The sequence below is a fragment of the Acinetobacter sp. AR_0276 genome, assembly GCF_003000705.1.
Taxonomy (GTDB): domain Bacteria; phylum Pseudomonadota; class Gammaproteobacteria; order Pseudomonadales; family Moraxellaceae; genus Acinetobacter; species Acinetobacter nosocomialis.
Window position 1 is genome coordinate 3,744,598 of the sequence record NZ_PSQO01000004.1, and the last position, 57,671, is coordinate 3,802,268.

The window sequence follows — 57,671 nt, forward strand, 5'->3', positions numbered from 1 at the left end:
CAGATATTGAGATTTATGCAAAAGAATTAGAGCAGCATCAATTTACGCTCATCTATACCTTAGACACTCATGTTCATGCAGACCATATTACCGCTGCAAATTTACTTCGTGAACGTTTCCATTGCAAATCGGTTTTACACCGAAACTCAGAAGTAAGTTGCGGAGATATTTTAATTACTGATGGTTGCATGCTTAAAGTTAGCAACCTCAGTATTGAAGCGCGTTACACACCAGGTCATACCAATGCTTGTACGAGTTACCTAGTTGGAAACATGATTTTCACTGGTGATGCATTATTAATTGACGGCTGTGGTCGAACTGACTTCCAGCAAGGTAATGCAGGTACACTTTATGACAGTATTCATAAACAACTTTTTAGCTTGCCTGACGAGACTATTGTGTATCCGGGACACGATTATAAAGGTCGTCTGTCTTCAACAATTGGTTATGAACGCTTAAATAATTCACGTCTAGGTCAGAATCGCTCGCGTGAAGATTTTATTGAATTAATGAATAACTTAAATCTGCCATATCCAAAACAAATCGATAAAGCACTTCCTGCTAATCAGGCTTGCGGCTCAATTTCACAATCATAAGAAGGTGGCAATATGGAACTTAAACGAGTTAATCAAGATTTTTATGTTGCTGGCCAGATTACAGTCGACGATATTGCAAAAATTGCAGATCAAGGAATAAAAACTCTGATATGTAACCGTCCAGATGGAGAAGGTGCAGATCAACCCAATGTAATTGAAATTGAAGAAGCAGCTCAGCGACATAGTCTAAAGGTAATTTATCAACCTGTTACCAGTGGCAAAATTACCGATCAACAAGTTACCGAGTTTAAGCAGCTTTATCAGAATGCCCAAAAGCCCGTTTTAGCATATTGTCGCTCTGGTATGCGTGCAATCAGTTTGTGGGCTTTGGCTGAAGTTGCTCCACAAGATGCAGCACTGCTAGTTGAAACGGGTAACAAACTTGGTTTTAACTTAAAAGGCTTAGTGCCACGTATTTTAAAACATGATTATGAACCAGCGACAATTCCTTGTTATAGCGTTGTGATTGTGGGCGCTGGAGCAGCAGGAATTTCTGTAGCATCGAGCTTACTGTCTCGCGAACCTCATTTAGATATTGTCATTATTGATCCGGCAGACACCCATTATTATCAACCGGGTTGGACCATGGTCGGTGGCGGTATTTTTAAGCCACAAGTAACTGCACGCTCAATGGCAAGTGTGATTCCTTCAAAAGTGAAATGGATGAAAGCTGCGGTTGCCGGATTCGACCCTGAACATAATCAAGTCATTTTGGAAGGATGCCAGCCCATCCAATATAAAGCATTGGTTGTCTGTCCCGGTTTAAAACTGAATTGGCATGGCATTGAAGGTTTAGTCGAAACCTTAGGTAAAAATGGGGTGACGTCTAACTATCGTTATGATTTAGCACCGTATACATGGGAACTTGTGCAACAGCTAAACGGTGGAAAGGCAATTTTTACCCAGCCACCTATGCCGATTAAGTGTGCAGGTGCTCCTCAAAAAGCGATGTACCTTTCAGCGGATTACTGGTTAAAGCAAGGCAAACTTAAAGATATCTCTATCCATTTTTATAACACTGGTGCTGTTTTATTTGGTGTGAAGGAATATGTGCCTGCACTCATGCAATACGTCGAAAAATATGGCTCTGAACTTCACTTTAATCATCAACTGGTCAAAGTAGATGGGCCTGCAAAAAAAGCATGGTTTAAGGTCGTGAATGATGAAAATGCAGCATTAATCGAAACTAATTTCGATATGTTGCATGTTGTTCCACCGCAACAAGCACCTGATTTTATTCGTGCAAGTATTCTTACTGATGAAGCAGGCTGGGTGAGTGTGAATCCTCAAACCTTACAACACACACAGCATGCCAATATTTTTGCTTTAGGTGATGTGATGAATGCACCTAATGCCAAAACTGCTGCTGCGGCGCGAGCCCAAGCCCCAATCGTTGCTGTAAATGTGATAGCGCAGCTCAAGGGGGAGCCGGACTTCTGTGAATACAACGGCTATGGCTCATGTCCACTCACCGTGGAGCGTGGAAAAATCGTTCTAGCTGAGTTTGGTTATGGCGGCAAATTGCTTCCTAGTTTCCCAAAATGGGTGATTGATGGGCAAAAGCCATCTCGTTTGGCATGGTTACTTAAAGAGCAGATTTTACCGCCAATTTATTGGCAAGGCATGCTCAAAGGCCGCGAGTGGATGGTCAAACCTGAGCGAGGATAAACAAAGCAACGCTTTATCTTGAGAAGCGACTAAAGCTTCGCAAGAAGACGAGAACTATGCTCGAGTTAAGAGGGTGAATCAAAGCAACGCTTTGTTCTGAGAAGCGACTGAAGCTTCGCAGGAAGACGAGCTCTATTCACTCACTAACCAGCAGTCTACTGCAAATGATGTATATGCAATTTTAGGCTTTTGATATGTTATTACTTGTCGTTGAAGGCATCGTGATTGGCTTTTTACTTGGTCTTACTGGCGCAGGTGGCGGTATTCTTGCTGTACCCGCGCTTATGACAAGTCAAGGCTGGACAGTGGCTCAAGCAGCGCCGATTGGATTGCTTGCTGTTGCGCTATCTACACTCATTGGAACTATTGAAGGCTTATTTAAAAAGATAGTTCGTTATCGCGCTGCTATTTGGATTGCCTTAATTGGTGCACCTATGGCACATATCGGCATTTTAATTGCCAACGCGATTTCACCTGTCTGGCTCATGTTAATGTTTAGCTTAGTCATGTTTACAGTGGGTTATCGACTTATTAGTAACCGAGTATCAGATTTTCATAACCCGCCGTGTCAGGTCAACCCAAGTACTGGACGCTTTATCTGGAATTTTAAAACTGGTGGCGTGCTTGCCAGTATCGGGATTATTGCGGGGCTTTTAACTGGCATGCTAGGGGTTGGTGGCGGCTTTGTAATTGTACCAGCGCTTAGAAAAGTCACAAATTTGGATATGCATAGTATTGTTGCAACCTCACTTATGATTATTTTCCTTATTAGTGGCATAAGTATTGTGATGCATATTGCAGAGGGTTTTCACTATCCAGTAGCAATCACTAGTGCGTTCGCACTCGCATGTGCATTTGGTATGTTATTAGGGCGCCAAGCTATTCGTTTTATTCCAGCGTCAATTGTACAAAAAGTCTTTGCTTTAATGGTTTTTGCTGTCGCAATTTATATGGTTATTAAGATTGTTAATCTAACAAATATCTAAGATATATAGTATTTTAACTATCCTTATGAATACTAAATTTCCAGAGATAAGATGTTTAAATTGTCTTTGGAAATTTCATTTAAAGCATTTAAAATTTTGAGAAAGCGATATGAAGCGAGTTAACGTGGCAATTTGCGGTTTTGGACGGATTGGACAACAAATTGCAGAGCTCCTTTTAAATCGATCGACGTACTATAAACAAAAATATCAAATTGATGCCCGTTTAGTGGGTGTCTGCAACTCATCATCAGGCTTAATTGATCAAGAGGGTTTTCAGACTTCAAAGTGGCTAGATAAAACACGATTTCAGGAAGGTCTAACAGAGCAAAAGTTTTTAGAACAGGTTCAAGCAGATGTCATTATTGAGACCGGACCCAGTGATTATGTGACAGGTGGGAAAGGCTTATTTTATTTAAATTATGCTTTAACACACAACATGAATGCGATTGCGGTATCTAAAGGTGCTTTAGTCGTAGATGGTAAAAAATTAGTTAACTTGGCACATCAGCACAATAAAAAACTATTTTTTAGCGGTGCGACAGCTGCTGCCTTACCAACTGTTGATTTGTTTGAATATAACTTAGCAGGCTGTCAAATTTTAGAAATAGAAGGTGTGTTTACAGGCACCACGAATTTTATTTTAAATGATATGTTGCAACACGGATGCGCATTTGCAGAATCTCTTGAAAAAGCTCAAACAAAAGGTATTGCGGAACCTGACAGTTCATTCGATGTAGATGGATGGGATACCGCGGCTAAAATTACCATATTAGCCAACACTGTTTTGGGGGCTGATATAAAAATTCAAGATATTCCAAGACAAGGAATCGGTCATGTCACACCCGATCATATTCGTGACTGGAAAAAAGAAAATGTAATTCCTCGTCTGGTCGGTTTTATTCATGTTAAAAATCAGCAAATTGAAACAGGTGTTGAATTAAGGTTAGTCCGAGCAAATCATGCGTTTGCTCATCTGCAAGGTTCTCAAAAATGCATTCGGGTGTTAACACAAGAAATGGGTGAATTTGTGGTCAGTGGAGGGGCATCTGCGCCTTTAGCCACAGCAGCCGCAGCTTTAAAAGATTTTGAGCTGATGTTAAAAACGGGCTACTAAAATTAATTATGATTTATAAAAAAGCAGGCTTTAAGCCTGCTTTTCACAATTTTTTTGGGTGTTAAATAACTTCTTTCCAATTTCAAACTTACTAAACATTAAGTAATTACCAAGTAAGATTAGCAAAATTCCAAATACAGCATTTAAAGTCCACTCATATCCTTCAAAGAAAGTAGAAACTGTTAAAGCAACTAAAGGAAAGAGCAACGTGCTATAGGCTGCTTTGGCTGCGCCAATTCGTCCAACTAAAGAAAAATAAGCAGAGAACCCAATAACTGTGCCAAATACAGCTAAGTATAGTACCGAGCTTAAAAATGGGAAATTCATCGGCGGCATTAAATCTTGTCCAGTAAATAAAGCTAGACTTAGCATCACCAATGCCCCATAAGTCATGGCATAACAATTTGTTGAAAAAATATTTAGGCCACGTTTTTGGTGTCTAACACTAATCATATTCCCTAAAGAAAAACCGTAAGTGCCTATTGCACATAGCCCAATACCCATTAATAACTGTGCATTAAACTGACTATTAATCAGGTCATGCCAAAACAGTAAAACAATACCACTTAGACCCAAAAGTGCAGCTGGCGCAAAGTTTGGAGAAGGTTTCTGCTTAAAAAAGATAAGTGCATTAATGGCATTAAAGAAAACGGCCATTGAAAAAATGACGGACTCTAAACCGCTATTTACATATTTAACAGCGGTATAAAAACAAATAAAGTTTAGGCCAAAAACACAAAGACCCTGCAGCATACAGAACAAATGATCTTTTAAAGCAATTCGCTGTAATTTTCCTGAAAATAGTAAAACAACCCAAAGTAATAAGGCTGAAATGGCAAAACGCCATAAAATTGCAACGACGGGTGTTGCATAATAGCTCTGAACGGCAATTCCAATCCATGTTGTTCCCCAAATCAACACCACCGCAACATAGAGTAAAATATTCATAACTTCATCCTCGATTACCAAGCTTAAGTATCTAGGAATGCTTCATTTTTCACGTATATATTCTTGTGTAGTACATGCAAGATCTTGCGTTTTTTATATGTCTGAACTAGCTGAATTTTACTGAATATGGTTAACTTAAGCTCAATGATATTCGTTTTAATTTTGCATGGCCTATCAAACTTTAGAACAGCTACAGCAATCTAAAGCCAAGCTTCACGAAACTGTGGTGCTTGATGAAAATATGCAACTTGCATTTTGGTCTAATCAGCAAGATCGTGTAAGTGTCTGTAGCGACCACCATACTTTGAGTCTCTATATCCAAGATGGTTATGAAAGTTATCAAAAAACACCTGCAGGCTGGAAAAATGGTGGCGGGCCAGGGCGTTTTTGTTTGTTGCCTGAGCATCAAGAGTCGACTTGGGATATACGAGGTGGGCTTAAATTTGTTCACTTGTATTATACAGACCAACATTTACGTGATGTTGCCGAAAAAATATGGGACAAAGAACCTAATCAAATTGAGTTAAACGAAGTTGTCTTTAATGACGATGAACGGATTCGAGCACTTTATCAGTTCTTCTTGCTAGATTGCGATTGGCAAGATTCTTCAAATCATTTGCAAATGAGTACAACAGCAAGTTTATTGCTAAATCATTTAATTAGAAGATACAGCAGTGTTCAATGGCAACAGCCTATTATTAAAGGTGGGTTGGCACCTCATAAGCTCAAATATATTCAGGAATGGATTGAAGATCATCTAGATCAGGCTCTCACTTTGTCTGATTTGGCAAATGTTGTGAATTTAAGCGAATACCATTTTGCTCATATGTTTAAACAGTCCATGAATATGGCGCCTCACCAGTATGTCATGCAAAGACGTTTAACTAAGGCAAAAGGACTCATTCAGTCATCTCAGCTTTCTTTACAAGACATTGCCCTAGTATGTGGTTTTAGTTCAGCAAGTCATTTAAGCCATCGTTTTAAACAGTTTTATGGCATGAGTCCTTCACAATTACGTTAAAGAACTCATGACTAATTTCTATAAAAGATAAACCCCTAAACCAATCAGTGCCGAAGCAAAAATGACATACAGCACATTAATGTTAAATCGGAATAAAGCAATAAATGCAGCAAGAGTAATGAGGGCTGCAACAATGTCAAAATGCCCTGTAAAGCCTTGTGGCCATAACACATGATAACTAAAAAATAGTGCTAAATTTAAAATGACGCCGACCACAGCCGCGGTAATTGCAGTGAGTGGTGCAGTAAATTTAATTTCGTTATGTGTAGACTCAATAATCGGCGCACCCGCAAAAATAAAGACAAATGAAAATAGAAAGGTAAACCAAGTCACAATAACTGCACCGAGTGCTCCAGCAAAAAATAGATGCTCAGAACCAAGTAGTGAATGATTAACACCTCCTAAAAAACCAACAAAGGCAACGACCATAATCAGTGGACCAGGAGTAGTTTCACCAAGTGCCAAACCATCAATCATTTGTGTAGGTGAAAGCCATCCAAAATGATTGACAGCGCCTTGATAGACATAAGGTAAAACTGCGTAAGCGCCCCCAAACGTAAGCAGCGCAGCTTTAGTGAAGAACCATGCCATTTGGGTATAAGAGTGATGCCATCCGAAATATACGCCTAAAGCTAAAATGGGTAATAACCATAAAATGATTGCTATAAAAATAAGTCTGGCTAACCGTGACCAGTGGAATTTAGCGTGTTCTGGTGTCGGAGTCTCATCATCAATAAATGCTGGGCCATAATCTTTTTGACTAGCTTTATGACCAGCAGTTGAGGAAAGTAGCTCAGGGTACTTTTTACTAACTAAATAACCTGCAATACCAGCGGTTAAAACGATAAGCGGGAAAGGAAGCTTTAAGACAAAGATGGCAAAGAACGCCGCAATTGCGACGACCCATAAAAACTTATTTTTAAGCGAACGACTACCTATACGGTATGTCGCATGGAAAACAATTGCGGTGACGGCAGGCTTTATCCCGTAAAAAATACCCGCAATAACAGGAACATCTCCAAATTTTATATAAACCCAAGACAGCCCAATTAAAATAAATAAAGAGGGTAATACAAATAAAATACCGGCAACCAAACCTCCCGCAGTTCTGTGCATAAGCCAACCAATGTAAGTTGCTAATTGCTGCGCTTCAGGTCCAGGTAACAACATGCAATAGTTCAGTGCATGTAAAAATCTTTTTTCTGATATCCAGCGCTTTTGTTCAACCAATTCCTGATGCATCACAGCGATTTGTCCAGCAGGCCCCCCAAAGCTAATAAAACCAAGCTTGAGCCAAAATAAGAAGGATTGCCAGAAGGTGACTTGTTCCACTGAATCATCAGGGGTATTTAATTGTTTTTGTTGCATATTATCCCCTAAAAAATAATAGTAATTTTTACGTTTATGGCACAACGGAGTATGTTTTATAGCATAACAAACACAAATGTATTTTTTATGATAACCATTTAACTTTTATAGATAGCTATTAATTAATTTATTGATATTCATTGAAATTATTTTTTTAACTAAAGTTATCGCTTTAAATTATTTCCAAAGCTGAAACATTTTAAACATTATTTGCTCAAGTTGTTATAACAGGTTGTAAGCCGTGAGCCAGCTACCCCCAGATGCTAAAAATCATAAGCCTCTTTACGATCAGTTAAGGGAACTCATCCTTAACAAAATTGTAAATGGCGAATACGCCGTACTGAGTCAAATTCCATCTGAAAACGAGTTTGCTGAACAGTTCGGTGTAAGCCGAATCACAGTTCGCCAAGCACTCAACCAATTACAGTTGGAAGGCTATATTTTTAAGGTGCCAGGTAAAGGGACCTTTGTAAGCAAGCCAAAAACGTTCCAGAACATTTCAAGTTTGCAAGGTTTTGCAGAAGCAATGTCATCTGCTGGTCACGAAATTTTAAACCGTGTCATCTCGGCCGAGCTTAGGCAGGTCCCGATGCATGTAGTACCGAAATTAAAGTTACCTGTTAAAGCCAATGTGTATGAAATTCAGCGTGTTCGTTTACTCAACCGTCAGCCAGTATCGTATGAGTTGACTTATTTGCCAGAACATATTGGTTTGAAACTTAAAGAAAAAGCGATTGATTTACGCACAACCGATATTTTCAAAGCATTAGAACAAGAATGTGACATTCCTTTAGGGCATGCAGATTTAAGTATTGATGCCACTGTAGCGGATGAGGAATTAGCGGCCTTGTTGCAAGTCGAAATCGGAACTCCGGTATTACGGGTCGAACGTTTGACTCACGATGCAAATGGTCAACCGATTGACTATGAATATCTCTATTTCTCAGGCGATACCTTCCAGTACCGTTTACGTATTCATCGTTAATAACTCAAATAAAAATAAGGATTTTACAATGGAAACTAAATATCTTGAGTTTGATATTGTAGTGATTGGTGGTGGAACTGCAGGGCCAATGGCTGCGATTAAAGCAAAACAAGAAAACCCCAATTTAAAAGTCTTGCTCATTGAAAAAGCGAATGTAAAACGCAGTGGGGCAATTTCAATGGGAATGGATGGGCTGAATAATGCTGTTATTCCGGGATATGCGACACCTGAGCAATACACCAAAGAAATTACCATTGCCAATGATGGGGTAGTTAACCAAAGCACTGTATATGCATATGCGAAGCATAGTTTCACAACCATTCAACAGCTCGATCAATGGGGCATTAAGTTTGAAAAAGATGAGACAGGTGAATTTGCAGTAAAAAAAGTACATCACATGGGGGCATATGTTTTACCAATGCCCGAAGGACATGATGTTAAAAAAGTTTTATATCGTCAATTAAAGCGTGCTCAAGTCAAAATTAATAATCGGATTGTCACCACAAAGCTTTTAAAAAATGAGCAAGGTGCAATCAATGGTGTACTCGGTTTTGACTGTCGTAGTGGTGACTTTTATGTCATTAAAACGAAAGCTGCCATTTTATGTTGTGGTGCCGCAGGGCGTTTAGGTTTGCCAGCTTCCGGCTACTTAATGGGTACTTATGAAAATCCAACCAATGCAGGTGACGGCTATGCAATGGCATATCATGCCGGTGCTGAGCTAGCCAATTTAGAGTGCTTCCAGATTAATCCGTTGATTAAAGACTATAACGGTCCAGCTTGTGCCTATGTGACTGGTCCTTTAGGAGGTTATACCGCTAACAGTAAAGGTGAACGTTTCATTGAATGTGACTACTGGAGTGGTCAAATGATGTGGGAGTTTTACCAAGAACTGGAAAGTGGTAATGGCCCTGTTTATTTAAAAGTAGATCATCTGGCCGAAGAAACCATTCAAACCATTGAAGAGATTCTACATACCAATGAGCGCCCAAGCCGTGGACGTTTCCACGAGGGCCGAGGAACCAATTATCGTCAAGATATGGTGGAAATGCATATTTCAGAAATTGGTTTCTGTAGCGGACACAGTGCTTCTGGCGTATGGGTCAATGAAAAAGCTGAGACTTCAGTTAAGGGATTATACAGTGCTGGCGATATGGCGGCCGTACCTCATAACTATATGCTTGGTGCATTTACTTACGGTTGGTTTGCAGGTGTAAATGCCGCGCAATACGTGAGTGCAGTTCAAGATAGCAAATTAAACCAAAGTGAAATAGAAGTAGAAAAAGCTCGAATATTTGCGCCACTGAATTGCTCAGAAGGTTTACCTCCAGAACAAGTGGAATATAAGCTGCGCCGTTTTGTAAATGACTATTTGCAGCCCCCTAAAACTCGCCAAAAAATGGAAATTGGGCTCAAGCGTTTTGAAGAAATTAAACAAGATATTAAGCGAATTTCTGCAAGGAACCCGCATGAGCTGATGCGTGCCGCTGAAGTTTCTTTTATTCGAGATTGCGCGGAAATGGCAGCAAGAGCTTCACTGTTTAGAGAAGAAAGCCGCTGGGGACTGTACCACTATAGAGCAGATTTCCCTCAAAAAAATAACTCGGATTGGTTCTGTCATGCGCATTTGAAAAAAGATGAACAGGGCAACATGGTCAGTTTCAAAAGGCCAATCGAGCCTTATGTGGTTCCGATTAATCAAGATGAAGCTGTGTCGTATGACCGTTTACGCATTCAAAAAGATGTTGCTCTAGCAGACTAAATAAATCAGGAATTCAAATCATGACTTTTATTTTTAAAGAAGTACAGCACCGTACTGTCGCACCCGTCATTATCGATGAGGATAAATGTATTGCTGATAAAGGATGCACTGTCTGTGTAGATGTTTGTCCAATGGACTTATTAGCAATCGACCCAACAACCCAAAAAGCTTATATGCAATTTGATGAATGTTGGTATTGCATGCCTTGCGAAAAGGACTGCCCAACAGATGCAGTCAAAGTAAATATCCCATACCTACTCAAATAATTAATTTGGAATACGCAACATGAGACAAAATAAATTGATCAATAAAAAACTATTACTCAGTAGTTTAATTGGTGCCATGGTACTCGGCACTTTGGGGTGCGGCAGTAAAACAGAAACTGTACGTGTCGCCATTGGTACACAAGACACGACCATTAACTGTGCAACAGGTGGGCTGCTCATTCGTGAATTGAATTTATTACCAAAATATTTGCCTAAAGATGGTAAATATAAACACGTTAAATATGACATTCAATGGAAAAACTTTACCTCTGGTGCACCACTTACCAGTGAAATGGTAGCTGGGCGTCTAGATTTGGGAGCAATGGCTGACTTTCCTGCTGTGAATAATTTAGCGGCATTTAAAAAAGCTGGCAAAGAAAGCATATTTTTAGCCCCTTTGTCAGGCAGTATTAATGGTAGCGGCAATGCGATTGTTGTTCCAATTGACTCAAAAGTAACATCGCTTAAAGAACTAAAAGGACAAACCATTTCTGTACCTTTTGCCTCAACTGCTCATGGACTGTTGCTACGAGCGATTCAGGCAGAAGGCTGGCAACTTGATAAAGATATTAAAGTGATTGCTCAGGCGCCAGAAGTAGCAGGGCCTGCCTTAAAAAGTCATAAGATTGCTGCGCATGCTGACTTCGTACCATTTGGCGAGTTATTTGCTTACCAAGGTTTTGCCAAAAAAATCTATGATGGTTCACAAGCAAAATCACCGACATTTCATGGTTCGCTTGCCAGCAAAGATTATGCACAGCAGCATCCAGAAGTTATAAAGGCTTATTTACAAGCAGCCATTGAAGCGAATCGTTTGATTCGCGAGCAACCTGAAAAATATAGTGAACTGATTGCTGAAAAAACCGGTATTCCTGCTGAAGTTGTTTATCTATTTCATGGCCCTTTAGATCTGCAAACTCGTGACTTAACGTGGAAACCTGAATATCGAAAAGCAACTCAAATCGCGATAGACACCTTAAAAGTTTTAGGCAAAAACGACGGTACGCTTGATGTAAATAAATTTATTGATAATCAATATATTAAGGATGCATTTCAGGCATCCGGACTTAATTACAGCCAGCAACTGGCCGACTATGCAAAATCACCTTTGGTTGCCAATGACGCATTAACGGGCCAACCCATCAAGACATTTGATCGGGTGACTCAAATTTGGGTAAAGGGTGAAGAAAAAGTGCGTAGCTATGAAACGCCTGAGCATGCTTTTTCTGATTTAAAGAAAATACAAGCCAATGGAAAAACGGTACGTGTGGTTTATAGCCAAGATCATCAGTCCGACATTAAGTTACTTGCTAATTTGGCATGGTATGCCACAGACAAAGCAGGAAAAATTCAAGCCTTTTTATTAAAAGATGATGCTGAAAAATGGGCTAAACAACAGGGCGGAAAAGTATATGACTTTAAAGCTATTCAGCTTGTAACACAGAGCTGATGTGTTGTCTTACCTAATGAGCAGGAGGTAACAAATGAGTAGTTTAGCCCAGACAAAACCTAATAACCAAATTACATTTTTGATTAAATTTTTTCGGCAGTTGAGATCATATCCAGCGCGTTTGAAAAGCTATGTCATTGCTTTCACATCTATAGCTTTTTGGATAGCAATTTGGCAAGGACTTGCTCAGTTTAAAGTAAATTTAGGCTTTGTGAACTTTAGCAATGTCCCGACACCTTTAGATGTCATTCATGCGCTATGGGCTTTTTTTCAACTCAGCGCTGCATTTGAACATGTTGAATCTAGTGTGTTTCGTGTAGTGATTGGTTTTGTGCTTGCGGCTCTAATTGGTGTAGGTATTGGTTTGTTGGCAGGACGTTACCAAAAACTGGCTGCCTTTCTAATGCCACCATTAGAAGTATTACGTCCAATACCAGCAGTTGCATGGATTCCTTTAGCAATTCTGATTTTTCCCTCATCAGAAGCTTCCATGATTTTTATTACGTTTATTGGGGCTTTATTTCCAATTTTATTAAACACCGTACATGGTGTTGGTGCAGTTGACCCAAGACTCGTTGCATCTGCAAAAAGTCTAGGCGCTTCTGATCTTGCCATCATTCATGAAGTCATTATTCCAGGTGCATTACCGAACATTATTACTGGTTTATCTATTGGAATGGGTACTTGTTGGTTCTGTTTAGTGACTGCCGAAATGATTTCTGGGCAACATGGAATTGGATATTTCACATGGGAATCTTTCACCTTGCAAAACTATAGCAATATCGTGGTTGGCATGGTGCTGATCGGAGCGTTAGGTATGTTTAGCAGTACATTGGTGCGTGTGATTGGAAACCGATTTACTCCATGGTATCAATTGAGGAAGTCTTAAAATGTCAATTACACAAGGCCATGTTCGTATTCAAAATCTATCGCTACATTTAGGGCAAGCTAAAAATCGTTTTCAGGCACTAGATCGGATTAATTTCGAAATACAACCGGGCGAATTTATTTGTTTACTTGGCCCATCGGGTTGCGGTAAATCAACATTATTAGGTGCTTTGGCAGGGCACTTACCAATTAGTTCTGGGTCTTTAACGGTCGATGATGAATCGATATTTGAACCGCATCCAGACAGAGGTTTGGTGTTCCAGCAACATACCTTATTTCCATGGAAAAGCGTGCTTGAAAATATTGCTTTTGGTTTGAAAATGAAGGGCATTGCTAAGCAAAAGCGTATTGAACAAGCTCAGAAAATGATTGATCTGGTCGGACTTAAAGGCTTTGAACATAAATTTCCAGCCGAACTTTCTGGTGGTATGCAGCAACGAGTTGAAATTGCGAGAGTACTGATTAATCAACCTCGCATTTTATTAATGGATGAGCCTTTTGGTGCCTTAGATGCTCAAACTCGTTTAAAAATGCAAATGCTATTACTCGAAATTTGGCAAGAAATCCAAACGTCGGTTTTATTTATTACCCACGATATTGATGAGGCACTTTTTTTAGCCGATCGAGTGTTGATTATGAGCCATCGCCCAGGACGAATTATTGAAGAAATTCCACTTAAGTTTGAACGTCCACGAGATGTTGAGCTTGTAACAAGTAGTGAATTTACAGCCATTAAAAAACATTGCATCCAGACTTTAAAAGAAGCTACTCAACAAGAAGAGTTAAGACGTTTAAATCCATTAGGGCTTGGAAAGAAATCACAAATTAAGGAATACGAATGAGTTTTTATTATCAAGCTTTAGATGACCTCGATGAATATAATCAGGAATTTCTTGCGCAGCTCAATGACCCAGATGAAAAGATTCTCTTTGTCGCTTTAATGAATATTGGCGATGAAGAAAATCCGGATTTACTCCCTTGGTTGCATGCAGCATTGCAACACGATTCTTCAGCTTTAGTTCGTCAAGAGGCAGCAAAAAAGTTAGAAAGTTGGGAAGATCCAACCAGTTTACAAGTATTGGCTCAAGCTTTATTTGATACAGATGTGAATGTGAAACAAACTGCCAGTCAAAGTTTAAGTGAAGTGAAAAATGCGGCATCAGCCCCAATCCTTGCGCCTTATTTAAAGCATACGGATACTTTTGCTCTTAGTGCAATTCTGCGTGCTTTAAAACCTTTACGACCACAGCAATTATTTGATGAGATATCTGCTTTAGTACACCATAAAAATGCATTTGTGCGCCGTGAGGCAGTCAGTGCATTAAGTTGGTTACAACAAGACCAAGCGATTACGATATTGGCAAAAATTGCAGAAACAGATACAGATGATGAGGTCCGCCGTATTGCAACAGGTGGTTTGGCTTATAGTCAGAGTATATCAACTGAGGTCATCCAAGCACTTCAACATTCTTTAACTTCGGAAAGTTGGCAACTAAGAGTGGAAGCTGCGCTCACGATTGGAAAATTACGTATTGTTCAGCTCGAAGCTCCTTTAATTCATACTGTATCAGACTTGTATTGGCAAGTACGTATTGCAGCAGTACGAAGCTTGGGACTACTCAAATCGCATCTAGCAGTAGCTCATTTGTCTGATAACTTTAAGCATGAAATTAGTAACTTGCGTAAAGAAGTCGCTTTAGCACTCGGCGAAATCGGCACATCAGAAGCTCAGACGTTATTGGAACAACATCAAAATGATCCAGATCCTGAAGTACGAAAAGCGATTCGTATTGGATTAAATCAAATTGGTGAGGTGAAGTATGCAAATCAGACCTGATATCCGTGTCGACACTATAAATAAGCAGGTTCACTTTATATGGACCGATGGCTCAAGCGTATGTTTGAGTCATCAAAGTTTAAGGGAAATTTGCCCATGTGGCTTTTGCCGAGCGAAGCGGATTAAACAAATTAAAATAGAGCATCAAAATGTTGAAGTGACAGCTATGTTTGATCAAGGTTATGGGGCCCAAATTTGCTTTAGTGATGGGCATGATAAAGGGATTTTTCCGTGGGCTTTTTTAAAAGAATTTGCTAAGGGATAAAAGATGCCTTCTGCTTGGGACAGAAGGCATTTTATTTAATTAATGATCATGTTCTAAATAATCTGGTTTTTTCGGAAGCGCAAGGCTACATAAGAAACAGATAATCAGCATGACTATCACATATATAAAGAAGGTATTTTCAATTCCGGCAGCTTTAAACTGTAAGGCAACTGAAGGTGCAGAACCACCAAACAGCGCATTACCTACTGCATACGAGAAACCTACACCTAAAGCCCGCACATGAGGTGGGAACATTTCAGCTTTTACCAAACCACTAATGGAAGTATAGAAGCTGAGTAACATCATCATAAAGATGAGTAGCAATGTAATGATGATCGGAGAATCTATATAGGCACGCATCCCGATCACCATGACTGGATAAATAAAAATGGCGGACAATAAGCTAAATGCCAACATTGAAGAGCGTCGCCCAATACGGTCCGAAATTGCTCCAAATACAGGTTGAGCACACATATAAACAAATAGCGCGAAGGTCATGATATAACCAACAGTTTTTCCATGCATCCCTAAGTTGGTTAAATAGGTTTTTGAATAAACGGTCTCTACATAAAACGTTAATGAACCGGCAGAAGTGTATCCAACCACCAATAAAAAGGTTTTCCAGTGTTTTTTAAAGAGTTCTCTTAAGCTGCCAGACTCTTTTCGTTCGCTGTCTTGATGAGAAAGCGTTTCTTCTAAACGACTACGTGCAAGCAAAGATAAAATTGCTGCGATACCACCAATAACAAACGGAATACGCCAGCCGCCATCATGTAATTGTTGTTCACTTAAGAACGTCAACAAAATAACGCCCAGTAAGCTTGCAAGCAATTGACCACCAGAGAGGGTGACATATTGGAAAGACGAGTAAAAACCACGCTGACCTTTTAAGCCTAATTCACTCATATAAGTGGCAACGGCGCCATATTCACCACCCACTGATAAGCCTTGAAGTAAACGAACAAGCAGTAACAGAAAAGGGGCAAATAAACCGACTTGATCATAAGTAGGCAAAGCTGCAAATAAAAAGGAGCTTAAAGCCATAAGACAAATTGATATGATCATCGACTTCTTTCGGCCATGTCGATCTGCAATACGACCAAATAGCCAGCTTCCAATCGGACGCATAAAGAAGCTTGCTGCAAATACCCCCCAAACATAAATAGACTTGGTCGTACTATCCATATCAGGTGCGGTTAAAGCTTGAGTAAAGTAAGCAGCAAATACTGCATAAATATAAAAATCAAACCATTCGACTAAATTACCAGAGGCTGCGCCTACAATCCCACCTATTCGACTACGTTTTTCTTCCTGAGTATATGTCATATTACATCCATCGTTTTGTAGACAAAAACTAGGAATTTTTTAGGTATGCTAAACAGAAAAGAGAATAAAATATTAAAAATCACTCAGCCCTGAGCACGTCCTTAAAATTCCTAACCATTCATTTTTTCTAATTTTAAAATTCGTTTCTAGTGAGATTACGTCCTTTTGTTCGATTTAAAGATATTTTAACCAATGATCGAACATTTCCTTACGCTCAATTTGATAATGAATTATATTTAAAATCATTGAGCTAATTTAATACCAGTATTTTTTCTATTCTCTTTCTCCTTTTTAGGTTCCATTTTGAGCTTAAGTGTAATTTGAATATTTGATAATACTTAAAAAGTTATAGTCTCAATTCTCAAGAAAATAAATAAAATTTATATAATGATAAGTTCAAAAATTCGGACAAAATTCACTTAATCGAAAAAATACAGAATGTGTTGTTTCTCAATATGTGTGCCTGTATTCTTGCGTGGCTGAAAATAGGGAGATAACCATTTTTAGCCTTATAAATTATGCTCGCAATAGCAGGTAACTATTCAATGGAAAGACGTTCGTTAAATCTTCACTTCATAACATGCTCTAAAACAGCATTAGCTTCATCTATTGCACTCATAACATCTGTCGTTTATGCAAATGAAGTGGAGGTTTCGCAGCTTCCAACCATTACTGTGAACGCTACACAAAATATTGATGCACTATATACGTCTAGAAAAGTTAATTTATCTTGCTTTCAAACTGGTGAAGTAAAAAAAGTTCCTGCATCTATTACTACCATTACATCTGAACGCATAGCAGATCAACACGCAAAAACACTCACCGATGTTATTAAAAATGATTCATCCTTAGGCGATGGCTACGCTGCTATTGGCTACTATCCAAACTTTGTAGCACGGGGTTTTGCACTCGATTTAGGTTCAAGTTATCTCATTAATGGCCATACCATACGTGGCGAGCAAAATGTAGCTTTAGAAAATAAAGAACAAGTTGAAATCTTAAAAGGCATTTCTGCAATTCAAAGTGGTATGTCGACGCCAGGTGGTGTTGTTAACTATGTAACCAAAAGACCTGCCGATGTTAAAAATATTACGGTCGATGCAAATTCAGAAGGCGGCTATACACTGGCAACGGATGTCGGCGGCTTTATTAATGATAATTTCGGTTATCGAATCAATCTAGCACATGAAAGTATTCATCCAAATGTTGATCATGCAAATGGTAAGCGTGAGTTTGGTTCAGTAGCTTTAGACTGGAAAATTAATGATCGTTCTAAACTACTGTTTGACATTGAAGCCCAGCATCAAAGTCAACGTTCTGTACCCGGCTATCAACTGCTTGATGGGCAAGAAGTACCAACAAATGTAGATCAAGACCGTTTATTGGGTTATCAGTCTTGGAGTAAACCTGTTGTAAATAATAGTGTAAATGCGAGCTTGAAATATCAATATGCATTTAACGATCAATGGAATGGTAGCTTAAGTGCATCACAAAGCCGTGTTGTGATTGATGACAATAGTGCTTTCCCATGGGGCTGTTATAGCAGCATTTGTGAAGTTACGGGCTTGGGCAATACTTTTGATAAACACGGAAATTATGATATTTATGACTTCCGCAGCCCAGATGACACACGTATAACTAATCAATTTGCTGCTGGGTTAAATGGCCAATTCAATACTGGCAATATTCAGCATCAAATCGCTTTCGAATTACAACGTACATATAAAACCTTAAAACACCATACACCACTGAATGTAGCAGTAGGAACAGGCAATATTTATGAAGATACGGTCGACTACAATCCTTCATTGGAAAGTCCAGGCGATCGTTACAAAGCTCTAGAGAGTGATCAAACTGCATTTACAATCTCTGACCGAGTTCAATTTAATGATCAATGGTCAACCCTACTTGGTGGAAAACTTATTCACCTTGATGAGCAAGCTTATAATTCAGATGGGCAGCAAAGCCGAGATACCTATTTAAATAAGTTTTTGCCACAATTAGCACTCATGTATAGTCCAACTGCTACGACTAATCTTTATGCTTCATATGCTAAAGGTTTATCAGATGGTGGCGAAGCTCCTTGGTTTGCTAATAATGCTCTAGAAGTTCTATCACCGAAAAATTCTGAACAATATGAATTTGGTGTTAAGCAACAAATACGCAACTTCTTATTAACAGCAGCTATTTTTGATTTAAAACAAGACAATCAATATAGCCAAGTGAATGTAGATGGAACTTTTGATTTTGTTGAGCAAGGCGAACAACACAATCAAGGTATTGAGTTAGGTTTAACAGGCGCCTTAACCGATACACTTGATGTAAGCTCTGGCATTACCTTTACCAAATCTCGTCTTGTTGATATTGATACTGACAGCTACAAAGGTCATCAAACTCAAAATGTACCAAAGGTACGCGCAACTGCACAGTTATCTTATAAAGTACCGTCAGTTGAAGGATTAAGATTACTCAGTGGTATGCAATATAGTAGCAGTAAATATGCAAACAAAGAGGGAACTGCAAAAGTAGGCGGATATAGTGTCTTTAATATTGGTGCTGCCTATAAAACAAATTTTGCTGGGCATGACACAACTTTTAGATTCAATATTGATAACTTATTTAACAAGAAATATTGGCGTGATGTAGGGGCATTTATGGGGGATGACTATCTGTTCTTAGGTAATCCTCGCACAGCTCAATTTTCTACAACTTTTAGCTTTTAAAAGTTACAGGACAAATAAAAAAGGAGCTTTAAAAGCTCCTTTTTTATTTTAAGAATTAAGCCGACATTTTTGGTTTAACCATATTATTAATCGACAAGATATCATCAAGCACTTGTGCTGATAATAAACCTTCATTCTGAACTAGAGCCAATACACTTTGCCCAGTTTCATTTGCTGTTTTAGCAATACGAGTTGTAGTTTCATAACCTAGGTATGGGTTAAGTGCAGTCACAATACCAATTGAGTTTTCAACTAAAGCTTTACAGTGCTCAGGGTTGGCCGTAATCGTATCAATACATTTACTTTGGAACATTGCCATTGCTTTACCAAGTAAGTCCATCGATTCAAATAGTTTGAATGCAATAAGTGGTTCCATTGCATTTAACTGTAATTGACCAGCTTCAGCAGCTAAAGTTACAGCCAAATCATTTGCAATAATCTGGAAGCAAGTAAGGTTCATTGCTTCTGGAATAACTGGGTTTACTTTACCCGGCATAATCGAGCTACCCGGTTGACGTGCTTCTAAGTTAATTTCATTAATGCCGGTGCGTGGACCACTTGAAAGTAAACGCAAGTCATTGGCAATTTTTGAAAGTTTAGTTGCAGTACGTTTTAATAAACCAGATAAAAGAACAAAGTCACCCATGTCTGAAGTTGCTTCGATTAGATCTGGAGCTGACTTAATTTTCTTACCAGAAATTTTTCCAAGTGCTTGAATCGCGAGTTCACGGTAACTATATTCAGTGGTAATTCCTGTACCAATCGCTGTACCGCCAAGGTTCATATAAGCTAAAACATTTGGAATAAGCGTATTAATTTGCTCAAGGTCTTTTTGTAGAGTTACCGCAAAAGCACCAAACTCTTGACCTAATGTCATAGGCACGGCATCTTGTAACTGAGTACGTCCCATTTTTAAAATGTGTGCAAACTCTTGAGACTTATTTAGGAAGCTAAGAATCAAATTGTTAAATGGAAGATTTAACTCATCTAGGCTAAGTAACAAACCTAAACGGATTGCAGTAGGGTATACGTCATTTGTTGACTGTGACATGTTAATGTCGTTATTTGGATGTAAGTACTGATATTGACCTTTAGAATGTCCCATATATTCTAAAGCAACGTTTGCCAATACTTCATTTGCATTCATATTGGTTGAAGTACCAGCACCGCCTTGCATCATGTCGATTGGGAACTGGTCATGGAAGTTTCCACGAATAAGCTGATTACAGCTATATTCGATCGCTTCAAATTTAGTTTGATCTAAGTTTTTAAGATTATAGTTTGCTTCAGCACAGGCAAGTTTAACCATAGCTAATGCTTTAATTAAGTTAGGGAAATTTCCAACTTTGCTATTTGTTAAGTTGAAATTTTCTAAAGCACGTAATGTTTGAACTCCGTAATAATGATCATTGTTGATTTCTCTATGACCAATAAGATCCTTCTCAATACGGGTAGTAATATCTGCGTTCATCATTAAACTTCGATTCATTAAAGATGATTCATCTTAGAATTCGAAATGCTTCACTTCTAATGCATTTATTAAAGTAATTATGCATTTTTTGCATATCAAAAACTGAATTACGATAAAATGAATATTGAATAGTTGATGAGCCTTGGAAGCTATATATCTTACAAAATTTAATATATTCAATTGCTTGTATAATTTCTTTAGAGTGAGTTGCTCAACAAGAATTAAGTAAATTAAAAAATTTGAAGCGAACTAAATAATGTTTTTTATTCAGGAACGTTATTAAATTATTTGAATTTTCATGTGAAAATTAATTTATATAAAGAAATAATGAGTTTTGTTTAATAAATTTTAATAAAATTGTGATGCATTTCACATAAAAATACTTATAATACAGAAAATTTTGATTTATTAAGTTTATGTTAAAAGTAATTGGTGCCTTACTAATATTGGGAAGTTTTACTTGCTATCTCCTTATAGGAAATGAAGAAAAAACTGAAACCAAAAGTTCACACATGCTTAAAGAAGCTGAGCAATCGATTAAGAATGCTGAGTTATCTATTCAAAAAGCAAAACAAAATATCCCTACTGCATCGTATAAGTAATTGAGGTAATGAAGATTATTGTCTATTAAATAATCTTTTGACTGAAATTTTATTAAGATGTCAGCGCTGTAAAGAGACAAATGCATGAGAATGAAGTTTATTGCATATGACCCTAACTCTGGTGAAAAACTAAGCTTGAAAGAGCATATTCATCACATGGATAAATACACAACTTATGTTTTTTTTAGTGATGAAAAAGACAATATGGTATTTAACCCACAGAAAAAACAGATATTTGAAATCAGCCAATATACCTCAAACATGATGGTTGAAATTTCAAGAAAGTTATACTACTTAATTGGTGAATATTAGTTCATTTTCTATAGATCATTATGTGGATGAATTATCGCTCTTACTGATGAATTAATGCACTCCCTGTCAGTCTATAGATACTTTAGTATAATAGTCGGGATTATCTTATTAATTTATACTTACCTTAAATATTGTATGAAATACAATTAATTATTAATACTGCTTAAATCCTGAAATGAGGTAAGGTAATCATTTACTTATCAATTATTACCTTACCAAATTATAGTAAGAGTAAATAATAATTCTCTTTTTTGATGATTAGATGAAGTGAGAAAGAGTCTAAAACTAGATTTTTAGATACTTTTTATAGTGGAATAGTGTATTAATTTAAGATTCTTAAAATTCAATCAATAACTTAGAGATTGGTTATTGAAACAGTTTACAGTCCGCATTCTTCCCCAAGGTGCGGACTTTTTTTATCATTAAAATGTACGAATAGAATTTCGTGCTTATTTCTAAAAGTTATCTTGTTAAGATCACTTATTTAATTTTATGATGGGTTTTTATCAATTGATTTAAATAATTTTTTTAGCTGAACTGTACTTATGTTCATCTCTTGTCTTGTGAAAACAAAACCTATTATTTTCTTATCTTCTTTTCTATGTCAAAATTATTAAATACTTAATTTTATAGATTGGCTTTGTCCTTTCACTTCTCGCATTTTTGCAGGTACTCCCTATGTTTTATCATTCTTTCTCATCCCTAAATTTATTTATGCTTCTTCCCAAAAATATCAATTAATAAAATTACAAATCTAAAAGGGAATAGATAAGATGAATTTAGAAGTCCGTTGGGTAGAGGATCTCCTCACATTAGAACGTGAACGTTCGATTTCGAAAGCAGCCGAGAAAAGATTTATTAGCCAGTCTGCATTTACTCGAAGAATTCAACAAATTGAAGAAATGATTGGTGCTGAAGTCATTATTAGGAACAACAAAAACAACATCGAATTTACAGATATTGGCCGAATTTTATTAGTGATGTCTAAGAATATTGAAAAACAGGTAGAGGAGACCGCAAAACTTATTAAAAATATTAAGAATGAGACTGAATCTACCATTCGTTTCTGTGTGGTTCACTCATTAGCTTCAGGTTTTTTAACAACATTTTTAAAGAAATTTCCTACTCTTATTCGTGATTTAAAAATTGAAATTGTCGCAACGAATAGTGGAGAAGGCCTATCTTTGTTAAAAGAAGGCGCCTGTGATTTCATGATTTGCTATGCAGATAAAAGCAATATTAGAAAAGTTGGAGATGATATTTTAAGTGGTATTAAAATTGCTGAAACGGTCATTGTACCGGTTTCTGCAACTGAACCCGACCATAGCCCAAAACATACAATACAAAGTAACTTTGCTCTACTAGCGTATAGTAAACACGCATACTTAAGAAAATTAGTGGACCAACTTATTGAAGGTAAGCTCGTATATAAAACGTTATATGAAACTGATAATGCCACCAATTTAAAAGAGCTGGTTTTACAAGGTCTAGGGGTTGCTTGGATTCCGAAAATTAATGTTGAAGAAGACCTTGCAGCTGGGAAATTGGTTATTTTAGATCAGCAAGAATATTGCCTTGCTCAAGATATTTATATTTTCAAAAATAATTTGAGTGATAATAAATCGGTACAACAAATATGGAATGGTTTTAAAGCCCAGCAAGAACTATAACGCATACTCATTCAAAGGGTGAAGTACACGATATTTATATATAAATTAAGCAAATAAGTAGATTATGCTTGGGTCTTTATGATGAAAGGCATGATAAAGCATTGCCCCTCGTCTGAATTCTTTGCTAATTTAGAGTAAAATTCAATAAGTCAAAAGTAGGGTAGAAGAATTTTTCTATCATTTATAACTGCTTTTGAACTTATTTCAATGGATTATTAAGTCCAAGCGGAGACAATTTTGTTTGATCTAGACAGTAGATTATTAAATATTTTTTATCATATTTATCGGTTCAAAAGTGTTTCAATGGCTGCAGATGCTATTGGTCTAACACAGCCGAGTGTAAGTAACGGTCTAAACAAAATTCGTCAACATTTTAATGATCCTTTGTTTATTCGAGTCGGCAATGAAATGATTCCGACCGAACTGGCAAAGCAGATTTTTCCTCTGATTAGTGAAGTTATTGATAAAGTTGAAAGTATTAATAACTTTAATGTGAACTTTGATCCATTGACATCAGACCAGCTGTTTACGATTGCAATGACTGATGTGTCACATTTGGTTTTACTGCCTCAGTTAACCAACTATTTAAAAGAAAAAGCACCTCTCATCCGTTTAAATATTAGACCTATTACGCCAGAAACCAGCTATCAAATGGCAAATGGTGAAATTGATTTGGCGATAGGTTTCTTACCACAATTAGAAGAAGGTTTTTATCAGCAGAAGTTTTTTCGTCAACACTATGTTGTGATTAGCTCAAAAAGCCATCCGCGTTTAGATCCAAATAATTTTACTTTAGAAGATTATATGCGCGAATATCATATCGATATTGATGCAGGTATCGGGCATTATCACATTAAAAATGAACTACAAAATAAAGGGTTGGATCGAAATATTTTAATTCGTTTACCAAGTTACTTAGGTGTAGGTCTAGTCGTTCAGGAAACAGATGCGATTGCCACTGTTCCATATTATTTAAGCCAAGTTTTATTGGTTAGAGAGAACTTACAAATTTTACCTGCACCGCTTGATTTTCCAACTTATGACGTTAAGCAACATTGGCATATGTCTTGTCACCATAAGAGTAGCCATAAATGGTTCCGTCAAACTTGTTATGAGCTATTTAAAACAGCTTAGGAATTTTACTTATAAAAAAGAAGATGTAAGAAAATCCTTACACCTTCTTATAATTTTGAATTAAATTTCAATCGCAACGGCCGTTGCTTCACCACCACCAATACATAGAGCCGCAACGCCTTTCTTTTTACCTAAGCGTTTTAGTGCATAAATAAGAGAAAGGATAATTCTTGAACCCGTAGCGCCAATTGGATGGCCTAATGCACATGCACCACCATGGATGTTCACTTTAGCTTCATCAATACCTAGTTCATGAATTGGTGCCATTGCCACCATTGCAAAAGCTTCATTAATTTCCCAAGCATCTACTTCATCAACAGACCAACCAGCACGCTCAAGTACTTTCTGAATTGCACTAATTGGAGCAATTGTGAATTCGCTTGGATGCTGAGAGTGCGTCGAAGTTGCCACAATTTTTGCTAAGGTATTTAACCCATGGCTTTGAGCATATTCTTCAGTGGTTAGTACTAATGCAGCAGCACCATCAGAAATCGAGCTTGAGTTAGCGGCTGTAATTGTACCGTCCTTGCTAAAAGCAGGGCGTAAAGTTGGAATTTTCTCAAGATTTGCTTTTAATGGTTGCTCATCTTGATCAACAACTTCAACACCTTTGCGGGTTTTTACTTCAACAGGAACAATCTCTTCTTTGAAATAACCTTCCGTAATCGCAGTTTGCGCTTTTTTAAGTGAAGAAATTGCAAAGTCATCCATTTGCTCACGGGTAAAGCCTTTGGTGTTTGCCATGTCTTGCGCAAAAGAACCCATTAAACGACCTGTTTCTGCATCTTCAAGGCCATCTAAAAACATATGGTCCTTAATTTCACCGTGTCCCATACGATAACCACCGCGAGCTTTAGGCAAAATATAAGGTGCATTTGTCATAGATTCCATGCCGCCAGCCACAATAATATTGGCACTGCCTGCTTTTAAGGTATCTGATGCCATTAACACCGCTTTCATTGCAGAGCCGCAAAGTTTATTAATGGTCACAGCTCCGACATGATCAGGCACACCAGCTTTACGCATGGCTTGACGAGCAGGACCTTGACCAATACCAGCACTAAGTACGCAACCGAAAATCACTTCATCTACTTGTTCAGGTTTAACACCTGCACGTTGGATCGATTCACGGATGACAGCAGCGCCAAGTTCTGGAGCAGTTAGAGAAGATAAACTACCCTGAAAACCACCCATTGCAGTACGGCTACCTGAAACTATAACAATTGAACTCATCTTAATATCTCTTATTGGTTTATTTGCTAAATTTGCCTTTAGCCTAAACTAAAGGCGCCACTAAATTAAAAAGTTGGAGGGGTATAGCTGAGCGTTCTACCAAAGAACCACAGCAAGAATAAAACTAAAGGAAAATGCACAACGAGCTGAGTCACTGTAAAACCAATCACATCTTTTGCTTTTAGTTTTAAAATGCCTAACATTGGAAGCATAAAAAATGGATTGATTAAGTTTGGTAAAGCTTCGGCTGCATTATAAATTTGTACAGACCAGCCCAAATGAACCTTTAAATCATTTGCTGCTTGCATAACATATGGGGCTTCAATAATCCATTTTCCACCACCTGACGGTACAAAGAATCCAAGTACCGCAGAGTAAACTCCCATTACAATCGCAAAGGTTTCTTTTGATGCGATTGAAACGAAAAACTCGGCAATATAATGTGACAGCGATAAGTCTTGGCTATTTAAAGCTTGGGTCATAATAAATGCAATACTTCCGTAAAGTGGAAACTGAATTAAAATTCCTGATACGGCTGGAACTGCTTTTGCGACAGCATTTAAGAAGTTTCGTGGTGTGCCATGTAAAGCTAAACCAAGCATTAAAAACACAAAGTTGTATGTATTTAAGCTTGAAATCGCAATAATTGGATTACTTTTTGAAAATTCAAAAAACATCCAGATTAAGCCTAAAGCCACCACAATAATCGTTAAAATAGGTGAGTTTTCTAACCAGTCGCCTGGGCGTGTCGATTTTTCCTCATGTGGTTTGTCTTCTTCAAACTGCACATCAAAACTATCAATTGTTTTAACATTATTACCTTTTGGAGCTGACCAGTAAGCAATTGCAATTGAAACAATCACCAAAATAATGGTCATAGCAATTGATTGCCAAAGGAAAATAGTTTCGGTAAATGGAATAACACCAGTCAGGTTATAAATTGACTCAGGTAAACTGGTTTTATTGGCTTGAAGCTGTGCTGCTGATGAACTAATTCCAAGCGCCCAAGTTGCTCCCATACCAATGATTGCGGCTGCCGCAGCAGCACGATAATCCATATTCAGCTCTTTACGTTTTGCTAATGCAATTACTAAAAGTGCAGTAAGAATTGTACTAACAGCCCAATTCACCAGAGAAATTAATAAGCTTACAGTTGCTACTAAAACAATAGCACCACGACCAGAATTTGGAATACGTGCCATTTTTTGGATCAGGAATTTTACGGGCTTAGATACAGAAACGACATAACCTACAATAATGAGCATCGTCATTTGCAGGGTAAAGGGAATAAGACTCCAGAAGCCATTACCAAATGAAGTGGCCACATCGTGGATTGGGGCGCCAATAGCTAAAGCAGCGACAGAGACAATAATGACGCCAAGCAGAGCAAAAATATATGAATCAGGAAACCATTTTTCAGACCATTCACTAATCCGAAGTGCAAATCTTTCAAAAATTCCTTGCTGTTTTTCCATAACTGAAAAATCCTTCTCGTTCTTATTTATAAACAGCACATCCGGTGCTTAAAAGGGTTAAGACCCAAGCTCACTTACTAACTTGAGTCTTGTACAGCTAACTAAATCTTAGAATTTACGCAACTAAGGTTTTATAAAACTCAACACCTGTAGCAGCTTGAATTTGTTCGAGCGTAACATCTTTAGCTAGTTCAATGAGCTCTACACCTTGTGGCGTAATATCCATTACACCTAAGTCTGTAATCACGCGATGAACAACACCTTTACCTGTTAAAGGCAAACTACAGCTTTTCACGATTTTTGGTGTACCGTCTTTTGCACAGTGTTCCATTAGAACCACAACTTTTTGGACACCAACAACCAAGTCCATTGCACCGCCCATACCTTTGACTTTCTTACCCGGAATCATCCAGTTCGCTAAGTCACCTTTTTCAGAAACTTCCATCGCACCTAAAATTGCAATGTTGACATGGCCACCACGAATCATGGCAAAAGATTCTGAGCTTGAGAAAAAGGCTGCACCAGGACGAGCAGTAACCGTCTGTTTCCCGGCATTAATTAAATCTGCATCAACAGTTTCTTCGGTTGGAAACTCACCAATACCTAATAAGCCATTTTCAGATTGAAGCCAAACATTAATATTTTCAGGAATATAATTGGCAACAAGAGTAGGTAAGCCAATACCTAAATTGACATAAAAACCATCTTCAAGTTCTTTTGCAGCACGTTGTGCCATTTCATTACGTGACCAAGCCATTTTATACTGCCTCCGTGCTTAAAGTTTTATGCTCAATACGTTTTTCAGGTGATGCATTTAATACGATGCGGTTTACATAGATACCTGGCAAGTGGATTTCATCTGGATCCAATTCACCAATTTCAACCACCTGTTCAACTTCCGCAATTGTAATTTTTCCAGCCATTGCACATTCAGGGTTAAAATTTTGAGCAGTTTTACGAAAAACTAAATTACCTGCCTTGTCTGCCTTATATGCTTTAACAAGAGCCACATCTGCTGTTAACGACTCTTCTAGAATGTAGTTCTTGCCATGAAAAGTACGTTCTTCTTTACCTTCGGCAATGAGTGTACCTACGCCAGTTTGTGTGTAAAATGCAGGAATTCCAGCGCCTCCTGCACGTAACTTTTCAGCTAAGGTACCTTGTGGAGTTAGTTCAACTTCTAGTTCACCATTTAAATACTGGCGCTCAAATTCTTTATTTTCACCAACATAAGAAGAGATCATTTTTTTGATCTGTTTGGTTTGAAGCAAAATACCTAAACCAAAATCATCTACACCTGCATTATTAGAAATACATGTGAGACCAGTCACGCCACTTTGCTTAACTGCAATAATCAGTTTTTCAGGAATTCCGCATAAACCAAAACCGCCTACAGCAAGTGTTTGATTATCTGCAATAACATCTTTCAGTGCTGCCTCTGCATTGGCATAAACTTTATTCATTCTGTTGTTTTCCTATATCCCTTAGTAATTTAGTTTTAGCATCACATTTTGCGTTATAGAAGTTAATTTTTTTAAAGGATTAATAAGTATAATCAATGAATGGTATCAAACTCTCAACAAAAAAAAAGTTTTACACTGAGCAAAAAATGTTAAAAACTGATTGCAATATACTGAAAAATATAATAATTAATAAATTTATTTTAAACGTGTGCTTAATTCATCTTAAAAGACAGTCTTTAATTTTTTAAAATTTATATTGAACCAGTGCTTCAATAAATTGAGCAGAAATATTTGAAATTTCAAAGTTCTTTTTATAAACAATTCCTACTGTTTTATGAATGGCTTCATCTTTTAAATCAATCAGTACGTTATGTTCCTTATCAACGTGTTTGGCAAAATGTCTTGGAATTGCACTTACTCCAATACCGTAAGCCACAAAACTTGAGAGTGATGAAATTTGATGACATTCCACTTTTAAATCGAGCGTTATATTATTTCGCAAACAATTTTGCTCCACTAAATATCGAACAATTGAAGGTTTCTGTAAGGTCACAAATGGGTTTGAACAAAGCTCATGCCATGTAATAGAAGATGATTGAGCAAGTGGATGAGTCTTTGGCAATAGAGCCAAGAAATCTTCTTCAAATAGGGGTTTAAACTCTAAACCTTCGGTGAGATCTGGTTCAAAACAAATACCAAGCTCAAAAATACCATCCTGAACTTTTTCTATAATGGTCTCATTTGGAATATCGTGAATTGAAAAATTAAGATTGGGGTGAAGTGCTAAAAACTGGTGAATTACTTCAGGCAAAATTGCGTGAGTCACAAAAGGCATAGATGCAATACTTAAAGTTCCCCGATTAAGCTTAAAGCGTTGTTTGACATCATTTTCCATTTCATCCCAATTGGCGAGTAATTTTTTTGCATACGGAATGAGGGATTTGCCTTCTTGGGTAAGCTCAACACGGCGTGTATTACGGTTAAACAGTTTACCGCCTAACTCTTCTTCTAAACTTTTGATGGTGAGACTTAAAGCTGATTGGCTTAAATGTAACTCTAAAGAAGCATTGGCATAGTTGAGTGTACGTGCAAGGGCTAAAAAAGCTTTTAGTTGTTTAAGCGTCATTTCTTTCCTTTAAATTACTCAACTTACCTAGAAGAGTAATTTATACGAAAATTTGCCTAAAATGATGTTTTTTGACAAAAAATTATGAAAAAGAATGATCAAATTCTTACTTAATATGGAATAAGCAATAACTATTAAAAATACTAGCTACTTTAGTAAGTCGTTCCAGCAAAATTCATCCTTATTATTTGCAAAATATATGAACATGCCAATTAGATGAAAAAATAAATAACACATCCAAATTTTTTGAGGGGCAACTTTCAAACCCTCTAATAATATAGTTATAGAATAGATAGTGATCATAAACGTAAAAAAGATAATATAGGTCGTACTTACTATCAATTTATGTTTTGGTGCTAATTGAGCAATTTTATATCCAATCAAAATTTGCATTCCCCAATTTATAATAAGTGTAATTATAGTCATAAGTAATTTTGGTGCATTTAAGCTTTCTAAGGAAACTTGTTCAATTAGGAAAATAGTTTGCCACAGTACAAACATCCCCAAAGGATACAATATAAATTTAATCCACATCATATTTTGTTTTCTTATCAATATCTTACTTCACTATTGTATTAAATAAATATTATTTTTTCAAAATTTATTTTCAAAAAATATCAACATATAAAGTCATTCTAATTTCAATTAATATATCTATGAATTTTTAAATTCTTTAAAATTTAATTTAAAAGATAAATAAATTATGTAAGGGTATAATTGATGAATAAAACTATTCTTGGCTTAATGGTAGTACCACTTGTATTGAGTGGATGTATAAAAAAAGCAGAGGAAAAACCAACAGAAAAAATGGAAAAAACCTCTACTATAAAAGCAACTGAACAGCCACCAAAAGAAGAAAATATAATTCCTGCTATGCTAGAGAGGTGGTCCCACATGTTTGAACAACTAAAAGCTTATTTATAAGTGATACTCTGCTCTAGTTAAGCTACCTTATTTTGTTGTGGTAGCTGGTCATAGTAAAACTCATCTGGAGTCATTTTGTCCAGACTCGAATGAGGTCGTTTCAAATTATAAAATTCAAAATATGCGTTTAATTGCTTCTTCGCATCCAAAACATTGCTGTAGGCTTTGAGATACACCTCTTCATATTTAACGCTCCGCCATAATCGTTCAACCATCACATTATCAACCCATCGACCTTTACCATCCATACTGATTTGAATGCCATTTGATTTCAATACATCAATAAATGCATCACTGGTAAACTGACTGCCTTGGTCTGTATTAAATATTTCAGGTCGACCATATTTTTCAATAGCTTCATTTAATGTTTCTATGCAAAATGTAACCTCCATACTAATCGATACTCTATGCGCAAGTACCTTGCGGCTATGCCAATCAATCACAGCACATAAATAAACAAAGCCTTTTGCCATAGGGATATACGTTATATCCGTAGACCACACTTGATTACTGCGCTGAATAGCCAATCCTTTGAGCAGATATGGATATTTGCGGTGAGCTTGATTAGCCTGGCTTAAATTTGGTTTGCAATATAACGCATTAATGCCCATTTTCTTCATTAAAGTACGTGTATGACGTCGTCCTATATGATGTCCTTGACGATTCAACAAATCACGCATCATACGGCTACCTGCAAAAGGGTATTGCATATGTAACTCATCCATACAGCGCATCAGCTTCAGATCTGATGCACTCACAGGTTTTGGGCGATAGTAATAACAACCACGGGAGACTTTCAGCAGCTGAGCTTGCTTAGATACTGAAATCTGAAGTGAGTCATCGATTAACTTTTGTGGTTGAAGCGGCCCAGTTTCTTCAACACACCTTCTAAAAAATCAATTTCTAATGCCTGCTCACCGATTTTTGCATGTAGTTTTTTTAGATCGATGGGTGGTTCTGTTGGAGCTTTTGATTGATCGAAAGCTTGCGAGGAAGCTGAAATCAGTTGATTTTTCCAGTCGATAATTTGGTTTTGATGAACATCAAATTCAGCACTCAATTCAGCAAGTGTTTTTTCTGCTTTAATCGCAGCAAGTGCTACCTTAGCTTTAAAATCATTTGAATGATTTCTTCTTGGTCTACGTGCCATAAAATACTCCATATATTGATGTTTATAACATCATTTGGGGAGCAAAATATCACTTATAAGTGTTGTTCAAATTTCCTGATCCACCTCTCTAGTACGTAATTTTCTTGTGAAGTTTCAACAACCCAAAATTTGTGCTCCAAATCCAGATGTTGATGGAATTGTATGTACCTCTAAAGAAGCGATTGCACTTAAAAGTAATATTGAATGGATTGATCAAGTAATCGATAAGGAAATCCGTAAAGATTATGCAGATGCTCTTATACCTCCTTCAGAAAAGCAAAAGCAACTAAATCAAACCCAAGCTGAAGGGTTTAATAACTGGTCACAGAATGTGGTTTATCGCTTTAATGGACAGTTTGGTCAATATGTGCAAATTTCGAAAGTAAGTTCAGAATATTCTGGCGGGGCTCATGGTATAGCAACTTTTGAAGATTATATTTTTGACTTAAAAAGTAAAAAACGCATTGAATTAAAAGATATTGTTATCAATGGAAAGATGAATGCGCTTAAAGAAGAATTGTGGAAACAATACGGATATTGGTGTCAAGAAAAAGATATGCAGCCTTATATTAGTAAAGAAGACTTTAAAGTAAGTGAAAATTTCTATATTAATCAATCAGGCGGGATTACATTTGATTTTCAGCTTTACGAATTGGCTCCATATGCCGCAGGTCCTGTGAGTTTAGAACTCTATGATACAGATCAACTGATAAAATCAGATTTTTTACCGCCAATGCCTACTTTAAAAACTGAACTGTAGAGATTCATAATAGTTTGTAAATTGATTAAACCACCTTCGGGTGGTTTTTATTATTCTTAACTGTTAAATTTAACTCATTATTAAAGTGGATAATATCATGAAAAAGATTATTTTTTTAGGATTAGTTTTGAGTTTAATTGGGTGTTCAACAAGTCCTGTTGTTTCAAATACAGCGAAACCAATACCTAATGAGAGAGTGTATAATCAGAATTATTTAAAGAAACACACTCCTGAACAAGCAAAAGTTACGTTCTTAAGAGATAAAGGTTTTTTGGGTTCTGGCTGTACTCATGATATTTATGTTAATAATGAAAAGGTATTTTCAATTCGCTCAAATGAAATAGCTACAATTTATCTTGAGCCTAAATATTATATTTTTAGATTAGAAACTGGTGCAGGGATGTGTCCTAATATTGCAACTTCTCAAGAAACAGAAGTCAAACCTGGGGCAGAGATCGAATATCGAATCTTACTTCCATCTGACTTTAACTTAAGACTAACTCGAATGAAATAAGAGATTAAAAATCTCTACGCCAATGAGTTAATTAAAGTTAATATTCATTAAGTTTTGATTAAACCCACTCATTATTAAGTGGGTTTTTTCTTAATTGAACTAAGAATCATTAACTGCTTTAAAATTATTATTACGGAATATTTTTGATGAAAATTCCTATAAATAAAATTTTCTTTATCGTCTGATTAAGCAGCTGTGTGCTGTAGGGACAATCAGTTAATGGTTTTTTAAGTCCAGAAGGAGCTCTCACTGGCTTAATGGTTACACCCTAATTACGTACGCTAAATTAATAATTTTACACTAGACAATGTTTTGAAAAGCTCACTTTCGGGAGCTTCTCTATTAATTAAAATTAGTTAAAGAAAGTTTTGATCACGAATATCTTAATTTGGTTTTCTTTGTCAAAATCTTAATAATCTTAAAGACCTGATTATTCAGCTTTAGTTTTTGATGGACGGTTGCACTGTCGAGTTGATCCCACAGCTCAAATGGAAAAAACTCTGAGCTATGATCAAATACCCATAACCATTGGTAGCTATGGTTCAGTGTATGAGTATCAAAACGAACATCTTGAACTTTGACAATCTTAAGCTGTTTATGGTGTTCGTCTTGAAGAATAATTTCATGGTTCTCCATTAGACCGCCACAAATTAAAAAACAGGTTTTAAGTGTACTTGAAATAAGATTTTCTGGTTAATTGGTTAGGTTGGCATTCATTTACAAAACATTTCTACTTGTTAAAGTTTGTCATTTTCAAAATGATAATAATCTTTACTCTTGAAATACAAGGTTTTAAGTAGGTTGCATTGTAAGGCTTATATCTAAGTGTCAGAATGCAGTTGACATTTATCTTCGAGTTATCGCTATGAGTTTAATAGGCTTTATGTATGCAAGTAAAACCAATAGTGAACATAGTCAAATAAAACAAGATTTAATTGATATCCTCACAGAAGCAGTCAAATTCAACTCTCAAAATGACATTACTGGTGTGCTTTACTATGGTAATGGATACTTCTTACAATACTTAGAAGGGGAGAAAGAACAAGTTGAGACGCTATTTTATAAATCAATTTTGAAAGATTCGAGACATCAAAACTGCGAAATCATCTTTTTGGAACCGTCCGAACAGCGGTTATTTAAACATTGGAGTATGAAATTTGCGCCTATAAATACCAAAATAAAAGATTTCTTTTTTCATCATCATGTTGATGAGTTTAATCCGTATTTACTTAACACTAATTCAATCCCATCTTTTATTGAATTACTTGTAGATCAACCCAATTTGAAAGCGGATCAATATCAAGTTTAACCAAAAATATATTTTTTGATTGGATATAGATCCAAAAAGAAAATGTTGAAGGGTGATGATATTAAAGTTTCTAAAAAAGCCCTGCACAATCAGGGCTTTTAAATTTATATTAAATCTAAATAGTACTATTTTACATTTACGGCTTACTACTAACTAATGATTTTTCAAATGCCATTTCTGCATCTTTTACAATAGCAGAAAGTTTTTCTGGTTGAATAAATGCATTAACTTGACCTGCATCTTTGCGCGCTTTATTTCCCATAACATCTGCAACTTCTGGATGGCTAGTAAGCACAATGTCTGCCTTCATATTTTTTAAACGCTTAAAACTCTGACGATAATCTTCTACAATATTTGGATATTGATGATTATTTTGTAAAACATTGCCAGCAACAGAGAGACTGCAAGGGAAAACAACATTTAGATTCTTACCATTAGATTTAACTTCAGTTGACCAAGTTGTACAACCCGGAGTATGGCCTGGGGTAAGAGTAGCTTTTAGTTTTAATTTCCCTAGTTTAACTACTTCTCCATCGTGAATGACTTTATCAACTTTAACTGGAGTAAAAGGAATACTTTGGAAGGTGTTTTCACCTATTGGTTTTCCTATTTCTAAAGCCTTAACATCCTGCTGCATAGCAATTAATTTGGCGCCAGTGTCTTGTTTAATGCGGGCAAGTGCACCTACATGGTCCCAATGAGCATGGCTTGTAACCATAATTTTTACATCTGATAACTTAAAACCCAATTTTTTAATATTCTGCTCTATTTGCTCTGTATTTTCCGGAAGACCTGTATCTATCAATAAAGCTTGATGATCAGAGGTCAATAAATAGGTTCCAAGACCGTGAGTACCTACATAGTATATATTTTCAGTAATTTGGAATGGCTGAGTATTTTGCGTCCAGTCATCAGGTAACTTTAATGGTGTAGCTGAGGCAGATAGAGAAGTCAGCAATATACTTCCTGTAAACAATATCTTTTTCTTCATCTTTATTGGACTCGTAGGTTGGTCGCAGTAATTAAAGTTTTATATTTTAACGCCTTTGCTATAATTAGACCCTAATTTATTCATAAAAAAATATGACCATTCATTAAATTTTTATGTGTTTATGTTTGTTTTTCATTCATTCTTACTGATAAGTCATTTCAGAACCAGTCTCTTTAAAAAGCCTTTGGCTCAATCTATAAATAGCTCTCAAAAAATTCAAATTAATAAATTAGTAAAGACTAGTTTTTAATGTAGGGAGGATAGCGATTTGATGTTTAAGATACAGCTTTCTCACTATTTTCTTAAGATTAAATTATGAAAATCTACTAAATTATTTTAAAAAATATATTATTTAATTGTCTTTACTAAATAATATGAAATTATTAATTTAATTTACTCAATAATTAATAAGTTTTATAAATTAATAATGGCTTTTAAATAATTTGTTTTACTAGAAGATTTATATAAGTACCTGTATTTTATTGATATTTTAAAATTTAAATAAATTACATTGTTTTTAAATATTTTAGTGATATTTTATTTTTAAGCTCATTTATCTATTACCAATCGTGGATATTGTGATTTTTATCATTTTAGGTTTGGGATAACCTAAATATCTTTTGGTAATTTTATTGAACCTAATATCTATTCTTTAGGGAGAAAGAATATATGTGGGAATTATTTGTAATTCTACTTTCGCTTGGGCTGTTAATGTATACAGCTTACAAGGGCTTTTCTGTCATTCTCATGGCACCAATTTGTGCCTTACTTGCAGTTTTACTCATTAACCCAGCCAATGTTTTACCGTTTTATTCGGGTGTCTTTATGCCCAAAATGGTGAACTTTATTAAAGATTACTTTCTTGTGTTTTTGCTCGGGGCAATTTTTGGTAAAGTCGTTGAAATGTCAGGGATTGCTGAGTCTATCGCTCGAACCATTGTGAGATGGATTGGCGCAAAAAAAGCAATTTTAACGGTTGTATTACTAGGTGCAATTTTAACATACAGCGGTGTTAGTTTATTTGTTGCTGTATTTGCCATTTATCCTTTTGCCAATCAGTTATTTAGACAAGCGAATATTCCAAAACGTTTAATTCCGGGGACCATCGCGCTGGGTGCATTTACATTCACTATGGATGCATTGCCAGGTACGCCACAAATCCAGAACGTAATTCCAACCACTTTTTTTGGTACCAATATTTATGCCGCACCATTTCTAGGAATTATTGGTGCTATTTTTGTTCTATGCATGGGTTTAAGTTACTTAGAATGGCGTCGCCGCGCTGCTGCAAAAGCGGGGGAAGGATTCTCTGGTTTTGGTATAGACAATACACCGTCTCAAGAAGTTGAAGCTGATATGAACTTGCAAAATAATGGAAGTTCGGCTCGTCAGTTTCTAGCATTTGTACCGCTCATTCTTGTTGCAGTAATGAACAAATATTTATCTAAAGCAATCAAAGAATGGTATCCAAATGGCTTTGATTTTGCCTCAGTTGGTCTAGCTGATTACACCGTAGATGTTGCGAAAACTGGTGCGATATGGGCGGTTGGACTTGCGCTCATTGTAGGGATTATTACTGCAATTTTGTTTGATTACCAACGTGTAGTAACGAACTTTAAAGAAGGTATTAATGCGAGTATCGGCGGCTCACTTTTAGCCGTGATGAATACGGCTTCTGAGTACGGTTTCGGTGCCATTATTGCGTCATTACCGGGCTTTGCCATGATTAGTCATGCAATGAGCAGTACTTTTACAAATCCTTTAGTAAATGGGGCGGTGACGACAACTGTTTTAGCAGGTATTACCGGTTCAGCTTCTGGTGGTATGAGTATCGCTTTAAGTGCGATGGCTGAACATTATAACGCCGCGATTTTAGCTGTGGGTATTCCACCAGAAGTTATGCACCGTGTAGTTGCGATGGCGTCAGGTGGTATGGATACCTTACCGCACAATGGTGCTGTCATTACTTTACTCGCTGTTACAGGTTTAACCCATAAACAATCGTATAAAGATATATTTGCAGTTACGGTAATTAAAACATTAGCAGTATTTGTGGTGATTACGGTCTTTACCGTAACGGGTATTGTTTAAATCAGCACGTTATAAGTATTAAGGAGTAAATAGATGACTAAACTTTTAGACGGTAAAGTTGCTTTTATTACAGGTTCTGCAAGTGGTATCGGTCTAGAGATTGCTAAGAAATTTGCTCAAGAAGGTGCCAAAGTTGTCATTTCTGATATGAATGCCGAAAAATGCCAAGAAACGGCGAACTCACTTAAAGAGCAAGGTTTTGATGCCTTATCTGCACCATGTGATGTAACTGATGAAGACGCTTATAAACAAGCAATTGAGCTGACTCAAAAGACCTTTGGTACGGTTGATATCTTAATTAATAATGCTGGTTTCCAACATGTTGCGCCTATTGAAGAGTTTCCAACGGCCGTTTTTCAAAAGTTAGTTCAGGTTATGTTAACAGGGGCATTTATTGGTATTAAACATGTTTTCCCAATCATGAAAGCTCAAAAATATGGTCGTATTATTAATATGGCTTCAATTAATGGCTTGATTGGTTTCGCTGGAAAGGCAGGCTATAACAGTGCTAAACACGGCGTAATTGGTCTAACAAAAGTTGCCGCATTAGAATGTGCACGTGACGGTATTACAGTAAATGCTTTATGTCCGGGGTATGTAGATACACCATTGGTTCGTGGGCAAATTGCAGATTTGGCTAAAACCCGTAATGTAAGTTTAGACAGTGCACTTGAAGATGTAATTTTGGCAATGGTTCCTCAAAAGCGTTTGCTATCTGTTGAAGAAATCGCTGACTATGCAATTTTCCTCGCAAGCGAAAAAGCAGGTGGGGTAACAGGCCAAGCTGTCGTGATGGATGGCGGTTATACGGCCCAATAATTTAATTGTTTTATAAAAACCGCTTATTTTATATAAGCGGTTTTTTTATTCATTAAAAATTTACGATCGTCTACTGTTCAAAATAATGTTTTATCTCTACTATAACTTGTTATAAAAAAAACGAATAAAATAAGTTCGTTAAGGTATAAATTTATACTTTAAAGGTATTTAACTTATTTCCATTTTTAAAATTTAATAGAGTATGAGAAAGTAATATTTACGCATGTCCTGATTAGATACTTTCAGGAAAACTCGTCAATTAAAGGGTATTAATTGGCATACAAGTTGCTTTTTTAGCAATAAGTTTTAGCTAGGTGAAAAGGATATGATATCACTCAGCCAACAGATGGAACTCAATCATTATTCACGCAAAGCTGAATTTGCGCAGAATCTGATGTCCACAATTTGTGGTGAACACCGTCTAGACACGATTTATAAAGACAATCTCGATTTCCATTATGACGGAATGCGTTTGCCTAATAAAAAAATGGCAATCGGCACAATCAGTTATGGTGCAAATGTCGCTATTAACATCTCAAATTTAAAAGCGTATAGCATTAGTTTACCTATACAGGGGCGACAAGCTCTCAACATTCGTGGTGCACATTATCAATCTGATGAAAACAGAGGCCTAATTGTTTCAAATAATGATCAACAAGATCTGATTATCGATAAAGACTGTAGAAAATTTCAGGTGGTTATTCCTGAGCGAAGTATGCAGATTGTCCTTGCAGATTTACTGAATAAACCTATAGAAACGCCTATCATTTTTAACCCTGAAATGCACTTAGACTCTGAGCAACTGATTGGCGCATGGTGGAAGAATATTCAGAATTTTTTACAGCTAAAATCGAAATATAGCAATTTTTATGGTTTGCAGATGTTATCTGAAGACTATGAAAATTTTGTAATTAAAGCCTTACTATTATCTCAAGAAAACAACTACTCTGAAGCTTTAAAGTCACTTTCATATCAAGATGAGCCAGCTTATATTCGTAAGGTTCGTAATTTTATTATTGAACATGCTCACGAAGAAATCTGTGCAGAAGACTTGCAACGGTTGGCTGGGGTTTCAAAATCAAAATTGTATGACGAATTTCAACAGTACTACGGCACCAGCCCAATGTCGTATTTGAAAAAATATCGACTCCAACAAATTTACAAAATCTTGAGCACTACAGGAGCAGATAAAAAGGTTTCTATTTCAAAGCTTGCCTATGACTGGGGCTTTAATCATTTAAGTCGTTTTTCTCAAGAATATCGTGAAGAGTTTGGCGAAAATCCAAGTGAGACTAAAGGCAAAATTTTCTGATATTTAACTTTCACAATAAAAAAACTGATTTAAGTAATTAAATCAGTTTTTTTTATTTATCGATTAATGTTTATAGACTTTCTTCGAGCTTTAACACCTGTTTGTGTTTAGATTTCTCATAAATTACTTTCAAGCTAAGTGCAATAAATGAGATGAAAGTTGGTAAAGCGAGAATAAAGAAAATACCGCTTAAACTTAAGTTAAAGGTGAAAATGAGTGAGCCAAAGAAAGCACCTAAAATTGCACCAATACGACCAATACCATGCATCCATGAAACACCAACCGCGCGGCATACCGCTGGGTAGAACATAGCTGCAAGTGGCAGTAATGAAGACTGTGCACCAGCCAGTAATGCACCAATTAAGAAGATAGTAAGGCCTAATAAGAAAATATTTGAGCTCACTAGACCAGCAACAATAAATAGGCTGAAAGCGATGAGATATGAATATTTAATCACTGTAGTTGGGTTCAGTTTATCCATGTACCATCCCATAATGGTTGCGCCAATTACACCACCAAAAGGGAAAATCGCAGCAATTAAACTAAACTGTTGGGTATTGAAACCTGCTGTTTTTAAAATTGTTGGCATCCAGCTTGTTAAAAGATAGAACACCAAAAGACTGGTAAAACAGCAGATCCAAAGCATGCTTGAACTCCACAGGTATTTTCCTAAAACCACTTTAACCGGATTTTCATCTGAAGGATTTTCTGCTTGAGCTAAAATAAGTTTTACTGGCTCTTGGAAGGAATGGCCTTGAATATTTTCTAAAATACGCTGTGCTTTATCTTGTTGATGACGTGTAATTAAGTATTGAGTTGATTCAGGTAATTTAAGTAATAAAGCAACCACTAAAATTAGGGGAATACTTCCGCCAATAATAATCACTTTGGCCCAGCCATAGCTTTCTAACAGATAAGCTGATAACACACCGCCACAAGAAATACCCAGCATAAATCCACAGCCAGCAAGCCCTGTGAGAAATGCTTTACGTTTTACAGGCATATATTCTGAGACAATGGTACTAATGTTTGGCATAGCTGCGCCTAAACCTACGCCAGTAATAAAGCGATAAATCATTAAGTCTTGAGTTGAATTAGCAAAGCCACACAAAATCGTAAATATTGAGAACAAAAGGCTTGTAAAAACAATAACACCTTTACGGCCAAATTTATCGGCTAAGGGGCCAGAAATGATTGCACCAATTGACATACCGACTAAAGCAGCACTTAAAACGGGAGCAAGTTGAGGCTTGGTAATTCCCCAATCATCCAATAATGCCGGTGCAACAAAACCAATAATTCCTGTATCTAGACCATCACAGAAAAAGACACAAAAGCCTAGGATAAAAACTATCCACTGTAGTGGAGACAGTTTTTCGCGATTGATAATCGTGTTTGCATCTATCGTTTTCATATGTATTCCTTCTTAAAATTATTTAATTCCCTGAGTAATTCAATGTATTCGTTACAAAACCTGAGTCTTTAATTGAATTATTTTTAACCAATATTCACTATCCAATAAGTCCGAATATTCATCCATTTTTTCCAAATGAGATAAAAAGCATTCATTTCATTTTTTAATTTAATCATTTGAAATATAGGTGTTTCTTATTTTTAATTTTTCTATCCAGTTTGTTTGATTTTGATAATTGCGCAGAGATTGGATAATGCTTGCAGCTTTTGGACAGTCTAAAAAAATTTTCAGATAGAAGATAAAGCCATAACAATGTCAGGAGTTGACACTATGGCTGGTCAAACCATTCAAATTCAAACTGCATCTGGAAAGCAGTTCAGTGCATATCTAGCGACACCAGAAACAGGAAAAGGACCTGGTGTGGTGCTTTGTCAGGAAATCTTTGGGGTGAATGCAGCAATGCGGGAAAAGGCAGATTTTCTTGCAGAAGAAGGCTATACCGTTTTGGTTCCTGATCTATTTTGGCGTATATCACCTAATATTGAACTCGGTTATACACCAGATGATTTTCAAAAAGCTTTTGAACTTTATCAACAATATGACGAAAACCTTGGTGTTGAAGATATTCAAGACAGCTTAGCTTTTCTAAAGACACGACCAGAATGTGATATCTCTACAGGTCTCGGCGTAGTGGGCTATTGTTTAGGTGGAAAGCTAGCTTATTTGGCAGGCTGCAGACTTTCTGATGTGGCATGTGCCGTAGGTTATTACGGTGTAGGCATTGAAAAAGCGTTAGATGAGTTAGCTAACGTAAAAGGACGTTTGGTTTTACATATTGCAGAACTGGACCAATTTACACCGCCAGATGTGAGACAAGCGATTGTCGATGCAGCTAACCAATATTCAAATGTACAAGCTTATGTTTACGAAGGCGTTGATCATGCCTTTGCACGACCAAAAAGCAACCATTACCACAAACCTTCAGCACGCTTCGCTCACGAGCGTACAGTAACAGCTCTACATGAAATAATTGGGCCGAAATATGACCTAGTTGCACTATGGGAAGAGCATATTCGTCATGAGTTCGATACGCGTGACGTCCCAGCAACCATGGCAACAATGGTTGCAGAACCTTATGTCAACCATATCCCAACCTTGACTGGCGGTGTAGGCCAAAGCCAGCTTGCTCGTTTTTATCAATATCACTTTGTTCATCAAAACCCAAAAGATATGAAGATTACTTCAATCTCTCGTACGGTTGGCTCAACGCAAGTGGTAGACGAATTCATTATGAGCTTTACCCACGACGCTGAAATTGACTGGTTATTACCGGGTGTAAAACCAACTGGTAAATATGTCGAAATACCAATGTTAGGTGTAATTCAGTTCAGAGGTTCAAAGCTGTGTCATGAGCATATTTACTGGGACCAAGCATCTGTACTTGTTCAAATTGGTTTATTAGACCCAACAGGCTTACCCGTTGCAGGTGTCGAGACAGCACGAAAACTTCTTGATGAAGATCTTCCGTCCAATACTTTGATGCCATCTTGGTCAAGTAGTGAAGGCAAGCTAGTCAATTAAGGAGGATCTGCAATGAATATAAATTTAATAGGAAAAGTCGCTGTGGTGAGTGGCGGTGCAACACTCATTGGTAAAGCTGTTGTGCAAGCCTTAGTCAGTGCAGGTGCTCATGTCGCTATTTTAGATATTGATGCAAAAGGTAAGGCGATTGCCGAAAGCTTTAACCATGATGTGATGTTTATTCAAACCGATTTAACTAGTGATGCGGCTATTCAACAAGCTGTGGCAGATATTCATCAACATTTAGGTGAAGTGAGTTACTTGGTGAATTTAGCATGTACCTACTTAGATGATGGTTTTAAATCTTCACGTCAGGACTGGTTACAAGCACTCGATATTAATTTGATCTCTACAGTTGAGCTGAGCCGTGCTTTATACAATGACCTAAAAGAACAGCAAGGTTCAATCGTTAACTTTACTTCCATTTCGGCCAAAGTGGCACAAACAGGACGCTGGTTATATCCGGTTTCTAAGGCCGCGATACGTCAACTCACACAAAGTATGGCAATGGATTTTGCTGCCGATGGTATTCGCGTCAATTCAGTTTCTCCGGGTTGGACATGGTCACGAGTCATTGCAGAAGTCAGCGGCAATAACCGTGAAAAAGCCGATAGCGTTGCAGCCGATTATCACTTGCTAGGCCGATTGGGTCATCCCGAAGAAGTCGCCAATGTTGTTTTGTTTTTATTGTCACCCGCTGCGAGCTTTGTGACCGGAGCAGATTACGCAGTCGACGGTGGCTATTCAGTAATGGGCCCTGAAGGATCACAGCCCGCTATTCCGCGTTTAGCCGAATAGCACAGCGTTTTAAAAGCACATTTAGAAAATTATGGAGAAGATTATGCGCCGTATTGCAATTGTTGGAGCAGGACAGTCTGGTTTACAGCTTGGTTTGGGGTTATTAGATACAGGTTACGATGTAACCATGATCACCAACCGAACTGCCGATGAAATCCGTCAAGGTAAAGTCATGTCAAGCCAATGTATGTTTCATACTGCTTTACAAACTGAACGTGATTTAGGTTTAAATTTTTGGGAAGAACAATGTCCAGCCGTAGAAGGCATTGGGCTAGCTTTAGTTAATCCTGAAAATGGTGGTAAAGCATTTGAATGGAGTGCTCGTCTTGAGCGCTACGCTCAATCGGTCGATCAACGCGTCAAAATGCCATATTGGATGGAAGAATTTGAACGCCGTGGCGGTCAATTGGTGATTCAGGATGTTGGAATACAAGAGTTAGAACAACTCGCAAACGACTACGAGCTTGTATTACTCGCGGCTGGTAAAGGTGAAGTTGTTAAACAGTTTGAGCGTGATGATGCACGAAGTGTTTTCGATAAACCGCAGCGCGCTTTGGCATTGACCTACGTCAAAAACATGAAGCCAATTTCACCTTATTCACGTGTGACTTTTAACATTATTCCCGAAGTCGGTGAGTACTTTTCATTTCCGGCACTAACCATCAATGGGCCTTGCGACATTATGGTATTTGAAGGTATTCCAAATGGGCCAATGGACTGTTGGCAAGATGTGAAAACACCAGAACAGCACCTGCAATGTAGTCTGAACTTACTCAAGAAATTTGTGCCTTGGGAATATGAACGCTGCGCAAATGTTGAATTAACTGATGCTGGCGGTTATTTGGCAGGGCGTTTCCCGCCGACGGTACGTAAGCCCGTTTTAACCTTACCGTCTGGCAAAAAGATTTTTGGTATGGCAGATGCCTTAGTGGTCAATGATCCAATTACCGGTCAAGGCTCAAACAATGCGGCTAAGTGTAGCAAGATCTATTTTGATGCCATTTTAGCCAATGATAATCAAAGCTTTAGCGAACAATGGATGCTTCAAACTTTTGAACGCTATTGGGCTTATGCAGAAAAAGTCGTGGCTTGGACCAATAGCTTGTTATTACCACCAGAGCCTCATGTCGTTGAACTCCTAGCAGCTGCAAGCCAAAACCAGAGCATTGCTTCAATTATGGCCAATAACTTTGATGACCCGCGCTCTTTTGCCCCGTGGTGGTTTGATGCAGATCAGGCTCAGGCATTCTTGGCCTCAAAAACCGCAGCAAAAGTCGCTTAAGGTCAAAATATCAAAGGGAGATTTAAAAATGGACACAATTGAAACTTTAGCTTTACAAGCGATTAATGCCGAAAACCCAAGAGAAATTCGTAATTTGCTTGGTCAGTTTGCAACTGGTGTTACCGTGATTACAACTCGTGGCAAAGATGGCCGGAAAATAGGTATGACCGCCAATTCATTTTCCTCACTGTCTTTAGACCCACCATTAATTTTGTGGAGCCTTTCAAAAACGGCGCCAAGTTTGCCTGATTTTGTTGAAGCTGAATATTTTGCCATTCACATGTTGGCACAAGAGCATCATCAGCTTTCGGGGCATTTTGCTCGAGGTGCCGAAGACAAATTTGCAGGCATTGCTCATCAACAATGCAATGCTGGCGTTCCAATTTTGACTGATGCACTCGCAACCTTGGTTTGTCGCAATGTAAATCAGTATGAAGGCGGAGATCACCTGATTTTTATTGGTCAAATTGAACAATACCAACAACGCCAAGGTGAACCATTGGTATTTCACGCAGGAAAGTATCGGATTGCTGCTGAGCATCCAGAATTAGCCCATTAATTCACCACAATCACGATCAATCCGGTCGTGATTTTTTTATAGGAAATAAGAAGATGAAAAGCACTTTAATTAAACATGGCTTTTTAGCAGGGACATTGTTGGGTGTGCCTTTGGCTGCACATGCCTATGATTTACCGACCGTAAACTTAGGTATGACCAGCTTTCTCGATGGTGGATTACCCGCAGGACCCGGTTGGTATGCTCAAACCTATTTTCAAAATTACGATAGCAATAAACTGGTCGATGCCAATGGACAAAAACTCGGTTTACCTAAAACAGATTTAAATTATCAAGTACTGGTTGAGCAGATTAGTTATTTATCGAATATCCGAGTAAAAGATAAAGCCAGTCTAGGCATAAATTTTCTGATTCCTTTTGTCAGTAAAATGGACATGGATGATGGCTTGAATAATGCGGCAATTAAAGCCCAAAGTGGCTTTGGGGACATTATGATTGGGCCTTTTATTCAGTTCGATCCAGTCATGGGCGCACAAGGACCGAAGTTTGTACATCGTTTTGAGTTTCAGGTGAATTTACCTACTGGCGAATACGACCAGCAAAAAGATATTAATCCAGGTAATAACGCTGTTTCATTTGACCCTTATTGGGCTGCCACATATTGGTTTAATCCAAAATGGACAGCTTCAACACGTATCCATTATCTCTATAACTTTAAAAATGATGACCCAAGCTATGCGTTTGCTGGAGCAAATGATATGCAGGCAGGGCAAGCAATTCATGCAAACTTCGCAACAGACTATGCCATTACCGAACAGTTCCGTTTAGGGCTCAATGGCTATTGGCTAAAACAAGTTACAGATACCGAAGTCGATGGTGAAAAAGTCAAAGGTCGACGTGAACAAGTTTGGGCAATTGGTCCCGGTGCGATGTATAGTTTTTCTAAAAATGATCACTTGGTTGCAAATGCATATTTTGAGCAAGATGCTGAAAACCGACCAGAAGGTACGCGACTACAAGTTCGTTATGTCCATCATTTTTAAATCATAAAAAAAGCCTTTTATATCAACAAATATAAAAGGCTTTTATCTATTTTAGTTTAAGAAAAAATTGAAGTAATTAAGCCTGAACCTTCACTGTGACCAGAACGGCGAGTAGACGAAGGTAACTCACCATAACGGCGTTTATATTCTTGAGAAAAACGACCCAAGTGAGTAAATCCCCATTTAAATGCAACGTCAGTAACCGATAGATTTTCATTATGCATGAGTTCTAAATGAGCTTGTTCAAAGCGTAATTCTTTTAAATAAGACATTGGGGTGGTCCCCAAATAGTTTTTAAAACCAGTAAATAGGGTTCTTACACTCACGCCTGCATGTTCAGCTAAAATCTCGACATTGAGCGGCTCATGCAAATGTTCTTTAATGTAGGCTTCTGTACGTTTCACGAAATAAGGAGAAACGGTTTTTTCTTTATAATGATCAAGCTTATGTAATGCATTGTTGGGCTGACCATAAATGAGCGCATTAAATAAATTTGACTCAAACTGTTTAAAGGCTAATGGATGATGAAGCGGGTGCTGATCACATGCTAAAGCATCCATTAAGGTTCTAACAAGTTGCAAAAAATAGGCTCCACCTTGGGTAGAAAAATCTAATTTTGGGTCAAAAATAAGTAAGTTATTTTCTGAATCGGCAATATGTTGTCGGCAATGGTAAGTAAAATCATCCTTTGAAACTTTTAGAATGAGCTGGGGTGAGTTCGCATGCCAGCGCATACGCAAAGATTGCTGAGGTGAAATAAGAGAAGCAACTTGAGAATAAGAAATAAACTTTTGCGAACCAAACTCGATTTCTGCGTAGCCTTGAGTTGGAATTTGAATTAAGTAAAAGTTATCCAGATGATCTGGTTCAATAATGACATCTGCGCCATATTCCAAGCGGCTAATAGACAATGCGCCTGTTTTAACATGGTGCATAGTTGCACTAAAATCTCGCTTCTGATGAGAGACTTTAAGATCATGCGGTTTAAAAATTTGGCCTACATTTCGGCAGGTTTCGCTTAAATCGTGGTGATCGAACACCAAATTATGATCAGTAAAGATAGACTCATTTTGAAAATGACGTCCATTGAGTTCATGGGAGTTGGCTTGGTTCATATATATCCCTTTTGGCTCACTCCTGTATTTACCTGTGTTACAAAAGCTTTAAAACTTCGCTTTACATCAAGTAAATACGGCACTTAAAAAAATTAAGTTACGCGTAAAATACAATGAGATATAAGCAAAATACAGACCAATTTAACCGCTAATTAATATGATTTTCTCAAATTTTTAAGTCGAATTTTATCCATCAATTTAATATATTCGAGAAATAGAATAGGGGGATATAAAAGGTACTTTAACTTAATCTCATCATGATCTTATTCCTTAAGATCTATCAAAATTTATAGCAAATCCGAGCGAACTGGTCAATTTATTTTGTCGGAATTCATTATTTTATATTGTTGATATATAGGAATTTTTAGTTTAAATGCAAAAATTCAATATACCCCTTGCAGAGTATATTGAATCATTTCAGGTTTCAGTGGTTTTTAAATTATTTATACTTTAACGTGATGTATTGCTCTGTAAAAATTTCTCGCTGTAAATACGGTAGTTTTGCAAAGATTGCTCATCTAACCAATTTTTAACGGCTTCAATCATTGGTGGTGGGCCACATAAATACATATCAAAAGCCTGCTCGGCCAGTTGATCTTTATTTAAGTGCTCATGGATATAGCCTGCTTTACCTTGCCAAGTTTCCGTTGCCTTAGTCACAATCGGGTGATAACTAAAGTTGGGTAGCTGTTCAGCATAGGCATGTAAACGCTGTTGTTCACACAAGTCGGTTTCACTATTTACGCCGTAGTACAACTGAACGGCAGGTGAGTTAGGTTGCTCAACCAAGTTATCAAGCATTCCCAAGAAAGCTGATAAACCTGTTCCACCCGCCACAAAAACAAGTGGTCGCTGTACTTCACGTAAATAGAAACTACCAAGTGGCGCTTCGATGAGTAGGGTCTGTCCAACCTGACAACGGTCACGTAAGTAATTACTCATCACACCGTCTGGCAACAGACGAATGAGAAATTGCAATTGATTGGTTGCGTTTGGTCTGTTTGCAAAAGAATAAGAGCGCCAATCTTCAGTATCTGGAATTTGCAAACGAGCGTATTGACCTGGCAAAAACTGAAGTTGTTCAGCATGACTGCTCGCATCAAGATGTAAGATTGCTGTCGTTTCAGAAACCAGCTCAACCGCAGTCACTTTGGTTTCAATTTTTAAGGTATCACCAGCGTTACAGATAGCAGAATCATGATCGAAATAAAAAGCTGCATCGGATTTTACACGGGTCTGGCAAGCTAACATTTTTCGCTCGGCCAAATCACGTTCACTTAATGCATCTTCATCGACATATTCTTGTTCATAAATACCAGTTTCACACTGTCCCTGACAGGTACCACAAACACCTTCACGGCAGTCTAACGGCAGGTTAATTCCCTGACGAACTGCTGCATCAAGCAACAATTCGTCTTTATTTACCGAAATAAAAAAGGTTTTGCCATCGGCAAAGTTAAGTGCAACTGAATGTCCCATTTTCATTCCCCTTAAACGTGATAAAAGTCTAAAACGGAATCAATTTTGTCATTCAGCAAAATGCTGTGCTGACGACGAATACGGAAACCATCAGCGGTTTGACGTAAAAGATAAGTGGCATGTCCGTAAAAACAGCCTTCTAAACCTTGACGGTTATAAAGCGTTTGCCATGCAACTTTTGCTTCGATAAGACCATCTTCCAGTGTTTTAACTCGAATATTGTTTATGCTGTGCAAAGTACGTGGTAACGGTGTTGCAGATGCTGCTTTTCCGGTACGAATACGGAATACACGGTCTTCAAGGCCTGTACGGTCCGCATAATAGATATAAGACAAGCCCTGATTTGGATCTTGAACATAGTTATGGTCATCAATCCACTGTGGAATATGATATTCACTATCTTCATCGTAAAGCTCTAGGTAGGCATCCCAGTCATAAGCATCACAAAGCTCTGCCTTTTTGTACAAAAACTGAGATACAGCAAAATGTAGTTCTTGTGACATGGTTACACCTCATCCATTACGGCATTATTTTCAAAAGTAATATCCTGCATTTTCAAGGCTTTTTTATTTAAGCCGTCCAGCATGAGACGTTGCCAGTGTCCATGTTGATTTACATAGAGTCCTTCATGGGTAAATTCACGGCCAGTAATAACGGGTTGAATGCCTAAATCTTGTGAGTTTTTGGTCGTACCATATTCCCAAGACTGACAACCACGTGAAATATCGCTCCAACGTTCAAGTCGTGCTTGGAAACCTTTTTGTTGCTCACGGAATTCAACTAAATCGTCTGGTGTACCAAGGCCCGATACATTAAAGAAATCTTCAAACTGGCGAATACGGTTACGGCGTGCTTCTGCAGATTCACCTTTAACCCCAATACATTGACTAATGACTTCGGTTTTATTCCATGCCACAGGACGAACAATACGAAGTTGTGAGCTAATCTGGTCCATAAAAAATAGACTAGGGTACAAGTTCAAGTTTCTTAAACGATGCATTGCCCATTCAGCATATTTTTCGCCATATTTTTCGACCATATATGGCATAACCGTGCTGTAGCCCGGACGAACTGTTGGGTTTGGCATGTCACTAAATAAAACACTATGACCATTTTTGAAACTAAACCAGCCATCGTCAGTTTCTGAGTCACCCGCACCCAACTTGCTATAGTCGAGCGTGTCGAGTTCCGCACCTTTTGATGCATTGACTTGCTGACGGTGTTGGACTGTAGAGACATAGTTATAGTGAACAGTGCTGACATGGTAGCCATCTAAGCCATTTTCATTTTGTAGCTTCCAGTTACCTGCAAAGGTATAAGATGACTTACCTTGTAATACTTCGAGTTCACCTGTTGGGGACTGGTTAACCATTAAATCAAGGAACAGTTTTGCATCGCCCAAAAAGTCTTCTAGTGAATCTGTTGCTTGAGTATCAAGACTGACAAATACAAATCCACGATAGCTGGCAATACGGCCTTGTTTTAAACCACGGCTTGATTTATCAAAATCTTCACAGTACTCACTAGGCGCTTTTACCTTAACCAAGCGACCATCTGACTTATAACACCATGCATGGAATGGGCAGGTAAATGTAGATTGATTGCCTTTAGCAACGCGTGTTAAGGTCGCACCGCGGTGTTCACAAGCATTGACCATGGCATGTAGTTCGCCTTTACCATCACGGCTTACAATAATCGGTTGGCGGCCAATTTGAACGGTTAGGAAATCATGATTGTTTGGAATTTCACTTTCGTGACATGCGTAAATCCAAACTTTTTCAAAAATAAACTCCATTTCCAAGTCAAATAGTTCTGGCTCGGTAAACATGTCGCGTGCAATACGAAACACACCATCGTTAGGACGGAAGTCGATACATCCATCTATAAAATCATTCCATTGTTTTAAATTAGATGAGGTCATTTACTCAATCCTCCAATCAATCAGCTTTTAACTGATTGAACCGCGATTAAGCGTTGCTCTCTATCCGTTTTTTCCAGATCTTTATCCACTTTGTGCAGTTTTGATTCTTTAATCGAATTCTTTTGAAGAAAGAGTAGAGATTTAAATTTGTATGTGTTTTAACCTATTAAAGTTCCCTATAATGTTAAGCAGCATAAAAATGAAACTTTGTGAACTAAGTCTATGAAAGAAAAAAATTTAAAATTACAAATTAGAATTCTTTTAGAGCAAAATATTGCATTTGGTCCGGGTAAGGCAGACTTACTTGAAGCAATTGAGAAAACGGGGTCAATCTCACAGGCAGCAAAATCTATGAACATGAGCTACCGCCGTGCATGGCAGTTGGTCGACACCATGAATCAATGCTTTGAAACAGCGTTAGTGGAAACACAAACGGGTGGAACACATGGTGGTGGGGCAGCTGTTACAGCTTTGGGCCACAAAGTCTTAGAGCATTACCGCCAAATGGAAATCAATGCTCGACAAGCCTTAGAATATGATTATCAAATTATGAGTAGCTATTTAAAGAAATAAGATTAGGAATTCTTTATAAATCAAAGAATTTAAGCGCGAATCAGTTTTATCTACTAATAGTTTTCAATTGCTCAGAAAAAATATCCATCTTTATAAATAATTTCTACTTTTCATCGTCTATGCTTATCGCTATATTCTTGGGTATATATCGCTGCAAAAAACGACAAAAAAGGTAAAACATAATGGTAAGTAATACAAAGATAAAAAAATTAGCTTTAGCTTGTTCAATCCTCAGCATAGGAGGGATCTTTAATATTTCAGCCAAGGCTGAATCAGTTACCGTTTATGCAGCAGCGAGCTTAACGAATGCGATTGCAGACTTAGAAAAAATTTACGAAAAACAGAATAAAGTAGAAATTAAGACTTCATATGCAGGCTCATCGACCTTAGCTAAGCAAATTGAAGCAGGTGCGCCCGCAGATATTTTTATTTCAGCAGATACACAGTGGATGGATTATCTACAAAACAAAAAACAAGTTGCAGCAAATGACCGTATAAATTTATTAGGTAACCGTTTGGTTTTAATTACACCTAAAGGAAGACCATTAAATATAAAATTAGATAAAACCACTGATCCCAATAAAGTGTTCACAGGCAAGATTTGTACAGGAGATACCAAAAGTGTGCCTGTAGGCAAATATGCTAAACAAGCTTTTATCAATTTAGGTTGGTGGAGTCGTATTGAGCCGAAGTTAGTTGAAACAGAAGATGTTCGAGCGGCATTAAATTTTGTTGCGCGTGGTGAATGTCAGGTTGGGATTGTCTATGCAACCGATGCAGCGATTAGCAAAGATGTGACTGTAGCTGGCGTATTTCCAGAAAATACACATTCGCCAATTACTTACCCTATAGGGATAGTTAAAAAGACTCCAAATTCAACAAAGTTCTATCAATTTTTACAAAGCAACCAAGCCAAAGCTGTCTTTAAAAAATATGGCTTTAGTGTGCTAGCTCCAGTTAAACCATGATGTTCTCTTTAACCCCAGAAGAACTCAGCGTGCTGCAACTTTCTTGTAAGGTGGCAGCAAGTTGTCTTGTTGTCAGTATTATTCCTGCAATTTGTGTGGGATGGTTTCTAGCACGTAAAGACTTTTGGGGTAAGTCATTCATTGAAACATTGGTGTTTTTACCTTTGGTATTACCGCCAGTGGTGCCTGGTTATTTGCTTTTACAAGTTTTTGGGAGCCGCGGGATTATTGGGCAATATTTAGCTCCACTCGGAATTGATTTTGCATTTAACTGGAAAGGCGCCGTTCTTGCTTCCGCAGTAATGGGTTTTCCGCTGTTGGTACAATCGATTCGACTAGCAATTGAGCTGGTCGATCAGCGTTTAGAAATGGCAGCAAAGACATTAGGTGCCTCATCTTTAGGGGCATTTTTCCATGTCACATTGCCACTTGCCAGCAGTGGTATTTTAATTGGTGCTATTTTGTGCTTTTGCCGGAGTCTAGGTGAGTTTGGAGCCACTATTACTTTTGTTGGTAATATTTCAAATGAAACACGGACTTTGCCTCTAGCCATGTATAGCTTAATGCAACAACCCGATACCGAGGCCGCTATTCAACGACTTATTGTTTTATCGTTAAGCGTGGCTTTTTTAGCACTATGGTTTGCACAGTGGTTTCATCGTTATCAAAAGAAGCGCTTAGGGCGGTAAGATTATGTTGATTGATTGCCGTTTCCAGCTACACATGGGTCAATTTCATATTGAGCCTAGTTTCCAGTCCGATGCTTCTGTTATTGGGCTATTTGGTGCATCGGGTTCAGGTAAAACGTCCATTTTACATGCCATTGCAGGGCTGAACACTCCGCGTAGTGGAATCATTAAAATACAGGGCCAAACATGGTTTGATTCAGGTCAAAAAATTAACTTGAGCACGCAAAAGCGGCATGTTGGATTGGTTTTTCAAGATGCTCAGCTTTTTCCGCATAAAACGGTAAAGCAAAATTTATTATTTGGTCTTAAGCATCTTTCCCAACAAGAACGTCACTTTGAAGCAGATTACATTATTGAATTATTAAAGTTAGGGCACTTATTACAACGTATGCCTATCAAACTCTCAGGAGGGGAAAAACAGCGCGTGGCACTGGGTCGAGCATTGTTATATTCACCTAAGCTGTTACTACTAGATGAGCCGTTATCAGCATTAGATGCGAATCATAAAGCTGAAATTATTCCTTTTTTTCAGAAGGTAAAAGAGGAAATAAAAATTCCGATGATTTATGTAAGTCATGATATTCAAGAAATTAAACAACTGACCGAAACAATGTGGGTTTTATAATTTTTCATATTTCACACATTATTTCAGCCATGTTGATTTATGGTTGTTAGCTAGCCCATAAACTGCCCGTTGGAGCAGATTTTCGGCGATCTTGGGCTTGTTGATAAAAACGCCAGAAAGCGAACGCAAAAATGACAGCTAAGAAATCAACTACTAAGATTTCTCCTCCATGGACCCATAAGCCACTTTGGGGAATGAAGTAGGCTAAAAGAGATGTAAGTGGAATCGCAAATAACACAAAAACCAAGGTTAAGAGCAGTTGTGGTAAAGCTTTTGCGTAGCCAATCACAAAGGTATAAATCAAAGTCAGTAGGAAAATCGCATAATAACCATACATGAAGACGTGATTTATACTTTCAATGTTGAGTGTAGCGAAAAGCCAACGACTAGCTAACATTGTGCCTACGACAGCTAGAACACACCCTAAACATGCACCTATAGTTAAGTTCGCGAGGAACACCACATCTTTACGTTGAACAGGAACAGAGTCTTCAGCACGCTTTTGTTTACGTGCACGAGTTTCAACCCAAAGAATGTTCCCTGTGTAAAATAGGAAAGCGCCACCGACACCTAACACAAAATAAATCCAACGTACGCCCGTACCCCCAAAACTTCCAAAATGTAGGCTAAACATGGCATTGATTAACTTATTACCTCCATCAGTCTGAGTATTAATACCTTTATGGTTAAAGTGCTCAACGGCATAGGGGTTCATACGCATAAAGTCTTGATTTGCGCCACGTAACATCTGATCGGGGCTATACAAGGCTATACGTGCATTGGCTTTTTCAGGTTTATCGAGGTTACTGAACTGGATATAGTCAACTGAATATTCAGGTGCTACTTTTTTTGTTTGAGCTAATATTTGCTGCACATCTATTTGTGTTTGTTTAGGTTGAATAAGCGCAGGGGGAGAACGCTGAAAAACTGGCTGTCCTTTGAGTGCCAGCTGACCAATCGCATCGTAAAAAAAGTCATGAAAAGCAAAGACAATAACGCTAATGCTAATAATGATGTGAAAAGGTAAGCTCGTAATTCCAATCACGTTATGTGCATCTAACCAAAAACGCTTTTTATTTTTACCAGGACGGATGACAAAGTAATCCTTCACCAAAGTTGGTAAAAGAATAATCACTCCTGAAAGTAAAGCAAGAAAATATAAAATCGAAACCACGCCCATCACGTAAAGTCCTAATCCGTGATGACCTGCCATGCCGGGTATGCCTGCTGTTTCATGCAACTGTTCGATTAGCCAGCCTGCTTTAGATAAGTTTTCCTGAGCAACGATTAACTGACCTTTATCGTCTAAGCTTGCCATCCACGTAGACTGAGCAGTATTAAAGCCATCTCCACGTTCATGTTCACTCCACGTAATAGGCGCGTAGTGAAATTCATTAGACGATAAATTTAGTGTGAAGTTCTTTTGTGCAGCAGGATAGGTAGCCTGAACTTTTTGAATAAGCTCATTATATTGGTTGGGGGAAACTTTAGGTAAAACTTGCTGCGTTGGCGTAGCCCACTTACTAATGTGGTGCTGAAACATGCTAAGCCCACCAGCAAAGAAACAGATAAAAAGCAAAATCCCTGCACATACACCCACCCAAGTATGCATGCTTTTTGCTAATTTCATAATGTCTGAACGTACTTTCATGTTTAACCCCGCAATACGAAAATACAGCTATACGCTAGGGCATTCGCAATGGATAAATAGATCAGTGCTTTTTGTCCGGTCGTAAAAAAATAACTGGCAAACATAATAGGCATCCAAACCCAAGGCACACTCCACATTCCCAATTGCACTAATAAATCCATGGCAACATAAGGACGACCTAATAGAACTACTAAATTGCCAACCGCGATGGAAAGACTTAGTCCTAAAACCCCGCCAGCAAAAGTTTTACTCCACCAGTCTGGCTGGATAGGAGACTGAATTTTAGCTTTCATGAAACCAATTTCCGTTTAAAAAGCGCTATAAAGGGAAGAAACGACCATGCAAAAATGATGAGCATGAACCAGCAGAAAGCAGCAACAACTTTTGGTAAGCTCGCAAAGAGTGCAATCAATCCAACACTCAACAGTACTAGACCCAAATACTTAAATAGAGCTGGAAGATGGTGAGACAACAGATTTTGATTGCTATGACTACAATAGATACTGACCGCTCCTAACAGGGTCAAAAAAAGTCCTATAAGTTTCATAATCGATGTTTATAAGTAAATTAAAGTCAAAATTTACCCAACAGTATAAGTAAATAATAATTATTATCAAATGATAAGTATAATTATTTATTAAATTGCGGCTCGTAAGTTAAGATAAGAGAGAACATATTAAAAGTATTTATTTTGAAGCCAAATACAGTGAGTCATTATCTATATATTCCTGAACAACTCAGCAAATCAATTTATGAAATTTCGAGCTCTATTTTTTTCACATCGGGGCTATTCTGTTATGGGGTAGACTTATCAAAAACACAGCATTTGCATATAGATCAACAGTTAGAGCATCCCCTAAAAATTGCTCAAGCGCGTATCGAGCGTAAAAATGAGTACTTATGTGGTAGGGTCTTAGCACAGGCTGTTTTAAATCATCATTTCAGTTTGAATCAGCCAATAACTTCTATGTATGAACATTTGCCCATTTGGCCAAATCATATTTTGGGTAGTATTAGTCATTCACAAAATAAGTTAATTGTTGGGCTATCAAATAACGCGATTTATTTGGGAGTTGATATCGAGCACTGGGTAACTTCAGAATTTGCAAAAGAAAGTGCACACCTTATTTTAGCGCCATCTGAGCTTGATTTATGGAGCTGTAAGGCGACTAAGTTTTTTGATTTTTCCCGATACGTAAGCTTAATTTTCTCTGTAAAAGAAAGCCTATATAAAGCAGTTTATTCCACAGCAAAGCAATATATTGATTTCCTAGAGGCATCTATTGTTGATATTAATTTTGACAATCAAACATTAACGTTAGCTTTTACATTAGAAACTCAACAGCGTTATCAACTTTTAGAACAATATCAAGGGGGATGGGTTGTAGAACAAGACTGTGTTATGACTTGGGTTTATCAAGCAAGCTATTCTGTTTAAAGAAAAAGAAGGCAACGCATTGCCTTCTTTTTTATTTAGATTTTAATTTTCTTGTAGTTTAGGATCTTGAAATCCGGTTTCACGCATATCTTGAGAATGGAATAAGAACATAAATCCTACCGCAAAACTTACTATCCCAAAGAAGAGAATACTTCCTGATATTGGTAAAAACCGAGTTAAAAGGCCTAAAGTTGTTGTGGCAATTGAATCCCCTAAAGCATCTTGTGCAAGCCAGATAGCATTAATGCGTCCTAAATATTCATCAGGTGTATGTCCTTGCACAATGCTGTATTGAAGCAAGTTCGCAATCGACATCAAATATCCGAACAAACATAAAATGGGCAAGGTCACCAGTAACCAAGGAGAGAGCCCAATCATAATCATACAACCAAAAACACCTAAGCAGGTATAGAGCATGACTAAGCCGGGTCTGAGTAAACGTGTTGTCCATCCACTGAGTAAGGCACCCAAGGTTGAACCTAAAGGAACAGCTGAATACATAAGTCCGAGTTCAAATGCACCGCCGTGGAAAATTTCATCTGCCATTTGTGGAAAAATAATTCGAATAGCACTGCTAAAACTAAGCAATGTTCCAATTAAAATGGTGCTACCGACCACTTTATTTTTAAAAACAAACTTGAACCCTTGAGCTAATTGTCGAAGAGGACTTTCACCATTTGATGTATGTTGCGGTTTAAGTGCAGGCAATCCCATCAATAAAAATACAGTAAGTAAAGTACCAACCGTTGAGACCCAATACACAGTTGCGACACCACTAGCAGCAATTAAAATACCGCCGATTGCTGGTGAAATCACGGTTGCAAGACGTACGGATACCATACTAATCGCACGAGCTTGTACGATATTTTCACGCCCTACAATCACAGGCATGATTGCCATCATTGCAGTTACACCCAGTGCACCAAAGAAACCATCCCATGCGGATAGAAAATAAATGGCATAGAGTGAAGGGTGCTCAAACATGGCATTGATGGCGAGACCAGCAAAACCTAAACCA

54 protein-coding genes and 2 pseudogenes (2 of these 56 only partly in view) are annotated in these 57,671 nt (G+C 37.5%); 35 read left to right on the plus strand and 21 right to left on the minus strand.

What is annotated here, in order from left to right; translation table 11 throughout:
* The 4 genes from CSB87_RS18925 to CSB87_RS18940 form a co-directional block, all read left to right on the plus strand.
* Nucleotides 1-596, plus strand: the 3' portion of a protein-coding gene (locus tag CSB87_RS18925; RefSeq protein WP_106105129.1) for an MBL fold metallo-hydrolase. 100 nt of this gene lie to the left of the window's left edge; 596 of the gene's 696 nt are visible here — the last part of the coding sequence; its start codon lies beyond the left edge, outside the window; it ends in the stop codon at nucleotides 594-596.
* 12 nt (nucleotides 597-608) lie between these two features.
* Nucleotides 609-2,264 carry a bifunctional protein tyrosine phosphatase family protein/NAD(P)/FAD-dependent oxidoreductase gene (locus tag CSB87_RS18930; protein ID WP_004887324.1) on the plus strand — a complete coding sequence of 552 codons (1,656 nt, stop codon included), beginning with the start codon at nucleotides 609-611 and terminating at the stop codon, nucleotides 2,262-2,264.
* A 194-nt stretch (nucleotides 2,265-2,458) separates the two neighbouring features.
* On the plus strand, nucleotides 2,459-3,250 hold the full coding sequence (locus CSB87_RS18935; protein WP_004887322.1) for a sulfite exporter TauE/SafE family protein: 792 nt from the start codon (nucleotides 2,459-2,461) through the stop codon (nucleotides 3,248-3,250).
* Nucleotides 3,251-3,359: 109 nt separating this feature from the next.
* Entirely contained in the window at nucleotides 3,360-4,364 is a 1,005-nt protein-coding gene (locus CSB87_RS18940) for a homoserine dehydrogenase (RefSeq protein WP_004887320.1), read from the plus strand.
* Nucleotides 4,365-4,394: 30 nt separating this feature from the next.
* Here the strand turns inward: CSB87_RS18940 and CSB87_RS18945 are convergent, their stop codons facing one another.
* Nucleotides 4,395-5,312 carry a DMT family transporter gene (locus CSB87_RS18945; protein WP_004887318.1) on the minus strand — a complete coding sequence of 306 codons (918 nt, stop codon included), beginning with the start codon at nucleotides 5,310-5,312 and terminating at the stop codon, nucleotides 4,395-4,397.
* A gap of 166 nt (nucleotides 5,313-5,478) precedes the next feature.
* Here CSB87_RS18945 and CSB87_RS18950 point away from each other — a divergent pair, with 166 nt between their 5' ends.
* Entirely contained in the window at nucleotides 5,479-6,333 is an 855-nt protein-coding gene (locus CSB87_RS18950) for a helix-turn-helix domain-containing protein (protein ID WP_002050074.1), read from the plus strand.
* Nucleotides 6,334-6,351: 18 nt separating this feature from the next.
* On the opposite strand, the gene chrA is transcribed toward CSB87_RS18950, so the two are convergent.
* Entirely contained in the window at nucleotides 6,352-7,701 is a 1,350-nt protein-coding gene (chrA, locus tag CSB87_RS18955) for a chromate efflux transporter (RefSeq protein WP_004887316.1), read from the minus strand.
* Nucleotides 7,702-7,942: 241 nt separating this feature from the next.
* Here chrA and CSB87_RS18960 point away from each other — a divergent pair, with 241 nt between their 5' ends.
* The 8 genes from CSB87_RS18960 to CSB87_RS18995 are packed head-to-tail and all read left to right on the plus strand — an operon-like array spanning nucleotide 7,943 to nucleotide 15,154.
* Nucleotides 7,943-8,686 (plus strand): GntR family transcriptional regulator, encoded by a 744-nt coding sequence (locus tag CSB87_RS18960; protein WP_004887315.1) that lies wholly within the window; start codon nucleotides 7,943-7,945, stop codon nucleotides 8,684-8,686.
* A gap of 28 nt (nucleotides 8,687-8,714) precedes the next feature.
* Nucleotides 8,715-10,448 carry a fumarate reductase/succinate dehydrogenase flavoprotein subunit gene (locus CSB87_RS18965; protein WP_004887314.1) on the plus strand — a complete coding sequence of 578 codons (1,734 nt, stop codon included), beginning with the start codon at nucleotides 8,715-8,717 and terminating at the stop codon, nucleotides 10,446-10,448.
* A gap of 20 nt (nucleotides 10,449-10,468) precedes the next feature.
* Nucleotides 10,469-10,714: a 4Fe-4S dicluster domain-containing protein gene (locus CSB87_RS18970; protein ID WP_004887313.1), complete on the plus strand. Its 246-nt coding sequence runs from the start codon at nucleotides 10,469-10,471 to the stop codon at nucleotides 10,712-10,714.
* Between the two features lie 19 nt (nucleotides 10,715-10,733).
* A complete protein-coding gene (locus tag CSB87_RS18975; protein WP_004887312.1) occupies nucleotides 10,734-12,164 on the plus strand; it encodes an ABC transporter substrate-binding protein in 1,431 nt (476 codons plus the stop codon).
* Between the two features lie 34 nt (nucleotides 12,165-12,198).
* Nucleotides 12,199-13,053 (plus strand): ABC transporter permease, encoded by an 855-nt coding sequence (locus CSB87_RS18980; protein WP_004887311.1) that lies wholly within the window; start codon nucleotides 12,199-12,201, stop codon nucleotides 13,051-13,053.
* Nucleotide 13,054: 1 nt separating this feature from the next.
* The gene (locus tag CSB87_RS18985; protein ID WP_004887310.1) at nucleotides 13,055-13,894 is read left to right on the plus strand and encodes an ABC transporter ATP-binding protein; all 840 of its coding nucleotides are present in this window, start codon (nucleotides 13,055-13,057) and stop codon (nucleotides 13,892-13,894) included.
* Complete coding sequence (locus CSB87_RS18990) at nucleotides 13,891-14,889, plus strand: HEAT repeat domain-containing protein (protein WP_031952528.1); 999 nt, start codon at nucleotides 13,891-13,893, stop codon at nucleotides 14,887-14,889. The genes CSB87_RS18985 and CSB87_RS18990 overlap by 4 nt, the downstream gene beginning before the upstream one ends.
* Nucleotides 14,873-15,154, plus strand: coding sequence for a gamma-butyrobetaine hydroxylase-like domain-containing protein (locus CSB87_RS18995; RefSeq protein WP_001167101.1), 282 nt, complete (start codon nucleotides 14,873-14,875; stop codon nucleotides 15,152-15,154). The genes CSB87_RS18990 and CSB87_RS18995 overlap by 17 nt, the downstream gene beginning before the upstream one ends.
* A gap of 39 nt (nucleotides 15,155-15,193) precedes the next feature.
* On the opposite strand, the gene CSB87_RS19000 is transcribed toward CSB87_RS18995, so the two are convergent.
* The gene (locus CSB87_RS19000) at nucleotides 15,194-16,480 is read right to left on the minus strand and encodes an MFS transporter (RefSeq protein WP_004887307.1); all 1,287 of its coding nucleotides are present in this window, start codon (nucleotides 16,478-16,480) and stop codon (nucleotides 15,194-15,196) included.
* Between the two features lie 518 nt (nucleotides 16,481-16,998).
* On the opposite strand from CSB87_RS19000, the gene CSB87_RS19005 reads away from it, so the two are divergent.
* Nucleotides 16,999-19,203, plus strand: a complete 2,205-nt coding sequence (locus CSB87_RS19005) for a TonB-dependent siderophore receptor (protein ID WP_023188353.1) — start codon at nucleotides 16,999-17,001, stop codon at nucleotides 19,201-19,203.
* A 55-nt stretch (nucleotides 19,204-19,258) separates the two neighbouring features.
* Here the strand turns inward: CSB87_RS19005 and CSB87_RS19010 are convergent, their stop codons facing one another.
* Entirely contained in the window at nucleotides 19,259-20,677 is a 1,419-nt protein-coding gene (locus CSB87_RS19010; RefSeq protein WP_004887303.1) for an aspartate ammonia-lyase, read from the minus strand.
* A gap of 413 nt (nucleotides 20,678-21,090) precedes the next feature.
* Here CSB87_RS19010 and CSB87_RS19015 point away from each other — a divergent pair, with 413 nt between their 5' ends.
* The 4 genes from CSB87_RS19015 to CSB87_RS19030 all read left to right on the plus strand — a co-directional run bounded on the left by CSB87_RS19015 (nucleotide 21,091) and on the right by CSB87_RS19030 (nucleotide 24,392).
* Nucleotides 21,091-21,276 carry a hypothetical protein gene (locus CSB87_RS19015; RefSeq protein WP_004708863.1) on the plus strand — a complete coding sequence of 62 codons (186 nt, stop codon included), beginning with the start codon at nucleotides 21,091-21,093 and terminating at the stop codon, nucleotides 21,274-21,276.
* Nucleotides 21,277-21,366: 90 nt separating this feature from the next.
* Entirely contained in the window at nucleotides 21,367-21,588 is a 222-nt protein-coding gene (locus CSB87_RS19020) for a hypothetical protein (RefSeq protein ID WP_000668585.1), read from the plus strand.
* A 773-nt stretch (nucleotides 21,589-22,361) separates the two neighbouring features.
* Nucleotides 22,362-23,258 (plus strand): LysR substrate-binding domain-containing protein, encoded by an 897-nt coding sequence (locus tag CSB87_RS19025; RefSeq protein WP_002050172.1) that lies wholly within the window; start codon nucleotides 22,362-22,364, stop codon nucleotides 23,256-23,258.
* 237 nt (nucleotides 23,259-23,495) lie between these two features.
* A complete protein-coding gene (locus CSB87_RS19030; protein WP_004887299.1) occupies nucleotides 23,496-24,392 on the plus strand; it encodes a LysR family transcriptional regulator in 897 nt (298 codons plus the stop codon).
* Between the two features lie 60 nt (nucleotides 24,393-24,452).
* Here the strand turns inward: CSB87_RS19030 and CSB87_RS19035 are convergent, their stop codons facing one another.
* The 6 genes from CSB87_RS19035 to CSB87_RS20125 all read right to left on the minus strand — a co-directional run bounded on the left by CSB87_RS19035 (nucleotide 24,453) and on the right by CSB87_RS20125 (nucleotide 30,226).
* Entirely contained in the window at nucleotides 24,453-25,625 is a 1,173-nt protein-coding gene (locus CSB87_RS19035) for a thiolase family protein (protein ID WP_004887297.1), read from the minus strand.
* A gap of 65 nt (nucleotides 25,626-25,690) precedes the next feature.
* The gene (locus CSB87_RS19040) at nucleotides 25,691-27,100 is read right to left on the minus strand and encodes a short-chain fatty acid transporter (protein ID WP_006580924.1); all 1,410 of its coding nucleotides are present in this window, start codon (nucleotides 27,098-27,100) and stop codon (nucleotides 25,691-25,693) included.
* 115 nt (nucleotides 27,101-27,215) lie between these two features.
* Complete coding sequence (locus tag CSB87_RS19045; RefSeq protein ID WP_004887295.1) at nucleotides 27,216-27,857, minus strand: 3-oxoacid CoA-transferase subunit B; 642 nt, start codon at nucleotides 27,855-27,857, stop codon at nucleotides 27,216-27,218.
* Between the two features lies 1 nt (nucleotide 27,858).
* Entirely contained in the window at nucleotides 27,859-28,563 is a 705-nt protein-coding gene (locus tag CSB87_RS19050) for a CoA transferase subunit A (RefSeq protein ID WP_004887294.1), read from the minus strand.
* 244 nt (nucleotides 28,564-28,807) lie between these two features.
* The gene (locus CSB87_RS19055) at nucleotides 28,808-29,689 is read right to left on the minus strand and encodes a LysR family transcriptional regulator (protein WP_004887293.1); all 882 of its coding nucleotides are present in this window, start codon (nucleotides 29,687-29,689) and stop codon (nucleotides 28,808-28,810) included.
* Nucleotides 29,690-29,836: 147 nt separating this feature from the next.
* Complete coding sequence (locus CSB87_RS20125) at nucleotides 29,837-30,226, minus strand: hypothetical protein (RefSeq protein WP_004887292.1); 390 nt, start codon at nucleotides 30,224-30,226, stop codon at nucleotides 29,837-29,839.
* 183 nt (nucleotides 30,227-30,409) lie between these two features.
* On the opposite strand from CSB87_RS20125, the pseudogene CSB87_RS19065 reads away from it, so the two are divergent.
* Nucleotides 30,410-30,574: pseudogene (locus tag CSB87_RS19065) on the plus strand (DUF3298 domain-containing protein); the annotation flags it as partial.
* A 56-nt stretch (nucleotides 30,575-30,630) separates the two neighbouring features.
* Here the strand turns inward: CSB87_RS19065 and CSB87_RS19070 are convergent.
* Nucleotides 30,631-31,763 (minus strand): IS3 family transposase gene (locus tag CSB87_RS19070; RefSeq protein WP_223235881.1). Its coding sequence is split into 2 segments (ribosomal slippage): nucleotides 30,631-31,511 and nucleotides 31,511-31,763, totalling 1,134 coding nucleotides; the frame shifts between segments, so codons are not numbered across the junction.
* Nucleotides 31,764-31,851: 88 nt separating this feature from the next.
* On the opposite strand from CSB87_RS19070, the pseudogene CSB87_RS19075 reads away from it, so the two are divergent.
* Together CSB87_RS19075 and CSB87_RS19080 are read left to right on the plus strand one after the other, a co-directional pair.
* Nucleotides 31,852-32,523 (plus strand): annotated as a pseudogene (locus CSB87_RS19075) (RsiV family protein); the annotation flags it as partial.
* Between the two features lie 97 nt (nucleotides 32,524-32,620).
* Nucleotides 32,621-33,037 (plus strand): hypothetical protein, encoded by a 417-nt coding sequence (locus CSB87_RS19080; protein WP_002050243.1) that lies wholly within the window; start codon nucleotides 32,621-32,623, stop codon nucleotides 33,035-33,037.
* Nucleotides 33,038-33,409: 372 nt separating this feature from the next.
* Here the strand turns inward: CSB87_RS19080 and CSB87_RS19090 are convergent, their stop codons facing one another.
* Nucleotides 33,410-33,673, minus strand: coding sequence for a hypothetical protein (locus tag CSB87_RS19090; protein ID WP_006580922.1), 264 nt, complete (start codon nucleotides 33,671-33,673; stop codon nucleotides 33,410-33,412).
* Nucleotides 33,674-33,902: 229 nt separating this feature from the next.
* On the opposite strand from CSB87_RS19090, the gene CSB87_RS19095 reads away from it, so the two are divergent.
* The gene (locus tag CSB87_RS19095) at nucleotides 33,903-34,346 is read left to right on the plus strand and encodes a BLUF domain-containing protein (RefSeq protein ID WP_004708845.1); all 444 of its coding nucleotides are present in this window, start codon (nucleotides 33,903-33,905) and stop codon (nucleotides 34,344-34,346) included.
* 136 nt (nucleotides 34,347-34,482) lie between these two features.
* Here CSB87_RS19095 and bla read toward each other — a convergent pair whose 3' ends face one another.
* Nucleotides 34,483-35,337, minus strand: a complete 855-nt coding sequence (bla, locus tag CSB87_RS19100) for a putative subclass B3 metallo-beta-lactamase (protein WP_006580921.1) — start codon at nucleotides 35,335-35,337, stop codon at nucleotides 34,483-34,485.
* A 669-nt stretch (nucleotides 35,338-36,006) separates the two neighbouring features.
* Between bla and CSB87_RS19105 the strand changes: the two genes are divergently transcribed.
* The 3 genes from CSB87_RS19105 to CSB87_RS19115 all read left to right on the plus strand — a co-directional run bounded on the left by CSB87_RS19105 (nucleotide 36,007) and on the right by CSB87_RS19115 (nucleotide 39,559).
* Nucleotides 36,007-37,428 (plus strand): GntP family permease, encoded by a 1,422-nt coding sequence (locus tag CSB87_RS19105; RefSeq protein ID WP_004887284.1) that lies wholly within the window; start codon nucleotides 36,007-36,009, stop codon nucleotides 37,426-37,428.
* Between the two features lie 33 nt (nucleotides 37,429-37,461).
* Nucleotides 37,462-38,247 carry a 3-hydroxybutyrate dehydrogenase gene (locus CSB87_RS19110; RefSeq protein WP_004887282.1) on the plus strand — a complete coding sequence of 262 codons (786 nt, stop codon included), beginning with the start codon at nucleotides 37,462-37,464 and terminating at the stop codon, nucleotides 38,245-38,247.
* A gap of 325 nt (nucleotides 38,248-38,572) precedes the next feature.
* Nucleotides 38,573-39,559, plus strand: a complete 987-nt coding sequence (locus CSB87_RS19115; protein WP_004887279.1) for an AraC family transcriptional regulator — start codon at nucleotides 38,573-38,575, stop codon at nucleotides 39,557-39,559.
* 70 nt (nucleotides 39,560-39,629) lie between these two features.
* On the opposite strand, the gene CSB87_RS19120 is transcribed toward CSB87_RS19115, so the two are convergent.
* Nucleotides 39,630-40,973, minus strand: coding sequence for an MFS transporter (locus CSB87_RS19120; RefSeq protein WP_004887277.1), 1,344 nt, complete (start codon nucleotides 40,971-40,973; stop codon nucleotides 39,630-39,632).
* 330 nt (nucleotides 40,974-41,303) lie between these two features.
* On the opposite strand from CSB87_RS19120, the gene CSB87_RS19125 reads away from it, so the two are divergent.
* Genes CSB87_RS19125 through CSB87_RS19145 form a run of 5 tightly spaced genes read left to right on the plus strand, consistent with a single transcriptional unit; the run spans nucleotide 41,304 to nucleotide 46,194 of the window.
* A complete protein-coding gene (locus CSB87_RS19125; protein ID WP_004887275.1) occupies nucleotides 41,304-42,554 on the plus strand; it encodes a dienelactone hydrolase family protein in 1,251 nt (416 codons plus the stop codon).
* A 12-nt stretch (nucleotides 42,555-42,566) separates the two neighbouring features.
* Nucleotides 42,567-43,352 (plus strand): SDR family oxidoreductase, encoded by a 786-nt coding sequence (locus CSB87_RS19130; RefSeq protein WP_004887274.1) that lies wholly within the window; start codon nucleotides 42,567-42,569, stop codon nucleotides 43,350-43,352.
* A gap of 43 nt (nucleotides 43,353-43,395) precedes the next feature.
* Nucleotides 43,396-44,634, plus strand: coding sequence for a styrene monooxygenase/indole monooxygenase family protein (locus CSB87_RS19135; protein ID WP_004887273.1), 1,239 nt, complete (start codon nucleotides 43,396-43,398; stop codon nucleotides 44,632-44,634).
* 28 nt (nucleotides 44,635-44,662) lie between these two features.
* Nucleotides 44,663-45,193: a flavin reductase family protein gene (locus tag CSB87_RS19140; RefSeq protein ID WP_000379652.1), complete on the plus strand. Its 531-nt coding sequence runs from the start codon at nucleotides 44,663-44,665 to the stop codon at nucleotides 45,191-45,193.
* A gap of 53 nt (nucleotides 45,194-45,246) precedes the next feature.
* The gene (locus tag CSB87_RS19145; RefSeq protein WP_004887272.1) at nucleotides 45,247-46,194 is read left to right on the plus strand and encodes a SphA family protein; all 948 of its coding nucleotides are present in this window, start codon (nucleotides 45,247-45,249) and stop codon (nucleotides 46,192-46,194) included.
* A 56-nt stretch (nucleotides 46,195-46,250) separates the two neighbouring features.
* Here the strand turns inward: CSB87_RS19145 and CSB87_RS19150 are convergent, their stop codons facing one another.
* From CSB87_RS19150 to antA, 4 genes are all read right to left on the minus strand, one after another.
* Complete coding sequence (locus CSB87_RS19150; RefSeq protein WP_004887271.1) at nucleotides 46,251-47,309, minus strand: AraC family transcriptional regulator; 1,059 nt, start codon at nucleotides 47,307-47,309, stop codon at nucleotides 46,251-46,253.
* 450 nt (nucleotides 47,310-47,759) lie between these two features.
* A complete protein-coding gene (antC, locus tag CSB87_RS19155) occupies nucleotides 47,760-48,794 on the minus strand; it encodes an anthranilate 1,2-dioxygenase electron transfer component AntC (protein WP_079377033.1) in 1,035 nt (344 codons plus the stop codon).
* Between the two features lie 5 nt (nucleotides 48,795-48,799).
* Nucleotides 48,800-49,291 carry an anthranilate 1,2-dioxygenase small subunit gene (antB, locus tag CSB87_RS19160; RefSeq protein ID WP_000076813.1) on the minus strand — a complete coding sequence of 164 codons (492 nt, stop codon included), beginning with the start codon at nucleotides 49,289-49,291 and terminating at the stop codon, nucleotides 48,800-48,802.
* A gap of 2 nt (nucleotides 49,292-49,293) precedes the next feature.
* Nucleotides 49,294-50,709 (minus strand): anthranilate 1,2-dioxygenase large subunit, encoded by a 1,416-nt coding sequence (gene antA, locus CSB87_RS19165; RefSeq protein ID WP_004887269.1) that lies wholly within the window; start codon nucleotides 50,707-50,709, stop codon nucleotides 49,294-49,296.
* 222 nt (nucleotides 50,710-50,931) lie between these two features.
* On the opposite strand from antA, the gene CSB87_RS19170 reads away from it, so the two are divergent.
* The 4 genes from CSB87_RS19170 to CSB87_RS19185 all read left to right on the plus strand — a co-directional run bounded on the left by CSB87_RS19170 (nucleotide 50,932) and on the right by CSB87_RS19185 (nucleotide 53,564).
* Nucleotides 50,932-51,282, plus strand: a complete 351-nt coding sequence (locus CSB87_RS19170) for a winged helix-turn-helix domain-containing protein (protein ID WP_004887268.1) — start codon at nucleotides 50,932-50,934, stop codon at nucleotides 51,280-51,282.
* 182 nt (nucleotides 51,283-51,464) lie between these two features.
* Nucleotides 51,465-52,250, plus strand: coding sequence for a molybdate ABC transporter substrate-binding protein (gene modA / locus CSB87_RS19175; protein WP_006580918.1), 786 nt, complete (start codon nucleotides 51,465-51,467; stop codon nucleotides 52,248-52,250).
* On the plus strand, nucleotides 52,247-52,939 hold the full coding sequence (gene modB / locus CSB87_RS19180; protein ID WP_000971578.1) for a molybdate ABC transporter permease subunit: 693 nt from the start codon (nucleotides 52,247-52,249) through the stop codon (nucleotides 52,937-52,939). Before modA ends, modB begins: the two co-directional genes overlap by 4 nt.
* 4 nt (nucleotides 52,940-52,943) lie before the next feature.
* Nucleotides 52,944-53,564: an ATP-binding cassette domain-containing protein gene (locus CSB87_RS19185; RefSeq protein ID WP_004887264.1), complete on the plus strand. Its 621-nt coding sequence runs from the start codon at nucleotides 52,944-52,946 to the stop codon at nucleotides 53,562-53,564.
* Nucleotides 53,565-53,610: 46 nt separating this feature from the next.
* On the opposite strand, the gene CSB87_RS19190 is transcribed toward CSB87_RS19185, so the two are convergent.
* Together CSB87_RS19190 and CSB87_RS19195 are read right to left on the minus strand one after the other, a co-directional pair.
* Nucleotides 53,611-55,215 (minus strand): PepSY-associated TM helix domain-containing protein, encoded by a 1,605-nt coding sequence (locus CSB87_RS19190; RefSeq protein ID WP_004887263.1) that lies wholly within the window; start codon nucleotides 55,213-55,215, stop codon nucleotides 53,611-53,613.
* A gap of 2 nt (nucleotides 55,216-55,217) precedes the next feature.
* Nucleotides 55,218-55,508: a hypothetical protein gene (locus CSB87_RS19195; RefSeq protein ID WP_004887261.1), complete on the minus strand. Its 291-nt coding sequence runs from the start codon at nucleotides 55,506-55,508 to the stop codon at nucleotides 55,218-55,220.
* A gap of 413 nt (nucleotides 55,509-55,921) precedes the next feature.
* Here CSB87_RS19195 and CSB87_RS19205 point away from each other — a divergent pair, with 413 nt between their 5' ends.
* Nucleotides 55,922-56,653: a 4'-phosphopantetheinyl transferase family protein gene (locus CSB87_RS19205; RefSeq protein WP_004887259.1), complete on the plus strand. Its 732-nt coding sequence runs from the start codon at nucleotides 55,922-55,924 to the stop codon at nucleotides 56,651-56,653.
* A 42-nt stretch (nucleotides 56,654-56,695) separates the two neighbouring features.
* Here CSB87_RS19205 and entS read toward each other — a convergent pair whose 3' ends face one another.
* Nucleotides 56,696-57,671: the 3' portion of an enterobactin transporter EntS gene (gene entS, locus CSB87_RS19210; RefSeq protein ID WP_004887256.1), read on the minus strand. The gene runs 275 nt beyond the window's last position; the window shows 976 of its 1,251 coding nt (coding positions 276-1,251); the start codon falls outside the window, past its right edge — the gene reads right to left on this strand; its stop codon occupies nucleotides 56,696-56,698.

Coding starts and splice junctions, on each gene's coding strand:
- CSB87_RS18930 (WP_004887324.1), top strand. CDS start 609: ATGGAACTTAAACGAGTTAATCAAGATTTTTATGTTGCTGGCCAGATT.
- CSB87_RS18935 (WP_004887322.1), top strand. CDS start 2,459: ATGTTATTACTTGTCGTTGAAGGCATCGTGATTGGCTTTTTACTTGGT.
- CSB87_RS18940 (WP_004887320.1), top strand. CDS start 3,360: ATGAAGCGAGTTAACGTGGCAATTTGCGGTTTTGGACGGATTGGACAA.
- CSB87_RS18945 (WP_004887318.1), bottom strand. CDS start 5,312: ATGAATATTTTACTCTATGTTGCGGTGGTGTTGATTTGGGGAACAACA.
- CSB87_RS18950 (WP_002050074.1), top strand. CDS start 5,479: ATGGCCTATCAAACTTTAGAACAGCTACAGCAATCTAAAGCCAAGCTT.
- chrA (WP_004887316.1), bottom strand. CDS start 7,701: ATGCAACAAAAACAATTAAATACCCCTGATGATTCAGTGGAACAAGTC.
- CSB87_RS18965 (WP_004887314.1), top strand. CDS start 8,715: ATGGAAACTAAATATCTTGAGTTTGATATTGTAGTGATTGGTGGTGGA.
- CSB87_RS18970 (WP_004887313.1), top strand. CDS start 10,469: ATGACTTTTATTTTTAAAGAAGTACAGCACCGTACTGTCGCACCCGTC.
- CSB87_RS18975 (WP_004887312.1), top strand. CDS start 10,734: ATGAGACAAAATAAATTGATCAATAAAAAACTATTACTCAGTAGTTTA.
- CSB87_RS18980 (WP_004887311.1), top strand. CDS start 12,199: ATGAGTAGTTTAGCCCAGACAAAACCTAATAACCAAATTACATTTTTG.
- CSB87_RS18985 (WP_004887310.1), top strand. CDS start 13,055: ATGTCAATTACACAAGGCCATGTTCGTATTCAAAATCTATCGCTACAT.
- CSB87_RS18990 (WP_031952528.1), top strand. CDS start 13,891: ATGAGTTTTTATTATCAAGCTTTAGATGACCTCGATGAATATAATCAG.
- CSB87_RS18995 (WP_001167101.1), top strand. CDS start 14,873: ATGCAAATCAGACCTGATATCCGTGTCGACACTATAAATAAGCAGGTT.
- CSB87_RS19000 (WP_004887307.1), bottom strand. CDS start 16,480: ATGACATATACTCAGGAAGAAAAACGTAGTCGAATAGGTGGGATTGTA.
- CSB87_RS19005 (WP_023188353.1), top strand. CDS start 16,999: ATGCTCGCAATAGCAGGTAACTATTCAATGGAAAGACGTTCGTTAAAT.
- CSB87_RS19010 (WP_004887303.1), bottom strand. CDS start 20,677: ATGATGAACGCAGATATTACTACCCGTATTGAGAAGGATCTTATTGGT.
- CSB87_RS19015 (WP_004708863.1), top strand. CDS start 21,091: ATGTTAAAAGTAATTGGTGCCTTACTAATATTGGGAAGTTTTACTTGC.
- CSB87_RS19020 (WP_000668585.1), top strand. CDS start 21,367: ATGAAGTTTATTGCATATGACCCTAACTCTGGTGAAAAACTAAGCTTG.
- CSB87_RS19025 (WP_002050172.1), top strand. CDS start 22,362: ATGAATTTAGAAGTCCGTTGGGTAGAGGATCTCCTCACATTAGAACGT.
- CSB87_RS19035 (WP_004887297.1), bottom strand. CDS start 25,625: ATGAGTTCAATTGTTATAGTTTCAGGTAGCCGTACTGCAATGGGTGGT.
- CSB87_RS19040 (WP_006580924.1), bottom strand. CDS start 27,100: ATGGAAAAACAGCAAGGAATTTTTGAAAGATTTGCACTTCGGATTAGT.
- CSB87_RS19045 (WP_004887295.1), bottom strand. CDS start 27,857: ATGGCTTGGTCACGTAATGAAATGGCACAACGTGCTGCAAAAGAACTT.
- CSB87_RS19050 (WP_004887294.1), bottom strand. CDS start 28,563: ATGAATAAAGTTTATGCCAATGCAGAGGCAGCACTGAAAGATGTTATT.
- CSB87_RS19055 (WP_004887293.1), bottom strand. CDS start 29,689: ATGACGCTTAAACAACTAAAAGCTTTTTTAGCCCTTGCACGTACACTC.
- CSB87_RS20125 (WP_004887292.1), bottom strand. CDS start 30,226: ATGATGTGGATTAAATTTATATTGTATCCTTTGGGGATGTTTGTACTG.
- CSB87_RS19080 (WP_002050243.1), top strand. CDS start 32,621: ATGAAAAAGATTATTTTTTTAGGATTAGTTTTGAGTTTAATTGGGTGT.
- CSB87_RS19090 (WP_006580922.1), bottom strand. CDS start 33,673: ATGGAGAACCATGAAATTATTCTTCAAGACGAACACCATAAACAGCTT.
- CSB87_RS19095 (WP_004708845.1), top strand. CDS start 33,903: ATGAGTTTAATAGGCTTTATGTATGCAAGTAAAACCAATAGTGAACAT.
- bla (WP_006580921.1), bottom strand. CDS start 35,337: ATGAAGAAAAAGATATTGTTTACAGGAAGTATATTGCTGACTTCTCTA.
- CSB87_RS19105 (WP_004887284.1), top strand. CDS start 36,007: ATGTGGGAATTATTTGTAATTCTACTTTCGCTTGGGCTGTTAATGTAT.
- CSB87_RS19110 (WP_004887282.1), top strand. CDS start 37,462: ATGACTAAACTTTTAGACGGTAAAGTTGCTTTTATTACAGGTTCTGCA.
- CSB87_RS19115 (WP_004887279.1), top strand. CDS start 38,573: ATGATATCACTCAGCCAACAGATGGAACTCAATCATTATTCACGCAAA.
- CSB87_RS19120 (WP_004887277.1), bottom strand. CDS start 40,973: ATGAAAACGATAGATGCAAACACGATTATCAATCGCGAAAAACTGTCT.
- CSB87_RS19125 (WP_004887275.1), top strand. CDS start 41,304: ATGGCTGGTCAAACCATTCAAATTCAAACTGCATCTGGAAAGCAGTTC.
- CSB87_RS19130 (WP_004887274.1), top strand. CDS start 42,567: ATGAATATAAATTTAATAGGAAAAGTCGCTGTGGTGAGTGGCGGTGCA.
- CSB87_RS19135 (WP_004887273.1), top strand. CDS start 43,396: ATGCGCCGTATTGCAATTGTTGGAGCAGGACAGTCTGGTTTACAGCTT.
- CSB87_RS19140 (WP_000379652.1), top strand. CDS start 44,663: ATGGACACAATTGAAACTTTAGCTTTACAAGCGATTAATGCCGAAAAC.
- CSB87_RS19145 (WP_004887272.1), top strand. CDS start 45,247: ATGAAAAGCACTTTAATTAAACATGGCTTTTTAGCAGGGACATTGTTG.
- CSB87_RS19150 (WP_004887271.1), bottom strand. CDS start 47,309: ATGAACCAAGCCAACTCCCATGAACTCAATGGACGTCATTTTCAAAAT.
- antC (WP_079377033.1), bottom strand. CDS start 48,794: ATGAAAATGGGACATTCAGTTGCACTTAACTTTGCCGATGGCAAAACC.
- antB (WP_000076813.1), bottom strand. CDS start 49,291: ATGTCACAAGAACTACATTTTGCTGTATCTCAGTTTTTGTACAAAAAG.
- antA (WP_004887269.1), bottom strand. CDS start 50,709: ATGACCTCATCTAATTTAAAACAATGGAATGATTTTATAGATGGATGT.
- CSB87_RS19170 (WP_004887268.1), top strand. CDS start 50,932: ATGAAAGAAAAAAATTTAAAATTACAAATTAGAATTCTTTTAGAGCAA.
- modA (WP_006580918.1), top strand. CDS start 51,465: ATGGTAAGTAATACAAAGATAAAAAAATTAGCTTTAGCTTGTTCAATC.
- modB (WP_000971578.1), top strand. CDS start 52,247: ATGATGTTCTCTTTAACCCCAGAAGAACTCAGCGTGCTGCAACTTTCT.
- CSB87_RS19185 (WP_004887264.1), top strand. CDS start 52,944: ATGTTGATTGATTGCCGTTTCCAGCTACACATGGGTCAATTTCATATT.
- CSB87_RS19190 (WP_004887263.1), bottom strand. CDS start 55,215: ATGAAAGTACGTTCAGACATTATGAAATTAGCAAAAAGCATGCATACT.
- CSB87_RS19195 (WP_004887261.1), bottom strand. CDS start 55,508: ATGAAAGCTAAAATTCAGTCTCCTATCCAGCCAGACTGGTGGAGTAAA.